49 protein-coding genes and 1 pseudogene (1 of these 50 cut by a window edge) are annotated in these 56,875 nt (G+C 65.9%); 18 read left to right on the forward strand and 32 right to left on the reverse strand.

Translation table 11 applies throughout. The features are described 5' to 3' along the window. The 8 genes and pseudogenes from GQ56_RS44505 to GQ56_RS40195 all read left to right on the forward strand — a co-directional run. Positions 1-167, forward strand: a pseudogene (locus GQ56_RS44505) (RND transporter); the annotation flags it as partial. Between the two features lie 153 nt (positions 168-320). Next, a complete protein-coding gene (locus tag GQ56_RS0121490; RefSeq protein ID WP_235212729.1) occupies positions 321-1,142 on the forward strand; it encodes an AfsA-related hotdog domain-containing protein in 822 nt (273 codons plus the stop codon). A 33-nt stretch (positions 1,143-1,175) separates the two neighbouring features. Beyond that, entirely contained in the window at positions 1,176-1,823 is a 648-nt protein-coding gene (locus tag GQ56_RS0121495; protein ID WP_031400591.1) for a methyltransferase family protein, read from the forward strand. 4 nt (positions 1,824-1,827) lie between these two features. Further along, complete coding sequence (locus GQ56_RS0121500) at positions 1,828-2,769, forward strand: NAD-dependent epimerase/dehydratase family protein (protein WP_052007288.1); 942 nt, start codon at positions 1,828-1,830, stop codon at positions 2,767-2,769. A gap of 131 nt (positions 2,770-2,900) precedes the next feature. Continuing rightward, positions 2,901-5,660: a PEP/pyruvate-binding domain-containing protein gene (locus tag GQ56_RS0121505; RefSeq protein ID WP_043301548.1), complete on the forward strand. Its 2,760-nt coding sequence runs from the start codon at positions 2,901-2,903 to the stop codon at positions 5,658-5,660. Next, positions 5,657-6,568, forward strand: a complete 912-nt coding sequence (locus tag GQ56_RS0121510) for a UbiA prenyltransferase family protein (protein ID WP_152601812.1) — start codon at positions 5,657-5,659, stop codon at positions 6,566-6,568. The genes GQ56_RS0121505 and GQ56_RS0121510 overlap by 4 nt, the downstream gene beginning before the upstream one ends. Positions 6,569-6,945: 377 nt before the next feature. Further along, positions 6,946-7,824, forward strand: coding sequence for an MBL fold metallo-hydrolase (locus tag GQ56_RS0121515; protein ID WP_031400595.1), 879 nt, complete (start codon positions 6,946-6,948; stop codon positions 7,822-7,824). Between the two features lie 202 nt (positions 7,825-8,026). Beyond that, a complete protein-coding gene (locus GQ56_RS40195) occupies positions 8,027-8,998 on the forward strand; it encodes a LysR family transcriptional regulator (RefSeq protein ID WP_081894943.1) in 972 nt (323 codons plus the stop codon). A 66-nt stretch (positions 8,999-9,064) separates the two neighbouring features. Here the strand turns inward: GQ56_RS40195 and GQ56_RS0121525 are convergent, their stop codons facing one another. After that, positions 9,065-10,246: an MFS transporter gene (locus tag GQ56_RS0121525; RefSeq protein ID WP_031400597.1), complete on the reverse strand. Its 1,182-nt coding sequence runs from the start codon at positions 10,244-10,246 to the stop codon at positions 9,065-9,067. A 596-nt stretch (positions 10,247-10,842) separates the two neighbouring features. Here GQ56_RS0121525 and GQ56_RS0121530 point away from each other — a divergent pair. Next, positions 10,843-11,976, forward strand: coding sequence for a helix-turn-helix transcriptional regulator (locus GQ56_RS0121530; protein WP_031400598.1), 1,134 nt, complete (start codon positions 10,843-10,845; stop codon positions 11,974-11,976). A gap of 70 nt (positions 11,977-12,046) precedes the next feature. On the opposite strand, the gene GQ56_RS0121535 is transcribed toward GQ56_RS0121530, so the two are convergent. The 9 genes from GQ56_RS0121535 to GQ56_RS0121575 form a co-directional block, all read right to left on the reverse strand. Further along, on the reverse strand, positions 12,047-12,415 hold the full coding sequence (locus GQ56_RS0121535; protein WP_031400599.1) for an antibiotic biosynthesis monooxygenase family protein: 369 nt from the start codon (positions 12,413-12,415) through the stop codon (positions 12,047-12,049). Between the two features lie 79 nt (positions 12,416-12,494). Then, the gene (locus GQ56_RS0121540; RefSeq protein WP_031400600.1) at positions 12,495-13,055 is read right to left on the reverse strand and encodes a flavin reductase family protein; all 561 of its coding nucleotides are present in this window, start codon (positions 13,053-13,055) and stop codon (positions 12,495-12,497) included. Between the two features lie 65 nt (positions 13,056-13,120). After that, on the reverse strand, positions 13,121-14,284 hold the full coding sequence (locus tag GQ56_RS0121545) for an LLM class flavin-dependent oxidoreductase (RefSeq protein ID WP_031400601.1): 1,164 nt from the start codon (positions 14,282-14,284) through the stop codon (positions 13,121-13,123). Between the two features lie 95 nt (positions 14,285-14,379). After that, on the reverse strand, positions 14,380-15,234 hold the full coding sequence (locus tag GQ56_RS0121550; protein ID WP_031400602.1) for a DUF6282 family protein: 855 nt from the start codon (positions 15,232-15,234) through the stop codon (positions 14,380-14,382). Positions 15,235-15,246: 12 nt separating this feature from the next. Next, the gene (locus tag GQ56_RS0121555; RefSeq protein ID WP_031400603.1) at positions 15,247-16,026 is read right to left on the reverse strand and encodes a hypothetical protein; all 780 of its coding nucleotides are present in this window, start codon (positions 16,024-16,026) and stop codon (positions 15,247-15,249) included. A 63-nt stretch (positions 16,027-16,089) separates the two neighbouring features. Further along, positions 16,090-17,076: an NAD(P)H-dependent flavin oxidoreductase gene (locus GQ56_RS0121560; protein ID WP_031400604.1), complete on the reverse strand. Its 987-nt coding sequence runs from the start codon at positions 17,074-17,076 to the stop codon at positions 16,090-16,092. A gap of 93 nt (positions 17,077-17,169) precedes the next feature. Further along, positions 17,170-17,868: an RraA family protein gene (locus GQ56_RS0121565; RefSeq protein ID WP_031400605.1), complete on the reverse strand. Its 699-nt coding sequence runs from the start codon at positions 17,866-17,868 to the stop codon at positions 17,170-17,172. Next, positions 17,865-19,052: an isocitrate/isopropylmalate dehydrogenase family protein gene (locus GQ56_RS0121570; RefSeq protein WP_052007290.1), complete on the reverse strand. Its 1,188-nt coding sequence runs from the start codon at positions 19,050-19,052 to the stop codon at positions 17,865-17,867. The genes GQ56_RS0121565 and GQ56_RS0121570 overlap by 4 nt, the downstream gene beginning before the upstream one ends. Further along, positions 19,053-20,075: an aldolase catalytic domain-containing protein gene (locus tag GQ56_RS0121575; RefSeq protein ID WP_034199162.1), complete on the reverse strand. Its 1,023-nt coding sequence runs from the start codon at positions 20,073-20,075 to the stop codon at positions 19,053-19,055. It lies immediately after the preceding gene. 726 nt (positions 20,076-20,801) lie between these two features. Between GQ56_RS0121575 and asd the strand changes: the two genes are divergently transcribed. Then, entirely contained in the window at positions 20,802-21,917 is a 1,116-nt protein-coding gene (gene asd / locus GQ56_RS0121580) for an aspartate-semialdehyde dehydrogenase (RefSeq protein ID WP_031400608.1), read from the forward strand. Positions 21,918-22,222: 305 nt separating this feature from the next. Here asd and fahA read toward each other — a convergent pair whose 3' ends face one another. Both fahA and GQ56_RS0121590 read right to left on the reverse strand, forming a co-directional pair. Further along, entirely contained in the window at positions 22,223-23,536 is a 1,314-nt protein-coding gene (gene fahA, locus GQ56_RS0121585; RefSeq protein ID WP_031400609.1) for a fumarylacetoacetase, read from the reverse strand. A 29-nt stretch (positions 23,537-23,565) separates the two neighbouring features. Next, on the reverse strand, positions 23,566-24,372 hold the full coding sequence (locus tag GQ56_RS0121590) for a cyclase family protein (protein WP_031400610.1): 807 nt from the start codon (positions 24,370-24,372) through the stop codon (positions 23,566-23,568). Between the two features lie 490 nt (positions 24,373-24,862). Here GQ56_RS0121590 and GQ56_RS0121595 point away from each other — a divergent pair, with 490 nt between their 5' ends. Next, positions 24,863-25,549: a TetR/AcrR family transcriptional regulator gene (locus GQ56_RS0121595; RefSeq protein WP_052001448.1), complete on the forward strand. Its 687-nt coding sequence runs from the start codon at positions 24,863-24,865 to the stop codon at positions 25,547-25,549. Here GQ56_RS0121595 and GQ56_RS0121600 read toward each other — a convergent pair. The 12 genes from GQ56_RS0121600 to GQ56_RS0121655 form a co-directional block, all read right to left on the reverse strand. Then, positions 25,536-25,826: a hypothetical protein gene (locus GQ56_RS0121600; protein WP_152601813.1), complete on the reverse strand. Its 291-nt coding sequence runs from the start codon at positions 25,824-25,826 to the stop codon at positions 25,536-25,538. The genes GQ56_RS0121595 and GQ56_RS0121600 overlap by 14 nt on opposite strands. 344 nt (positions 25,827-26,170) lie before the next feature. Beyond that, positions 26,171-26,857, reverse strand: coding sequence for a DAPG hydrolase family protein (locus GQ56_RS0121605; RefSeq protein WP_031400613.1), 687 nt, complete (start codon positions 26,855-26,857; stop codon positions 26,171-26,173). A 166-nt stretch (positions 26,858-27,023) separates the two neighbouring features. Further along, positions 27,024-28,151, reverse strand: a complete 1,128-nt coding sequence (locus tag GQ56_RS0121610) for a porin (RefSeq protein WP_031400614.1) — start codon at positions 28,149-28,151, stop codon at positions 27,024-27,026. 57 nt (positions 28,152-28,208) lie between these two features. Continuing rightward, positions 28,209-29,759: an ATP-binding cassette domain-containing protein gene (locus GQ56_RS0121615; RefSeq protein WP_031400615.1), complete on the reverse strand. Its 1,551-nt coding sequence runs from the start codon at positions 29,757-29,759 to the stop codon at positions 28,209-28,211. Beyond that, positions 29,756-30,751: a branched-chain amino acid ABC transporter permease gene (locus GQ56_RS0121620; protein ID WP_081894944.1), complete on the reverse strand. Its 996-nt coding sequence runs from the start codon at positions 30,749-30,751 to the stop codon at positions 29,756-29,758. The genes GQ56_RS0121615 and GQ56_RS0121620 overlap by 4 nt, the downstream gene beginning before the upstream one ends. Next, entirely contained in the window at positions 30,751-31,638 is an 888-nt protein-coding gene (locus tag GQ56_RS0121625; RefSeq protein WP_063962861.1) for a branched-chain amino acid ABC transporter permease, read from the reverse strand. Before GQ56_RS0121625 ends, GQ56_RS0121620 begins: the two co-directional genes overlap by 1 nt. Before the next feature lie 21 nt (positions 31,639-31,659). Then, positions 31,660-32,856, reverse strand: a complete 1,197-nt coding sequence (locus GQ56_RS0121630) for an amino acid ABC transporter substrate-binding protein (protein WP_043301550.1) — start codon at positions 32,854-32,856, stop codon at positions 31,660-31,662. A gap of 43 nt (positions 32,857-32,899) precedes the next feature. Beyond that, positions 32,900-33,871, reverse strand: coding sequence for a BKACE family enzyme (locus GQ56_RS0121635; protein ID WP_235212727.1), 972 nt, complete (start codon positions 33,869-33,871; stop codon positions 32,900-32,902). Next, a complete protein-coding gene (locus tag GQ56_RS0121640) occupies positions 33,843-34,757 on the reverse strand; it encodes a 3-hydroxyacyl-CoA dehydrogenase family protein (protein ID WP_063962862.1) in 915 nt (304 codons plus the stop codon). The genes GQ56_RS0121635 and GQ56_RS0121640 overlap by 29 nt, the downstream gene beginning before the upstream one ends. A gap of 9 nt (positions 34,758-34,766) precedes the next feature. Next, the gene (locus GQ56_RS0121645) at positions 34,767-35,570 is read right to left on the reverse strand and encodes an SDR family NAD(P)-dependent oxidoreductase (RefSeq protein WP_031400621.1); all 804 of its coding nucleotides are present in this window, start codon (positions 35,568-35,570) and stop codon (positions 34,767-34,769) included. Continuing rightward, positions 35,567-35,914, reverse strand: a complete 348-nt coding sequence (locus GQ56_RS0121650) for a cupin domain-containing protein (protein ID WP_031400622.1) — start codon at positions 35,912-35,914, stop codon at positions 35,567-35,569. The genes GQ56_RS0121645 and GQ56_RS0121650 overlap by 4 nt, the downstream gene beginning before the upstream one ends. Before the next feature lie 2 nt (positions 35,915-35,916). Next, on the reverse strand, positions 35,917-36,759 hold the full coding sequence (locus tag GQ56_RS0121655) for a cyclase family protein (protein WP_052001445.1): 843 nt from the start codon (positions 36,757-36,759) through the stop codon (positions 35,917-35,919). 222 nt (positions 36,760-36,981) lie between these two features. Between GQ56_RS0121655 and GQ56_RS0121660 the strand changes: the two genes are divergently transcribed. Further along, positions 36,982-37,794 carry an IclR family transcriptional regulator gene (locus GQ56_RS0121660; RefSeq protein WP_052001444.1) on the forward strand — a complete coding sequence of 271 codons (813 nt, stop codon included), beginning with the start codon at positions 36,982-36,984 and terminating at the stop codon, positions 37,792-37,794. Between the two features lie 417 nt (positions 37,795-38,211). Here the strand turns inward: GQ56_RS0121660 and GQ56_RS0121665 are convergent, their stop codons facing one another. Then, positions 38,212-39,363, reverse strand: coding sequence for an MFS transporter (locus GQ56_RS0121665; RefSeq protein WP_031400625.1), 1,152 nt, complete (start codon positions 39,361-39,363; stop codon positions 38,212-38,214). Between the two features lie 134 nt (positions 39,364-39,497). On the opposite strand from GQ56_RS0121665, the gene GQ56_RS0121670 reads away from it, so the two are divergent. After that, positions 39,498-40,295 (forward strand): IclR family transcriptional regulator, encoded by a 798-nt coding sequence (locus GQ56_RS0121670; protein WP_200877995.1) that lies wholly within the window; start codon positions 39,498-39,500, stop codon positions 40,293-40,295. A gap of 389 nt (positions 40,296-40,684) precedes the next feature. On the opposite strand, the gene hndA is transcribed toward GQ56_RS0121670, so the two are convergent. Continuing rightward, entirely contained in the window at positions 40,685-41,635 is a 951-nt protein-coding gene (gene hndA, locus GQ56_RS0121680) for a 2-hydroxy-1-naphthoic acid nonoxidative decarboxylase (RefSeq protein WP_031400627.1), read from the reverse strand. Between the two features lie 122 nt (positions 41,636-41,757). Between hndA and GQ56_RS0121685 the strand changes: the two genes are divergently transcribed. After that, the gene (locus GQ56_RS0121685; protein ID WP_031400628.1) at positions 41,758-42,642 is read left to right on the forward strand and encodes a LysR substrate-binding domain-containing protein; all 885 of its coding nucleotides are present in this window, start codon (positions 41,758-41,760) and stop codon (positions 42,640-42,642) included. A 285-nt stretch (positions 42,643-42,927) separates the two neighbouring features. Further along, positions 42,928-44,478: a phospholipase D family protein gene (locus GQ56_RS0121690; RefSeq protein WP_031400629.1), complete on the forward strand. Its 1,551-nt coding sequence runs from the start codon at positions 42,928-42,930 to the stop codon at positions 44,476-44,478. Between the two features lie 22 nt (positions 44,479-44,500). Here GQ56_RS0121690 and pdxR read toward each other — a convergent pair whose 3' ends face one another. Next, complete coding sequence (gene pdxR / locus GQ56_RS0121695; protein WP_031400630.1) at positions 44,501-45,967, reverse strand: MocR-like pyridoxine biosynthesis transcription factor PdxR; 1,467 nt, start codon at positions 45,965-45,967, stop codon at positions 44,501-44,503. Between pdxR and GQ56_RS45610 the strand changes: the two genes are divergently transcribed. Together GQ56_RS45610 and GQ56_RS0121700 are read left to right on the forward strand one after the other, a co-directional pair. Next, positions 45,966-46,106 carry a hypothetical protein gene (locus GQ56_RS45610; RefSeq protein ID WP_160257550.1) on the forward strand — a complete coding sequence of 47 codons (141 nt, stop codon included), beginning with the start codon at positions 45,966-45,968 and terminating at the stop codon, positions 46,104-46,106. The two genes, pdxR and GQ56_RS45610, sit on opposite strands and share 2 nt — an antisense overlap. 171 nt (positions 46,107-46,277) lie before the next feature. Next, a complete protein-coding gene (locus tag GQ56_RS0121700) occupies positions 46,278-46,928 on the forward strand; it encodes a pyridoxamine 5'-phosphate oxidase family protein (RefSeq protein ID WP_031400631.1) in 651 nt (216 codons plus the stop codon). Positions 46,929-47,066: 138 nt separating this feature from the next. Here GQ56_RS0121700 and GQ56_RS0121705 read toward each other — a convergent pair whose 3' ends face one another. The 5 genes from GQ56_RS0121705 to GQ56_RS0121725 all read right to left on the reverse strand — a co-directional run bounded on the left by GQ56_RS0121705 (position 47,067) and on the right by GQ56_RS0121725 (position 56,063). Continuing rightward, a complete protein-coding gene (locus GQ56_RS0121705; protein ID WP_031400632.1) occupies positions 47,067-48,803 on the reverse strand; it encodes a DUF3300 domain-containing protein in 1,737 nt (578 codons plus the stop codon). A 428-nt stretch (positions 48,804-49,231) separates the two neighbouring features. Further along, positions 49,232-51,064 carry a S53 family peptidase gene (locus GQ56_RS0121710; RefSeq protein WP_031400633.1) on the reverse strand — a complete coding sequence of 611 codons (1,833 nt, stop codon included), beginning with the start codon at positions 51,062-51,064 and terminating at the stop codon, positions 49,232-49,234. A gap of 797 nt (positions 51,065-51,861) precedes the next feature. Then, a complete protein-coding gene (locus GQ56_RS0121715; protein WP_031400634.1) occupies positions 51,862-53,349 on the reverse strand; it encodes an efflux transporter outer membrane subunit in 1,488 nt (495 codons plus the stop codon). A gap of 13 nt (positions 53,350-53,362) precedes the next feature. Further along, complete coding sequence (locus GQ56_RS0121720; RefSeq protein WP_031400635.1) at positions 53,363-54,949, reverse strand: MDR family MFS transporter; 1,587 nt, start codon at positions 54,947-54,949, stop codon at positions 53,363-53,365. Further along, on the reverse strand, positions 54,942-56,063 hold the full coding sequence (locus GQ56_RS0121725) for an HlyD family secretion protein (protein WP_031400636.1): 1,122 nt from the start codon (positions 56,061-56,063) through the stop codon (positions 54,942-54,944). Before GQ56_RS0121725 ends, GQ56_RS0121720 begins: the two co-directional genes overlap by 8 nt. Before the next feature lie 92 nt (positions 56,064-56,155). Between GQ56_RS0121725 and GQ56_RS0121730 the strand changes: the two genes are divergently transcribed. Then, a protein-coding gene (locus GQ56_RS0121730) for a CerR family C-terminal domain-containing protein (protein ID WP_031400637.1) crosses the window boundary here: on the forward strand, positions 56,156-56,875 show its 5' portion. The gene runs 102 nt beyond the window's last position; 720 of the gene's 822 nt are visible here — the first part of the coding sequence; the start codon lies at positions 56,156-56,158; the stop codon falls past the right edge of the window.

Below are 56,875 nucleotides of genomic sequence, written 5' to 3' on the forward strand. Positions count from 1 at the left end.
TGTCGCGCACGCAGTACCAGGAAGGCGAGGTCGCGTATCTCGACGTGATCGACAGCGAGCGCTCGGTGCTGCAGTCGCAGTTGCAGGCGAACCAGTTGACCGGCGTGCAGGCCGTGTCGACCGTCAACCTGATTCGCGCGCTCGGCGGCGGATGGAGCGACGCGTAGCGTCGCCCGCCGCATCCCCCTGTCGCGCGGTTACGCCGAGCGAGTCTCCCGGCCCGGGGGGGCGTGAACATGCATTTCACGATTGGCAGGACTCCGTTCGACACAACGTCAAATGGGGAAACCGCACTTTGCTTGCCGGCATCTTCATTGGAAGTGCTGGATCGGCGCGCGGACAAACAATACGAGGAAACTATGGACAAGGGACCGTTTCACCAGCGTTCGAACGATTCATTGTTTATCGTCGGCGACCGTTGGGGCAGCGTCGGGATCGACGAAGGCATGCTCAGCGTTTCGGAATTCGTTTCCGGATTGCGCGCGGGGCGTTATCACGCGCCCCTGCCGACGCTGCGGCCCGGATTCGGGGTGGACGATCGCGAGCTGGAGGTCTTGCGACGCGAACTCGAGCAGCACGGCCTGGATCCGGTCGCGTTGAGCGGGATGCGCGAGCCGGATTGCGTCGAGATCGCGCATACGCACAAAAGGAACCCGCGCAATGTCCTGCTCGCGAAGCTGGTATGTCTCGACGGCGCGCACTACCGCGCGGCACTGCGGCTGGACAGCAATAACGAGCTGCTGCTCGATCACGTCACCGGCTGCCATATCTCGGCCATGGTCATGACGGAAGCAGCCCGGCAGATGTTTCTCGCGGTGACCGAGCAGTACTTCCTCGGCGGGGAGGCCGACGGGCATCACCGATTCGTGATTAACGACTGGCAGGCATCGTTCGAGAATTTCCTGTTTCCGCTGGACGCCGTCATCGATTACCGGATCGAAGAGGTCGATCACGACAAGGCCGATCGATTGCGGTTTCGTGTCGAGGTCCTCGTGAAGCAGGCCGGCACGGTCGCCGCCCGGGTTCGCATTTCGTTCACCGTTTTCGATGCGGCTTACCTGACCCGGTACGAAATGAAGCAGGCCGCCCGCACGATCAGACGGCTGAAGGCCGGCCTCGCCCATCCCGATTCAACCGAATGAGTTCATCGGGCGCCGTGCCCGGGGAGAAACATCGTGCAATGGTTCCTGCGCAAGTATCCGCTGCTTGTCTTCCTGTCGTGCTGCCTGATCCTGTTGATCGCCGCCGGCGACGAGGTGGCCCGCCATGCGTCACCGCTGCATCGGATCGGCATCGCGTTGGTCGCGATGTATCTGATCTGGCTTGCGTGCGAGGCACGGACCGCGATGACCAGTTCGGTCGAAAGCAATCTGTCGAGCGATCGTGGGACGGTGCTGGTCTACGGGGCGGCGAGGGTGCTCACCGTCGCGAGCGCGTGCTTCGTGTCGAGCCGCTGGGTCGAATATCGGCCGTGGATGCCGGTGTTGCCGGCGCTCTTTTGCTTCGGCATTGCATTGCGGATCGTCGCGATTCACACGCTCGGGAAATTCTATTCCCACAAGGTGCGCACGCTCGCGGATCACCGGATCGTGCAAACCGGGCCGTACCGGTGGGTAAGGCATCCGGCCTACGCGGGGATGCTGATCGCGCATGCGTCGTTCGTGGCGTTCTTCCTGAACGGCTACAGCGTCGCGGCCTTCGCGATCATGCTCGTGCCGTCCATCGTCGTACGCATCCGGTGCGAGGAGCGGATCCTGTTCGACGTGGCCGGCTACGCGGACTACTCGCACGGCCGATATCGCCTGATGCCGTTCGTATGGTGACGCCATGACGGCGTCGACGATCCTGGTGACGGGAGCCAGCGGCTTCATCGGCGAGGCGGTGTGTCGCCGGATGACCGAGCTCGGGCACGGGGCGCGCCTGCGCTTGCTGGTGCATCGCCGGGCGCCCGGCCATGCCGGAGCGGGCGGCATGGATTGCGTGCACGGCGACCTGACCCGGCCGGCCGGTTTGCGCGGGCTGTGCGACGGCATCGAGACGGTGATCCACGCGGCTTCCGACGTCGGCGCCGATGCCGACGCGTGCGATGCGGTCAACCGGTCGGGTACGCGGGCGTTGGTCGAGGAAGCGCGGCGGGCCGGCGTGCGGCGAATGATCTACGTCGGCACGGCTGCCGTCTACGGGGCCGGCGTTCATCGCGGCATTCGCGAGAACGAGGTGGCGCCGGTTCCGGTATCGGCGGCCAGCCGCTCCCGGTTGGCCGCCGAGCAGTGCGTGCTGGCGGCGGGCGGGGTCGTGCTCCGGCCGATGTTCATCATGGGCGCCGGCGACCAGTGGTTCTTGCCGACGCTGCTGCGGCTGATCGGCGGGTTGAACGCGTGGATAGAAGAAGGGCGGGCCGTCCTGTCGTGCACCACGGTGGAGACCGTTGCTTCCGCAGTGGCGGCGATAGCGCTCGAACCGGGCACGGTCGCGCGGGGCGCCGTTTACCACTGCACGCATCCCGAACCCGTTCGCGTGCGCGATCTGGTCGAGGCAGCGGCAGCGCACGTCGATTTCACGTTGCCGCGAACGTCGGTCGGTCTCACCGAAGCGCTCCGACGCTTGCCATCCGGAGTAAGCGAGCGGCAGGCGCGCCTGTTCGCGGAGGACCACTGGTACGACGGCGCGCGGTTATGGCAGGCGCTCGGTACGTCGCCCGGCATGAATGTGCTCGCGCACTGCGACGCTTACTGGCAGGGATACCGGCGCTGGCTGGCCGACGGGTAGGCGGCGCGCCCGGCATCGGGGCGCGGAATCCGCCGAATGAAAGCATATCGGACACATGATTCGCATAACGAAGTTATCGGCATGGACGGCGTTCCAGCCAAGGCCCTTCAACTGTCTGGAGAGAAACCGCAATGACTATTCTGTTGTCCGAGACGCAATGTCTCGATCCCCGGGAGGTCGGATTCAAGTTTTCGCGGCAGGCGGAACTGCGGGCAGCGGGATTTCCCGTGCCGCGATTCCGTTGCGTTCCGGTATCGGTGTTCGATTCGACGGTCGGCGCCGTGTTGAACGAGGTGCCGAGACCCTCTTTGGCCGACGGCGATCTGGCGGCGCTGAAGGGATGGTCGCTCGATATCAGGGCCCGGCTTGATGAAACAATGGTCTGCCCGGCCGATCTGGCCGGCGAGCTGGTCTTCGCGTTCGGGCGAATCGCCGCGGACGACCAGCTGGTTGCGGTACGGGCCTGTGCGGTCGCGGATGACGGCGGGCGGGGGGAAGACTCGGCCGACGATCCGTTCGCCGGACTATCCGACAGCTTTCTGTACGTGCCGCTCGGCGCACTCGTGACGTCGGTCTTGAAATGCTGGGCGTCGGCGTTCAACGTCGAGACGATGCTGTACCGTCACCGGCGCGGGCTGGATCCGGCCGGGGCGCGCGTCGCGGTGGGTATCCAGACCATGATTTCCGGATCGCGCTCGTTCGTGGCCTTTACCCGGGACCCGCGTGACGCGTCGGATCGTTGTGTCATCGCCGCGGCATACGGCATCGGCGAAGGCGTGGTTCAGGAGAAGGCGGACATCGATCACTTCTTCGTCGAACCCGATTCCGGGCGGGTGACCTCGCGGCTCGTGTCGAAGCAGCGGCTGGTCGGGCACGATCGTCGATCCGGCGCGATTGCCACGCTCGACGTGCCGCCGGCGCTGGCCGGGCAGCCGGTGCTCGACGACGAGGCCGCCCGTTCGGTGGCCGAGCTGGCAGTTCGTGTCGAGCGGCATTTCGGCGTGCCCCAGGATATCGAGGGCACGATAACCGACGATGGCGCGATGCATCTGCTGCAGGCCCGGCCGATCGCGCTGGCCCGGCAGGAGGGGGGCGGCCACCCGCGACCTGGCCCGTTGCGGCCGGTCGACATGATATGGAGCAACAGCAACATCACGGAGAGTTTCCCCGGCGTCACGTCGGCCCTGACCTTTTCGCTGGCTGCTCACTACTACGATGTGTTCCTGACCGACGGCTACCGGCGTTGGGGCGTCCCGCGCCGGGTGCTCCGGCGCAACGCGGATCACCTGAGCAACATGATCGGGCAATTCGACGGCCGGATTTATTGCTGCATGAGCGTCTGGTACCACCTTCACGGCCATGTGCCGATCTTCTGGATGATGCGCGAGACGTGGGAGCGGTCCTTTTTCGGCGTCGAGCCCGACTCCGTCGCGACTGCCCCGGCCAGGCGGCGCACGTCGTTCCTGTCGCGCGTGGCCGGGGCATGTCGCGACTACCTCGGCATCGCGTCGCGTCTCGTGTCGCACCCGTTGCGGATGGCCCGCTTCCTGAAGCAATGGCGCGCATTCGTGAACGACCACCGCGACCTGGACGGACTCGACGCGTCGGCGTTGATCGCGGTCTATCGGGAGATGTGGGCGATCGTCGCGGCTCAATGGGGCGTGACGCTGGTGAACGGCTTTTTCCTGGTGTCGCTGACCGGCTGGGTGCGTGCGCTGATCGGTCGATGGACGCCGGCGGCCAGCCCCGGGTTGCTGAACGGGCTGCTGTGCGGCGGCACGGAGAATCGCTCGGTCGCGGCGCTGAGATCGACCATTTCATTGTCCGAGCAAGCGCGCGCGCATCCCGGGATGTTGTGCGCGCTGCTCGGCGCCGCATCGGACGTATCGATCTGGCGCGATCTCGAGGCGGGCCGTTACGGCAATGCGTTGGCCGACGCGGCGGCCCGGCATTTGAGCGCGTTCGGCGACCGCAACCTCAGCGACCTGAAGCTCGAGGCGCCGACGCCCCGGCAGCAGCCCTGGCGGCTGATCGGGCAACTGCGTCCGTTCGTCGAGCAGCAACTGACCGTCGAAAGCAGCCGCCAGACCGAGGCGCGCGCGCGCAGCGAGGCCGAATCGGAGTTGCAAGACCAGTGTCGATGGTGGGGCAGGCGTATCGTGTTGCGCAGCCTGGTGAAGGCGATGCGATGGTTCATGCGCATGCGTGAGGACACGCGTTTCTGTCGCAGCGAGCTGTTCGGCATGTCGCGGGAAGTCTTCATCCGGCTCGGGGCGGCGCTGGCCGACGCCGGCTTGCTGGATCGCCCCGACGACGTGTTCGATTTGTCCGTCGACGAAGTGCTCGATGCGTTCAGCGTCGGCGGCACGATTCCCGGCAGTGCGTTGCGTGTGCTTGCGCGGGAGCGGGGTGCGCTTCGGCACGCGCACGCGCAATTGCCGGACCCGCCGAAGACGATCAAGGTATCGAGCGCCGGCCTGCGCACGTCGACGATGCGGTCATGCCGCGAACACGCGCACGGCAACGCAGCGGCTTCGGCATCCGCCGATGTCCGTCTGCAGGGCATCCCTTCGAGCAGCGGTGTCGTGCGCGGCAGGGCGCGCGTCGTGCTCGACCCGGCGAGCGTCGAGCCGAGCTCCGTGCACGATCAGATCCTCATCGCGAAGGAGACGGATCCGGGCTGGCTCTTTCTGATGCTGGCGGCCAAAGGGTTGATCGCGGAGCGGGGAACGTTGCTGTCGCACACGGCCATTACGGGGCGCGTGCTCGGCATCCCGACCGTGGTGTCCGTGGCCGACGCCACCCGATGCATTGCCGACGGCGCATGGATCGAACTCGACGGCGCGGCCGGCACGGTGCGTCTGTTGCAGCAAGAGGAGGCGATATCGTGATCGCGCGTCTGAAATTGTTCGTCGTCGAGTCGTTTCCGTTGAGGTTCTTCATTCCGTATTCGCTCGTCTATGCATTCGGAATGACGGGACTGTTCGCCGCGACCGACGGCAGAATCACGCACTGGACGCCTGGCTTCGGGCTGTTGACCAGCGCCGCGACACTGATGATCGATCAGCTGATCATCCGCGCGCTGGACGACATCCGCGACCTCGATTACGACCGCCGCTACAATCCGGCGCGCCCGCTGGCCCGGGGCGCGGTGCGTCGTTCGGACCTGGTCGCCCTCATCGTCGCGGGCGTGGCCTTCGTGCTGGCGATCAACGCGGGCCGCGGCGCGGCGGACCTGATCCTGGTGGTCCAGCTGATCTACCTGGTCGTGCTCGCGGCGATCGAGAAGCGCTTCGATTGGCCCCGCGACGGACAACTGCTGACGAACCTCGCGGTCAGTTACCCGATCCAGCTGGCGCTGAGCGTCTACCTGTATGCGGACTGGTTGTCCTTGCATGGGCTCGCGCCAGCGTGGCAAGGCGTGCTCGTGATCCTGGCTGCTGCGGTCGGCTTGCTGCACCTGGAACTGGCACGCAAGGTCACGCGCACGCCCAGGGACGGGGAGCGCACCTATGTACGCATTTTCGGCGTGCGGAACACGGTCCGGATCGCGGCGGCCTGTGCCGCGCTCACGAGCCTGATTGTCGTCGCGCTGCTGCAGCCATGGGCGAATCCGCCACGCAGCGCCTGGGGCTGGGCGGCGCTGCTGCCGCTGATGCCGGTCGTCATCGGTCGGCTGAAATTCAACGATCCGGCCTTGCCGCGGTGGCCGTTGCGTTATGCGGCGTGGTACATCCTGGTGATGTATGCGTCGTTCCTGTTCGTGGGCCTCGCGACGCTGGGCAGGCAGGTCGCGTGATCGATCACTGCCGGCGCGCGGCGCGACTTCGAGCGTGCCGATTCGAGACATTTCTGTCGTGGATGAAAATCCCGCCGGGCCGTTTATGGCCTTTTATCGTTCGGATACCATCAACGGCAATCGTGAGCCTGCGTGGAAGGTGAAGGCTCGCTGTCTTCAACGCGTGATTTGCCGGGCCGGCCGATTGCGCCGATTGCGCCGATCCGGCGTGTCACGCGATTCATTCAATCCGCGACGGTGCAAATCCGTCCGGTTGCCCGCATCCTCGATCCCGTCGGTCGCGCGAGCCGTTCGAGCGGACGGTTTTCGACTGTCGCATCGGGAGAAATGATTCGTCTCGGAATATCGAAAAGCGTAACCGTAAAAAGGAAGCTTAAATGACGTCCCCCCGCAACTATCAAACGCCCGGCCTGAATCGTCGAAACATCGGCGGTTTCCAAGTCACGATGATCAGCGACGGTTATCTCGATGCGACGGCCGATTTGCTGAACGGAATCGATCGCGCATCGGCCGACGAGATCTTGCGCAAGCGGGGCGTGGCCGACGTATCGCGGATGAACATCAACGTGTATGTCGTGCAGGACGCGACGCGCACGATCCTGATCGATGGCGGCGGCGGCGGGTATAACGGCTGGGGCGGGAGGCTGCCGGTCGCGCTGGCGGCCGCCGGCATCGATCCGCTCGACATCGACACGATCCTGCTGACCCATGCCCATCCCGATCACGTCGGCGGTCTTGCCGGCCCGCTCGCGACGCCGCTGTTCCGCAATGTCGAGCGGCTGCTGATTCATCGCGCCGAATTCGACTTCTGGAACGATGATGCCAATCGATCCGGGGCGCCGGCGGAAATCCGGCCGTTCTTCGATATCGCGCAAAACGTGTTCCGAGCGTACGCGCCGCAACTGGTGGCGTTTGGTGCCGAGGACGTGCTGGGCGGAATTCAGGCCGTGCCGTTGCCGGGGCATACGCCGGGCCACACCGGGTATCTGATATCGGACAACGGACAGGCGCTCCTGGTGTGGGGGGACCTCGTGCATTTTCCCCACGTGCAGGTCGAGCGTCCGGAAGTGACCATCGCGTTCGATCATGCGCCCGACGAAGCGGCCGTGGCGCGACGCCGGTTGCTCGATCGCGTGAGCTCGGACGACCTGCTCGTCAGCGGCATGCACTTCAACCTGCCCGCGTGCGCCCGCATCGAGCGGCGCGGCGCCAGCTATGCACTGACGTACGAGACCTGGTCGCCGGCACTGGTCTGAGCGGGCGCGCCCGCCCGGACGTCAGGCTCGGGCGGGCCGCTCGAATTCGACCTGCCTTCATCGCGCGGCGTCGATCCGGCGGCGAACCGGTATCCCCGCGCGTGGTCCGCTGCCGAGGACATTGCCCAATGACAAAGCGTTCGATTATCTTAAAATAGACAATGAGAACGCACATTGAATACGCTCAAAATGGGGAGTCGTATTGGACAAGCTAAACGGCGTGACGGTATTCGTCCAGGCAGCGGAGACTCGTAGCTTTGTTGCAACCGGCCGATCTCTTGGAATTTCGGCCTCGGCGGTCGGAAAAAGTATTTCGCGTCTGGAGGAAAGGCTTGGCGTGAGGCTTTTCTATCGCAATACCCGAAGCATTCACCTGACTCCGGAAGGCGCGCTGTTCCTCGGGCACTGTCGGCGCATATTGGGAGAAATCGAATACGCCGAACGGGAATTGTCCAAGGCCAGGACGGCGCCGCGCGGCAAGTTGCGCGTCAGTCTTCCGCTCGTCGAGAGCTTGCTGCTGTCGACGTTGTCGTCGTTCATGGTGCGCTATCCTGAAATCGAGCTGGAACTGGATTTCAGCGACCGGCTGGTCGATATCATCGACGAAGGTTTCGATGCGGTCATCCGGACCGGGGAGTTGCGCGATTCGATGCTGATGTCGCGCAAGCTGTGCCTGTTCCGGATGCTGCTGGTGGCGTCGCCGCGCTATCTCGACGAGCACGGCGTTCCCCAGCATCCGAACGATCTGATTCGCCACGCGTGCCTGCACTACAAGTTCCCGACGTCCGGCAAGCTCGAACAATGGCCGATCGAACGCAGCTCGAGCGCATTCGATTTCCGGCTGCCCGTGACGATGGCCTGCAACAACGTGACGACGCTCGTCTATCTGGCGCGGCAGGGCCACGGCATCGCCTGTCTGCCGGATTTCGCCGTGCGCGACGCGTTGGCCGATGGCTCGCTCAGGACCATGCTGGACGACCATGCGGGGGATCCGAACATCTTCTGGATCCTGTGGCCGTCGAGCCGGCACGAGTCGCCGAAGCTGCGCGCGTTCATCGATCATTTGACGGAGCACCTGTTGGCGCCGGCAAGCGACCTGCGGGCATTGCCGGGCATTCTGAAGACCGTCGGGGAGGACACGCCCGAGCAGGAACGGCTGGCGCCATCGAGGTAGGCGGGCCCGCGCGGCGAGCGGCGAAGCGAATCGCGGGGCGACGGCGGGATACATGAAGGCGTGACGTCATCGCGCGGCGGACAGGGCGCTTTCCCGCGGCGTGTCGCCGTAGTAGAGGACCTTGATGCCGATGAAGGCCAGCGCGACGGCGGAGAACATGAGGCCGCTCCAGATGGTTCCCTGAATCCCGACTCTCGAAAGAAACCATCCGCCGGCGGTCGAGCCGAAGACCACGCCGAGGTTGATGAACGAGATGTACACACCGGTCGCGAACTCCGGCGCTTCCGGGGCTTCCGACGTCAGCCAGATCTGCGTGACGATCAGCCCGCTCGTATGGATGGCGCCCCAGAGCAGCGCGATCACGATCATCGGCGGCAGCGACGGCGTACAGAAGAAGTGCAGCACCAGGTAGGCGGCGCTCAGCGCGACCGGATGCAGCACCGTCGTTCGCACCTTGTCCTTCGCGAGCAGTTTGCCGGCGAGCAGATTGCCGATGACGCCGCCGATCCCGAATATCACCAGTACGACGCCGATGAGTTCGCCGCTCATGCGCGCTTCGAGGCGGAGGTATTCGGCGGAGTAGCTGTACACCGAGAACATCGCGCCGAAGATCGCGGTCGATGCGGCGATGTTGAGCCACAGCGGGACCTTGCGCAGGATCGCGAGCTGCTTGCCGTACGAGATGCGCTCGCTCCTGGCGGCATCGGGAAGCTTCGCAAGAATGCCGAGTGCGGCGACGAAGTTGACCGCCGCGCTGAACAGGAACGATGCCTCGTAGGACACGCGCGCCGCGATCCAGGTCGTGATCGGGATGCCGAGCACCATGCCCATGCTGGTGCCCACGAACGCCCTCGCGGAAGCGTGGGTGGCCATGTTCTTCGGATAAAGCGACGCGGCCGCGACGAAGGCCAGCGAGAAATAGACAGGGTGGAACAGCGCAGGAATGATCCGCGAGATCATCAGCGTCGCGTAGTTGGGCGCATACGCCGACAGCACGCTGCTGGCCGAGAAGATCAGCAGCGACAGCATCAGGACTTTCTTGCGGTTGAAGCGCGACATCAGCAGGACCATGAACGGGCCGCCGGCAGCGACGACGAGCGCGAAAAGACCTACCAGCAAACCGGCTTGCGACGCGCTGATGCCATAGCGTTGCGTAATGACCGGGAGAATGCCGACCACGCCGAATTCGATGGAATAGACGCCGAACAGGCCGAGCGCAATGAAAAATATCGGATGCAGTTTTTTCACACAATCTCCTTCATTCGTTGCCCGTGGGCTTCGAAAACATCAACGACTCGATTCGATGCGTGGATGGTAAGTCGATGCGGAGAAAAGAAAAATAGTATTCAGTTCCGTGGTTTGGCGACTCGCATGTCCGCAATCGGGCGCGAAGCCGCCTGCAGCGGGGCGAAGGCGGGTTCGGCGACGACCGGCAGGCGCGCCGCGGCATGCCCCCCGGCGTCGAATGCATGCACCGGATTGCAGTTCTGAAATGACGGGTTACACGTTATCGGCAGGAAGAAAATATATATATTCGAATTTCAATATAGTGATAGGGATTGTGGATATTTATTCTGTTAACAATGGACTTGAGTGGGCGCAATTTTGATGTTTTCTGTGTATTATGATCGCTGCAGCGCAGCATTGTTAACGGAGCGGGTTCCGGATGTTTCTTTCGCTTTCCTAATGTAATTATGGTGTATCCGTTGCAAGCATGACAGGAATGCGTCGACCGAGGAGATCGGTGATTGCCCGGAATGTTGTCCTGATGTGCGCCGTTTCATGAGAGTGCCTGACTATCCGAACGAATATCAAAGGCGTCGAGCGCCTTGGGGGCATTGATAATGAAGGTTGAGATACTCGATGATCTTCTGTCGAAGATATACGATACGGCCCACGATGCATCGCTCTGGCACATCGCGCTCGCGGCGTTGTGCCGGATGATGGAAGTCGAATCCGGAGCCCTGCTCTACGTCCCGCTTCAGGGAAGCGCCGGTCAGCCGATCGAAATCACGTATGGCACACCCGACGACGCGTTCAGGCGGTTGACGAATACGCTGAGCCGCGGCCGGGGCTGCGGGCCGCTCGAGTACATCGGCCCGCAAGGCGAGGTCGTCAGGTTCGACGTGCAGTCGGGTGGCGACGGGCAGGGCCTGCCGTGGCTCGTCGGCCCGACGAGCGGGCGCGACGTCGGGCAACTGCTGCTTGCGGTGTTTTCCTGGAACGATGCGTTCGTCGGTGCGATCGGTTTCAAGACGCGCGTGCGCGGCGAACCGTTCTCGCACGGCGAGACGCAGCTGCTTTCGCTGCTGTTGCCGCATATCCGTCGTGCGCACGAATTGAAGGCGCGGTTCGAGGACATCGTCGGGGTGAACGAAACCGCGCTGCTCGCGCTTGGCCGGCTGTCCTACGGTGCGGCGCTGCTGGCGTCGAGCGGCGAGGTGATCCGCACGAACAACGAAGCAGACCGGATCTGTACGGCGTCCGACGGCATCTCGATCTCGCAGCGCCGCTTGCGTTGCGTCGACGTGGAGAGCGATCGCAGCCTCGCCGAGACGTTGCGCCGAACCGTGTTCCGGTCCGGCGGCGACAGCGCGAAAGCGGTGCTGATCTCCCGTCCATCCGGCAAGCGTCCGTATATCGCGTGGAGTGTGCCGGTCGAGCACGCGCGGCCCGACGCGTCCCGCAGCCCGGCATACACGATGATCATCATCAACGACCTGGAGCGGCCGAAGAACAACCTGCACGCATTGCACGAGCTTTACGAGCTGACGCCGTGCGAGGCCGACATCGCGATTGCGCTGGGCACGGGGGCGGAAGTGTCGCACGTCGCGCAGAGCCGGCGCGTGTCGGTCAATACGGTCCGGTCCCAGCGGGCCCAGATCTATGCGAAGCTCGGGATCAGCAGCCAGAGCGAATTGATCCGGACGCTGGCCGCACTGCCGCAGCAGGAAATGCAGCGGTGGCAGGCAACATAGTGTGGCCGTGAAGGCAGGCGGCCCGCTTGCGGCGGGCCGCCCGGAACGTACGGCGGGAAACGCGGCCCGGTTATGCGTCGACCGCGGCGCCGGCCGTTTCCGGCGTAATCAGATCGGTTACCTGATAAAGGTGAAATTCCCAGGTTCCGGTTTCCTTCAGCCCGTTGTAGCGCGACAGGAATTCCGGGTCCGTGAAGAGCTGGTCGAATGCGGCCTTGCTCGTCCACTTCGCCTGATTGATGACGGTCTTGCCGTCGACGCTCTTGTACAGGCGGCTCCACAGGAACGCCGGATAGGTGCGCGCAACGTAGTTCACGGTATCGCGCAGTACGTCGAGCGCGGCATCCTGCTTGCCGTCGAAGACGTGCACGACGTTGACGAGCACGATTTCCTCCGCGGTGGCGGAATCGGGCGTCGTCGCAAACGTGTCATTGGCCATGGCAAACCTCGAATCGAGTTGAGATGAGTGGTTGAAGAAAGGGGGGCGGCCCTCGTCGTGTCGACGGCCGCCGGTTCCATCACGCCGGCGTTGCGAGCCCGGCTTCATGGAGGCTGTCGGCCGGCGCGCGGAGCGCCGGCAGCGCGCAGGCGCCGGCGGGCATGCCGTCCTGCCACAACAGCGGCGCAATGGCGTCCGCCGCGGTTGCCGCGCGCACACGGCCGATCACGACTTCATGGCTGCCGTACGCGAGCTGGCCGTCGACGTCGCAGAACAGGTTCGCCTGCGCGCCCGTCAGGAACGGCAGCGCATGGCGTTCGTCCCACGCGCCGTGCGCGAAGCGCTCGCGGCTCGGCACCTTGCCGGAGAACACCGGAATCAGGTGACTCTGGTCGGCGCGCAGCAGGTTCACCGAGAAGCGCCGCCGGCGCAGCAACGGTTCCCAGATGCTCGCCGCGCGGTTGATGCAGACGAGGATCGCGGGCGGGTCCGACGAAACGGAACTGACGGCGGTCGCCACCATTCCGAATCGCTCGGGGCCTTCGTCCGTCGCGATGATGCAGATCGTTGAAGTCAGACGCCGCATCGCTTTCTTGAAGTTCGCGACGACGGCGTCGTCGGACCGGGAATGATCGAGCATGGCTTGACCCTTGATGAGAGTGTCGTAGTGGATGCTGTGCCGCGGCCACGGGAGACCGGCCGCCGTCACGCGATCCGAACGCGCGCGTGCGGATACGTGCCGCGCAGGCCGGCGTCCTCCATCAGCGGCAGCACGCCGTCGACGAAGTCCTGAATGCCGGCGTGGTAGTCGAGCCATGTCAGACAGATGCCGTCGATCCCCCAGTCCGAATACTGCTGGAATTGCGAGACGATCATTTCCGGCGTGCCGACGAGCGGCACGCCGGCGAATCCCGCCTTGATGTGATATCGGAAGCGCTCGGCGTCTTCGGTCGACTTGAACATGCCGCTTTCGATGCCGATTTCCTTCGTGACGTTCGTGCAGGCCACTTCGTCGCCCATCTGGTTCACGTAGTAGTCGAGATCGCGCTCGGCCTGCGCGAGCGTGTCGCGCTGGATCACGTACGCATAGCACCAGATCTGGATGTCGCGGCCGAACTCCTTGCGGGCGAGATCCCGGTAGGACTGGATCTGCGCGCGCGCGACGTCTTCGCCGTCCTGGTACTTGACGATCAGGTAGGCGGCGTCGCAATGCTGCGCGCAGAACCGCTTGCCGCGCGGCGATCCGCCGGCATTCATCAGGAACGGGCGGTTGAGCGGCTTCGGCTCGGAGAAGCCGCGCTCGATGTTGAAGTATTTTCCCTTCAGGTCGAATTCGCCGTGATGGGTCCACGCGCGGCGGGCGACTTCGAGCCATTCGTCCGCATGGTCGTAGCGTTCGTCGTGCTCCCGCATCGTGCCGTCGAACATCTTCATTTCCACGCCGTGCCAGCCGCAGATGATGTTGAGCCCGAAACGGCCGCCGCTGATGTGGTCGATCGTGGCGGCCTGCTTGGCCGCGAACAGCGGATGCACGGTCGATACGTGCGACGTGGTGAGGATGCCGATCTGGTCGGTCACCGATGCGAGCCCCGCGGCCCACGTATAGGTTTCATACGACACGCCCATCGGGTTGCTGTCGCCGCCGAAACCGCGCCAGCGGCCGACCGGCAGCAGCGCTTCGAAGCCGGCGCGGTCGGCGGCCTTCGCGATCTTCATGTTGCCGAGCCAGTCGTCCGCCTTCAGGCGTTCGGGCGCGCGGGTGAACGTGCAGCCGCCTTCGATGTTCAATGCGAATACGCCCAGCTTCATTTGGTTGGTGCTCGACAGCATCGGGTTGGGCTTGCGGGATGCGTAAGTCAGATTGGCCATGAAGTTCTCCTTGGATAGGGCAACACATGCGGGAAGAAAGCGCTGGTACGGTGGAGCGGGCGAGGCGCACGCGCGGCGGAGTGCGGACATTGCGCCTAGGTCAGCAGCGCGAGCGGCTGCACGCGCGTGATGTCGTCGATTCGCTCGCGCGACAACCCGAATTCGCCGAACCACCCGGACGACGCATGCAGCCAGTCCGGGATGTCGGGCTGGCTCGTCTGGCCGAGATCCGAGCTGTAGACGACGCGCGGCACGTCGGCCAGCACCGCACGAAAATCCTCGGCGTCCTGGTAGCCGAGCAGGTACGTGAGCGCGGTCTGCTCGACGTACACCATCGGCGCGCTCGCGATGTCGCGCAACTCGGCCGCGCGCAGGCCGGTGAGCGGATTCGCGGGCTGGTTGAGCATCAGGCGCGGCACGTCGTGGCGGATTGCCGCGTCGACGAGGCGATACACCTCGTCGCGGCTCGCATGGCCGGTCGAGATCACGAGCGGATAGTCGCGCGCCATGCGCAGGATGTCGACGACGCAGTCCTTCAGGCGGCCGTCGGCGTCGGATACGGTGCAGGGCGCGATCGCGCGCCGGTCCAGAATCGGGTGGCTGCGTTCCCGCGCGAGCCGGCTCGCGTGCTTGCGGCCCGTCACGGTAGGGAAGTGGACGATCAGGCGGACCGGGCCCTCGCCATGCTGGCACAGCGCACGCTCGACCGCACGCCGGTCGATGCCGCCGGCAATCTCGTTCAGCACGATCGACGCCGATACGGGAAGGCCCGCCTGGCGCGCTTCCCAGGCCTGCGCGGCCGTGCACCCGAGATGGTTCTTCAGGACGACCCAGCCGCCGGCTTCGCGATAGCATGCGCCCGCATCGAGCACGGAGCGGCGCCGCACGAACGCGTCGGGCCCCGCGTGGTAATGCACGTCGATGAACGTGGCCTGAGAGATGTCGGTCATGGTCGTTTCCGGTCAGGTCGGTTGCGACACGGCGATGCCGAGGTGCGCACGCACCGCCGCGCAGACGCGGGCGAGATCGTCCGTCAGCGGCCGCATGCCGCCGTCCGGGATGCCGAGGGCGGCCTGCGACGGCGTGCCGCGCAGATGGATGTTGCAGCGGCGGACGAGTTGCGAGCGCTCGCCGTAGACATTCAGCAGCCGCCCCGCGTAGCGATCCACGGCGGCCCGGACGTCGATGCCGAGAAGCAGTGCGAAACCGCGGGCAAGGCGCGCCGCTTCCGTCGCGCGGGTGCCGGGGGCGGCCGGCGCGGCGCCCGCGTGCGCCACGGTCGCACCCTCCGGGGCGACGAGGCTGTCGAGTCTCGCCAGCGCGCCGGCGACGTCGCCGCGGCGGCCGAGCGCCGCGAGCGCGCCGAGCCGCGTGTCGAGCGTTTCGTCGGCGAGGTTCGGCGCGGAGATCAGCAGCACCTTCGGCACGCCGGTGGCCCACGGCGCGCCGAGCATCGCCTGCACGACGGCGCCGCCCAGCGCGCCACCCGCGAGCAGGTCGAGTCGTCCGGACGCGGCCAGGCAAGCGGACCAGCGCGCGGCGAATGCGTCGATGCCCTCCGGTTCGTCGGACAGCATCGACAACGTGTCGTAAATCGTCACGCGATAGCCGGCGTCGGCCAACGGCCGCACGAGCGGCTCGAAAAAGCGTCCTTCGTCCCAGGCCGGGAGCACCGGGGACAGGACGGCCGCCCGCAGCGGGCCGTCGCCGTAATGCGCATGGACAGGTTCGATCGGTTTCATCTGGAGGCCGAGGGTCGGGGCCGGCCCGGTCGTGCGAGGGGGCCGGCAGGCATGGACGAGGGCTCAGGCGGTCTCGGGCTGGAACGCTTCGCCGAGTTGCGTGAGGTGGCGGGCCGTGTCGTGCGCGATGCCGTGCACGATGTCGGCCGCCGGGCGAACGTCGCGAACGAGATCCGACACCTCACCCGCCCAGATCGCGCGCGTGCGGACGTCGTCGTCGCGAATCGCCTGCGCGTAGGCTTCGCGCACGGCAGCGGGGGCGGCCGGCAGTTCGCGCTCGCGCCCGACCCATTGCGCGGAAAAGTCGTTTGCGAGCGCCCGGCCCGAATACTCGGCCGGCCATTCGATCCCGCGCACGAGATCGAACGCGCGCGTGCGCACGGTGTCCTTCTCGGTCGAGTCGATGAGGCGCTGCCGCATTTTCGCGGTCGCGAGCGACTCGTCGGTCGCGACGAAGCGCGTGCCGAGCATGACCGCGTTCGCGCCGAGGGCGAGGGCGGCGGCCGCGCCGCGCCCGTCCGCGATGCCGCCCGCGGCGATCAGCGGATACGCATCGCCGACGGCGTCGCGAACCGCGGGAAGCAGCGGAAAGAGTGCGCGGCGCAGGCTGTGCCCGCCCGCTTCGGCACCCTGCACGATGAGCGCGTCCGCGCCCGCGTCGACGGCGAGCAAGGCCTGGTCGACGTCGTGCACCTGGACAATGGCGAGCGCACCCCGATCCTTGATCGTACCGACGAACAGGCCCGGATTGCCGAACGACAGCGCGACGACGTTCGGGCGAAAGGACAGTGCAAGATCGAGCAGCTGCATGTTCTTCTCGACCGTGAACATCACGAGTCCGACGCCCCAGGGCGCACCGAGGTCCGACATCAGCCCGAGTTCGGCGCGCATCCAGTCCGGATCGCCGTAGCTCGCGCCGACGAGGCCGAGACCGCCGGCGCGGGAGACGGCCCCGGCGAGGCGGCCGCCCGACACGCCGCCCATCGGGGCGAGAACGACCGGATGCCGGATGCCGAACAGTTGGGTGACGGGCGAAGTGATGGTGGTCATGAATTGATCCTCGAATGGGCGAATACAGGGAGTGCGAAGTTCATGCGTAGCCGAATCGGGCGGCGGCGCGGGCCGGCGCGCGCGCCAGACGGGTCAGCTCGCGCTCGCGCCGGCGGCCGGCAGCCACGGCTGGTCGTAGCGATGCACGCGGCGGGCGTCGGCGAGGCTCGCGCCGTCGGTGACGGCGGCGATGATGCGCGACTCGGTCTGCTCGATCGCATGCGCGCGCTTGATCACTTCCTCTGCGTGCTGCCTCGGGATCGCGACGCAGCCGTTGTCGTCGCACACGATCAGGTCGCCTGGATGCACGACCACGCCGCTGACGTCGACGGGCACCTGGGTCGCCTGAAGCTGCGCGCGGTTCTTCGCGGTCTGCATGAAGACCGCCCGGCTGAACAGCGGGTAGTTGAACTGCCTGACGGTGCCGATGTCGCGCGCGGCGCCGTCGATGACGGTCCCGCGGATATTCCGGGCGACCGCGACGTGCGTGAGGATGTCGCCCCATACCGTGCAGTCGGTGCGGCCCGCGTTGCTCGAGACGATCACCGAATCGGCGGGCACGTCGTCGATGTAGTTCGCGGCATTCCTGAACCCGGCGGTGTCGCTCACCGGCTCGTAGCGGACCGTATACGCGAAGCCCGCGCAGCGCGCGCCGGGCACGCGGGCCGCGAGGCCGTGAATGCCGCCGGAGAGGCGCAGGCTGTCGAGCGCATCCGACAGGGACGCAGTGTCGAGCTGGCGGCAGGCGGCCAGGAGATCGTGGTCGTACGCGATGGGTTGAGGTTGGGTCATCTTGAAGAGTCTCGTTGGAGGAGGGCATCGCGGGATCGGGGCGACGCCAGCTCGAGCGTGCAGCGCTCGACGATGGCGTCGGCGACTTCGCGCGTGGTCGACGTGCCGCCCAGGTCGTAGGTGCGGCAATCGGTGCGCGCGACGCTGCACACCGCCGAGCGGATCGCGGTTGCTTCGCTCGCGTAGCCGAAGTGATCGAGCAGCAACGCGATCGTGAGGAACATGGCGCTCGGATTGGCCTTGCCGAGGCCGGCATGCGCGGGCGCGCTGCCGTGCACCGGCTCGAAGTACGCGCCGGATTCGCCGATGTTCGCACTGGGGGCGAGCCCCAGGCCGCCCATGACACCCGCGCCGAGATCCGACAGGATGTCGCCGAACATGTTTTCCGCGACGATCACGCCGAATCGCTCCGGACGCCTGACCATCCACAGCGCGACGGCGTCGACGTTGTCGATGGCGACGGCGATCCCCGGATAGTCGGCGGCGACCGCTTCGATGATGTCCCGCGCGAACGCGCCGCTATGGCGCAGCACATTGGGCTTGTCGGCGAGCGTGACCTTGTCGAAGCCATGCCGTCGTGCGTAGTCGAATGCGAAGCGGAACAGCCGGGTGAGCCCGTTGCGGGTCTGCAGCCGTACGGCCATCGACGCGTCTTCCGCGGCGACGTGCTGCCACGGCGCGCCGGCGCGCTGGTGGCGCGACAGTACCGCCTCGAATTCCGCGGGAATACCGGGGAAATCCAGCCCCGCATACAGGCCCTCGGTGTTCTCGCGAATGACCGCGAACCGGTAGCGGTCGGGGCCCAGCACGTCGACGATCGGCCGGACGTTCGCGAAGAGATTGAGCTTTTGACGCAACTGGATGACGGGCGACACGTACTGCAATCCCGTGCCGCGAAGTTCCGCCGCGAGCTCGCTCTCCGCCTCGCGCATCGGCTTGCTGGTAATGGCGCCGAGCAGCGTCGCGTCGCTCGCGGCGATCTGGTCCCACGTGGCGTCGGGAACCGGATCGCCCCCGGTGCGCCAGCACGTCCAGCCGATATTGCCGAAGGTCAGCTCGGTTGAAATGCCGAGCGCGTCGAGCACCGGCAGTGCGGCGTGCGTGACCTCGACGCCGATGCCGTCGCCCGGCAGCACGCAGATGCGTAGCGGCCGCCCCGGCCCGATGTTGGCGCGCGCGTTCATTCAGAGTGCTCCGACGCGCGTTTCGGCGCGGCGCGCGGGTGCCGCGTGCGGTTGCGCCGTGGCGGCCTCGCTGGTCTTGCGCTCGTCGCGCACGCGGCGCAGCGTGCGGAACCACTCGGCTTCGGAGCCGTCGGCGAGGGTTGCCGCGATCTTCTGCTTCGCGTCGAACGAGATGTTGTATGCGCCGAGCATGATGTCGACGAGCGGTGCGGGCTGGCTGCTTTCGGTGACATGCTGCGCGGCGTACGACGACAGCTCGAGCACCTTGACCAGGTCGTAACGGGTGGGCTGGTCCAGGCGGTCGAGGTACGCGACGATCATGCTCAGGTGCAGGTTGCCGGCGCCCTTGCCCATGCCGCACAGCGACGCGTCGATGTATTCGGCGCCGGCATCGAGTGCGGCGAGCGTATTCGACAACGCGAGCGACAGGTTGTTGTGCGCGTGGAAGCCGAGCGGTACCGCCACGCGGCTCGCGAGCTTGCTGATCAGGCGCTGCGTGTCGGACGGGATCATGTTGCCGTTGGAGTCGGCGTAGACGACGAGATCCGCGCCCGCATCCTCGGCGCGTACCGACATTTCGGTGATGGCGTTCAGCGACATCGTCGTCACGTGCGTGACGTTCGCGCTGACCTTCAGGCCGCGCCGCTTCGCGCTCGCGATCGTGCCGAGACCGTCGTCGAGCTGGTCGGGGCGCAGGCAGACGCGGACCATCGCGACGCCGCGCTCGGTGAGCATGTCCAGGTCGCTGTCGTCGATGTTGCGCGGGTGCACCATCACGCAGAGATTCGTCTTTCCGTCGGCGGCGTGGACGAGCGCGTCGATATAGCTTTCGTCCACGGCGCTGGTGAGCCCGTGTTCGTTCTTGCGTACGAACGACCCTTTCCGGTAACCGATCTCGACGTACGGGATGCCCGCGTGCGCGAGCCGGCGCGTCGTCTCGACGGCGAATTCGGCCGTGAAATTGAAGTTGTTCCGATAGCCGCCATCCCGCAGGGTTACGTCGGTGATGATGATGTCGTTCATTTCTATGCCTCGTTTGAAGAGTTGGGAAAACGAAACGAAATTCAAGCCTTGAACATGGCGCAGCCGCTTTTGTTATCGATCTGTTCTTTTCTGTTGTTGTTGGACGGAATTTAAGCGATGAGGAAATGAGCGTCATCATCCTTGAGGATGATTGGCGGTGGCGGATTTCGGCAGGCCGGAATCGCGGGGCGGTCGCTGCGCGTGCACGTTCGTCGGGCGGCGGCACCATGCCTGAGCCGGCGTGCTCCGAAAACGTCCCCGCTCGCCCGACGATGGTGCGAGGCGGTTCGCGCACTACGATTCTTGAGTGAACGCTGGATGACGCAGCGGCGAATATCCGTTCAATCCACGCCGATGCGCGCCGGTCGTGGACGACTGATCGACAGTATGAGAATCGAATAAGGTTATGACGGGGCGACGTGGGTGTTGGGGGGCGGGGCGGCAGCCGGTGCGATCCCCGCCGTCGTTACTCGGCGGCGGGTGGGCATCGTCGGTTCCTTATGCGGATCGCGGCTCGCGGATCAGGCGCCTCACCGGGGCCAGCCAACACAATTGAACGCGATGTTCGCCAGCCCGTTTCGACGCCAGCGAACGGCAGGGATTGAACGAGCTATGAACTGAAATCACATCAACACCTTCACCTATGCACTAGCTTGGCATCTGTCGACGCGGCACCATTGCTGCATGAACGCGCTCGCGACAGCTTTTCAACAAGGTAGAGAGACGATGGCAAAGGTCGGACTGGTAGGTTGGCGTGGCATGGTCGGTTCCGTGCTGCTGAAACGGATGCGCGACGAGGGCGACTTCGCGAAAATCTCGCCGGCGTATTTCAGCACGTCGGCGGCGGGGCGCACGTATCGCGATCCGCGCGGTGTCGAGCATCGTCTGCTCGATGCGAACTCGATCAAGCAACTCGGCGAGATGGACATCGTCATCACCTGCCAGGGCGGCGACTACACGAAGGCCGTCTATCCGGCGCTTCGCGCATCGGGCTGGAATGGTTTCTGGATCGATGCCGCGTCCGCGAAGCGGATGGACGACGATTCGATCATCGTGCTCGATCCGGTCAACCGCGCGCAGATCGAGGCCGGTATCGCGGCTGGCGTGCGCAACTACATCGGCGGCAATTGCTCGATCACGCTCTCGCTGATCGGTCTGGCGGGACTGTTCCGCTCCGGTCTGGTCGAGTGGATGAGCATGATGACCTACCAGGCGGCGTCGGGCGCCGGCGCACGGCACGTGAAGGAATTGCTCGGTCAGATGTCGGCCGTCGCGAAGAGTGTCGACGGCAGCCTCGCCGATCCGGATACGCCGGTGCTCGACGTGCTGGCGAAGGCGCACGCCGCCGCGCACGCGAGCGACTACCCGACCGAGGCGTTTGGCGTGCCGCTCGCAGGCAGCATCGTTCCGTGGATCGACAGCGACCTCGGCAACGGCGTGAGCCGTGAGGAATGGAAGGGCGAGGTCGAGACAAACAAGATCCTCGGGCTGCCGCCGGGCACGATCCGTGTCGACGGACTCTGCGTGCGCGTTGCCGCGCTGCGAAGCCACTCGGCCGCGATCACGCTGAAGCTGAAGGAGGATTGCGAGCCCGACCAACTCGAAACGCTGATTCGCGATGCGCACGAGTGGGTCGACTTCGTGCCGAACAACAAGCAGGAGACGATCCACCGACTGTCGCCGGCCGCCGTCAGCGGGTCGCTGAAGATCGGCGTGGGCCGACTGCGCCGCCTCAACGTCGGGCCGCACATGTACAGCGTGCTGACCACGGGCGATCAACTGCTGTGGGGAGCGGCCGAACCGCTGCGGCGCGTGCTGAACATCATTCTCGACGCACGGTAGGGCGCATGACCGGGAGCGGCCGTTCCGGCATCGCCGGATTCGGCCGCCTTGGTGTGACGCGGTGTCCGGAATGACAGGGGGAGCGCGATTTCCCGCGTAATGATCCGGCCGCCTGACAGGCACAAGGCAATCCGTTGTTCCGGGAGTGTCCTTGTGTCTGCAGCGACGTGGAGCCGCTTCGCATGACGGTGCAATCGTTGCGGAGTCGCAGTCACGGCAGGCGACAGCGCGAGCGGTATCCCGTTTCCGCGAGCGCGCTGACGCCGGTGACGAAGCGGCCCGTCATTGCCGTCGCAGCCGCGTTTTCATTCGGCTTCGGGAAAGGGCAGCACGGTCCCGTAATTCACGCCGAGTCCGATTCGCGCATAGCCTTCCCGTTCGCACCAGCCGCGGAAGATGACGGTGTCTCCGTCCTCGAGGTAGCCCCGTTGCTCGCCATTGCCGATGTCGACGCGCTGCGTTCCCGCGACCGTCAGCTCCAGCAACGCGCCGGCTTCGCCTGCCGACGGCCCTGAAATGGTGCCGCTTCCCAGCAGGTCGCCACTCTGCAGATTGCACCCGCCGACCGTATGGTGGGCGATCATCTGGCCCAGCGTCCAGTGCTGGTGCCGGAAGCTGGTTCGGGTCAGCGTGCGAGGCGCGATGCCGTTCGCGAACTGGCGCGCGCTGAGGATCGACGCCTCGAGCTGGATGTCGAATGCGCCGCTGTCGGCATTGTCTTGCGCACTCAGGTAACCCAGCGGCTGAGGGCGCCCGGGCGCGCGCGACCAGGTCGTACGGTACGGCAGCAGTGCTTCGAGGGTGACCAGCCACGGCGAAATCGTGGTGGCGAAGTTCTTCGCGAGGAACGGCCCGAGCGGCTGCATCTCCCACGCCTGGATGTCGCGGGCCGACCAGTCGTTGAGCAGGCACAGGCCGAAGATGTGCTGCTGCGCTTGCGCCAGCGGGATCGGCCGGCCTCGCAGGTTGCCGGTGCCGATCACCGCGCCGATCTCGAGTTCGTAGTCCAGCTTGCGACAGGGGCCGTAGACCGGCGTCGGAGACGCTGTGTCGCGAAACTGCCCCATCGGACGATAGACGTGCTGGCCACTGACGCCGATCGACGAGGCCCGGCCGTGGTACGCAATGGGTAGCCAGTCGAAATTCTCGCTGACGGCCATGCCGAGCGGGCGGCTGGCATTCAGCGCATGATCGAGCGAGGTATAGAAATCCGTATAGTCGCCGACGCGCACGGGCACCGCATACTCGGCTTCGTGCTGCGGGACCAGTGTCTTTCGCACGATCGCCTCGGCGCTGCTGCCTGTCTCCAGCAATGCAAACAGTGCGTGGCGCAACGCTTGCCATGCGCTCGGGCCCAGGTCCAGGAGCAGGTTGAGTGTCGGCCCGGATGCGGCGCGTATCGCGTCCGCCGCCAGGCCGTCGAGCCCGATCGATCGCGCCAGTGCGGCGAGGTCGACGATCTGATCGCCGATGCCGATGCCGCCGCGCCAGGGTTGGTCGCTGGCGGCGCGTCGGAAGACGCACAGCGGCAGGTTTTGCAAAGGAAAGTCGGTGTCGGGCGCGTTTGCCTGCTCGAGCCAGCTTGTGCGGGACACGTCGTGAGTGTGATTCAGTTCCATGGAAACCTTCGGGAAAGGCGTGGCGCGGATCAACCCGCGAACGAGGGCGGGTCTTCGAAGATTGCGACGGCCCGGGTCCATCCGGCCGACGCGCCGCGGATCTTGTGCGGGAAGCACGAAATGAAGAAGCCGTGCGGAGGCAGGACTTCCAGGTTGTGCAATTTCTCCAGATGGCAGTAGCCGATGTTGCGGCCTGCCTTGTGCCCTTCCCAGATCAGGGCCGGGTCGTGCGTACCGGCATATTTCCTCGCCGTATGCACGAACGGCGCATCCCAGCTCCATCCGTCCGTTCCCGTGAGGCGCACACCGCGCTCGAGAAGGTACATCGTCGCTTCCAGACCCATCCCGCACCCGGAAGAAACGTAATCGGGCTGCCCGTAACGCTTGCCTGCCCGCGTATTGATCACGACGATCTCGAGCGGCTCGAGCGTGTGGTCGATGCGGCGCAGTTCTGCCTCGACATCGTCGGCCGTGACGACGTAACCGTCGTCGAAACCGGTGAAATCAAGTTTGACTCCTGGCTGGAAACACCATTCCAGCGGCACTTCGTCGATGGTGATCGAGGGCTCCTGCTTGCCGGTCGATCGGTTCATCGTGCTGTGGAAGTGATAAGGCGCGTCGAGATGGGTGCCGTTGTGCGTGCTGAGCTGGATGTATTCGATCGCCCACCCTTCGCTATCGGGCAGGTCGGAAGTCTGCATCCCGGGGAAGAACGCGGTCACGTCCTTCGCCGTTGCCTGGTGGGCCAGATACTGAATCTTCGGGCCATACCCGGGCGGATCGGAAATGACGTCGTTTTCCAGGTAGATCGAGAGATCGACGAAGCGTCGGGTCATGTTCGGTTACCTCGTAATGGTGGGGCGGCAATGGTGCGAATCGGCTCGGTCGGTTGCGCCGCAGGCGATCGGGACGCCGGGAACGAATGCCGCAACCCGTCGATGCGAATCGGCCGGAATGAAAGCAGTGGACGCCGGACACGGGCTCGCGACGCTGCGTTTCATCGTGCAACCGGGGGCGGCGGGGTTCGGTTCCGGCAGTCAATGCTACATACTGACTGTACGATCGTACAGTCTCATTTGGGCAGGGTAAACGAGGATGATCTGTCGCGAACCTGATACTCGACGTTGCGTGTTGCGCCGGGTGTCATGTCGGCCGACTGACCGGCGGGTGAGTGAATCCGCGGGAATGTCCCGGCCCGGTCAATGATTCAGCGACGGATTTTCGGTCGTGAGCCGGCCTGGTTGGCAGCGTGCGGCTGACTGTACGAACGGTCGGGAAAATGCGCGTGGGATAGAATCGGGTTCGTGCTGAACGAGGACATGGTTCATGAGCAAGGCGGTGGCGAACGACGGAAAGGGACCGGGCAGGAAATCGGCAGCGAAGCCGGAGATCGAAAAGCGGGAACGGATTCTCCTGACCGCGGAGCGACTGTTCGCGGCCGACGGCTATCACGGCGTGTCGATGCGGGATATCGCCAAAGAGGCCGACGTCGGACTCCCGTTGATCGTGTACCACTTCGAAACCAAACTGGGCCTGTACAGGTCGATATTCGAATATCGAAGGTCGCTGTTCGACGAGCGGCGGATCCTGCTCGAAAAGATCGCCGATTTCGAAGGCCCCGACGCGCTGCTGAAAATTGCAACGGCTTTCGTGCTGCCTATCGTGAAGAGTTATGCGACGCCGGACGGCAGCAACTATGCGATGCTGGTTGTGCGAGAGGCGTCCGATCCCCAGGAAGAGGCCCGCGGCATCATCGAGGCGTATTACGACCCGGTCGCGCGAGCGTTCATGGCGGCGGTGAAACGGGCGTTGCCCGGCGTGACGGACGAGTACTTGCACTGGAGCTATCACTTCGCTGTCGGCGCGCTCGTCATGAGCGTATTCGACCGACGCATCGAGCGTCTCTCCGGCGGGAAGTTTCGAAACGTCGACGTGACCAGAAAAGCAAAAATGCTCGCGGCATTCATCGCGGACGGGATGCAGGGCGGCGCGCGTCGATTCAAGCGGCGATAGCCTCGGGGGGCTGGATATCGATGTACCCGCCCGGCAGAACCCGGCAGCGTTCGTCGAGTACCGTGATCCATGCACGGCCCGGTTCGAGCCAGGAAATCGAAATGACCGCGTATCGAATCCGCGCCCGCCGCCGTTCATTCGCGGCCATGCGAATGGCGAACGACATGCCGGCCGGCGAGCGGCGCTTGCCCTCCCGCCCAAGGCCAACGACCCGCAGTCTTTTCAAGCCCGACGGATCACGCCCTCGATTCGAGTGCCTGCCATGCACGTCCGACATCCGCGACATGCATGGGAGCGGAAGCGGCTAGCGGCCGAACACCCGCTCGGCCAGCCGGACGTTGTCGTCGCATATTGAATGAACGTCAAGAGTCGTCATTCGCGGCCTCGTTTTGCGAACACGCGTCGTTTCCGGCACGACACTCACCGTGTGCTTCCGGTTGTCCGGTCCCGCAGCGCTCGATATCCCGAAGCACGAAGAGAAGCTCGCCCTGGGCGCGCAGCCTGATCGCGGTGCGCATCCAGGAACGAAGCGAGTGAAGCAGGGCGTCAATCCTGCTCTTCAGGCGTGGGCGACTTTGCACGGAAGTGTCTTCCTGGCGCAGTGGGCGCGTGTGAGCCGATTCACCAAGGCAAGGCGATCTCGAGCGTCTCCCGGTTGTCGCCGAGGAACAGCGACGGAAGGAATCGCGCCAGAAACGTGAACTCGTTATAGCAGTGCATGAGCAATGCGCGGCCGAACTCGTCGGGAAAAATCTCGGCGACTTCTGCCGGACGCTTGCCCAGCATGGGCAGATCCTGTCCCAGGTAGAAGTGGCTGCGCAGGGCGAGGCCCCACGCGGTGTCACGTCCGATATGGAGCAGGCGTCCACCGAGTACCCGTCCGTCCGGCGTTCTCTCGGGAGCGTCGCCCAGCCCGATGCAGCCGCACACCGCCGCGGTCACGCGCCCTTCCTGCCGGGCGCTGTCATACGCCCCCTTTTCAAAGAACTCGGTGGCCGCTCTGAACTGGATCGCGAGCCGCTGCGAGGGCAATCCGGTGAAATATTCCTCGACCAGGTGGATGGAGCCGACATGGGTGTGGGTTTCGCCCTCCGCCCAGGCACTGCTGACATGATCCACCGGGTGCCACCAGCGATAGTGGCGGGTGTCCGGCCTCGAGCGAAACCACCATTCGAACATCTCGCCCGTGCAGTTGTGCAGATCCGTGCGGCAGGCGACGTGCAGGACCCCGTCGTCCAGTCTTTCGTAGCCCGTTTCAAGGCGCAACGGCGCGGGATTCAGCAGCGAGCCAACCTCTTCGAGTTTCATGTTTCTCTCCAGTAGTGTCGGTGCCCCGGCCGATGTGCCGGGCCAGTGTTCGATTCCACACCAACGATGTGCAACATGAGAATGGGGAAAAGCACGGGCGACGGTACGCTTTCCGTCGGCCGCATATGCAGCGTGCGACACGCTCCGTGGGTGCGGGCCGCCGGCGTCAGAACGTCGTCGTCATGCCGAGCCGGCCGATTGCCTGGGAATGGCTGCTCGATCCCGCGTTCGATCCGAACAGCCCGTTGATCCATGCGCCCGTTGCCGGATCGTCGCCGGAGGCATACTGGTAGACCCCCTCCACATACACGGCCGTGCGCTTCGAGAACCAGTACATCAGCGAGCTCGTCAGCTGGTGTGCCTTGTTGTTCTGCAGGATCGCATTGCCTTTCATGTACTCGTAGTTGGCGCCGAGCGTCCACGCGTTCGAGATGAACCAGTTTGCGCCGATCTGGCCGACGTCGATACGCGCCCCCGTCAGCGTATTTTTCGTATACGTATAGAGAACGTTCGCGAGGACGATCCCGCTGAAGTCGTAGTGCATGCCGGCGCCATAATTCCGGATGCCGTCGTGACCGTTGTTCATCTGCGGGTACTTGACCTCGGTGTACGCGGCGCCGACGGCGAACGGACCGTGGGAGTAGTTGACGCCGAAGCTGACCGTATCGGCGGACGAGAAATCCCCGGCGACCTGGCCGAATCCGTACAGTGCGCCGAACGTAAAGCCGGAAAAATCGGGCGATTTGTATTTGACGGAGTTCGCGACGCGCGACGAGCCGGCAACGCGGTCGAAATCGGACGAGCCTGTCGGATTGTTCGGGATCCCCAGTGCGGAAAACGGCCCCTGCCTGAAGTTGTAGAAGCCGCCGTACGACAAGGCGCCGTCGAAACCCGCGTTCCGGTCGTGGAAGCCCCCGAACAACAGCGACTCCCACATGAAATCGTACTGGTTGCCCGCGGTAATGTCGCCGAGAGTCGGGTCGGACAGGCCTACCCAGGCCTGCCGGGAAAACATCGATCCCGCGCCGGGGATCGACGAGCCGTCCGCGAGTTCGAACTGGCTCTCCAGCAAGAATACCGCCTTGGTTCCTCCGCCGAGATCCTCGGTCCCCTTCAGGCCGATCAGGTTCGGTGCCCAGATGCCGGTATCCAGCCGACCGTTGCCATGACCGCCCTGATTGCTCACGTAGGTGACGCCCGCATCCAGAAATCCGAACAGCGCGATCGAGCTTTGTGCATGGGCGCTTGCCGCAACCAATGACAGCGCCGCCAGCGATACGGTAGTTGTCCTCATGTCTCCTCCATTTTTTTTGACGTCTTTCCTGCTGCGGTGATCCGGTCGATGCCGCCTTCAATCGGCAGTGCCGAGATAGAGATGCCGTAACCGGGGATCCTTGCGTATCGAATCGACCGTCCCGGAGAGTGCGAAGCGGCCATGCTCCATCACGTGGACGTAGTCGGCCAGATCGAGCGCGCGTTCCACGTCCTGTTCGACGATCAACATCGTCATGCCCGACGCTTTCAGTTCGCGCAGGGCGAGATACAGGCGATCCATCATGACGGGGGCGAGGCCGAGACTGATCTCGTCGAACACGATGAGGCGGGGGCGCGCCATCAGCGCGCGGCCGATGGCGAGCATCTGCTGCTGTCCGCCCGACATGGACGTGCCCGCGTTCTTACGCCTCTCGCGCAAGTCCGTGAACATGTCGTACACGTGTTCCAGCCGCTCGCGGATTTCCTTCGGGGGCGCGCGCCGGGCGGCCAGCACGAGGTTCTCTTCCACCGTCAGCGAACTGAATATCCGTCTGCCTTCCATGCACTGGGCGAAGCCCATGGCCGCAATGCGATGAGGCGCCGGATCGAGCAGGCGTTTGCCGTCGATCCTCATTTCGCCCGCGGTCGGGTGTACCGTGCCGGCCAGGACGTTCGCAAGCGTCGTTTTTCCCGCGCCGTTCGTACCCAGGATGGCGATCACGTCACCCGTGCCCACGGTGAGGTCGATCCCGTTCAGGACGCGCGCCTGACTGTATCCGGCATGGATTCCGTGAAGTTCCAGCAGCGGCGGCGACGCCGGCTTCTCATGCGCGACCCCGTCCGCCGTGTTTCCGGCGCCGGCCAGAACCGCCGTTTCCGGCGCGGCCCGGCTGTCGGGCCGATCGTTACCGTGTGCGGTGCCGAGATACACGGCGGCGACTTCGTCGCTGGAAAGAACCGCGTTGGTCGGCCCCTCGGCAAACTTTCGCCCGAAGTTCAGGACGATCAGCCGCTGGCAGCATTCGCGCACGACACGCAGCACGTGTTCGATGATGATGATGCCCGCGACCTCGCCCTTGAGCGAATGAACGAGGTCGATGAGCTCGGTAATTTCGCTGTCGACGAGCCCCGCACCGACTTCGTCCAGCAACAGGATTCGAGGTTCGAGCGCGAGCGCCCTCGCAACCTCCAGGCGTTTCCTGCGCAGTAGCGGCAACTGTCTGGCCGGCAGGTTCGCGGAATCCAGCAAGCCGGTACGCTCGAGAATCCGGTCGCACGCATCGATCGCGTCGCGCTTCGACGTGAACGGATGAAGGCTGTACCGTGCGGCGAGCAGGTTTTCGCGTACCGTCATGTTCAGGAACGGCCGGGGTATCTGGTAGGTGCGACCGATCCCGGACCGTGCGCGCGCGGCCGCCCCCAGCCGGGTGATGTCCTCGCCCCGGAAGTAGACGTTCCCGCTGTCGGCCTTGACGGCGCCGCCGAGCAATCCGATCAGCGTCGATTTGCCCGCGCCGTTGGGCCCGACGATGCCCAGTATTTCGCCGTCCGCGACGGAGAGCGACACGGTGTCGGTCGCCACGAGGCCGCCGTACCGTTTGACCAGATCGGTGGCGAACAGCAGCGGAAGGGAATGTTCGGTGTTCACGGCTGCTCCTTTCGACCGAGCGTGCTTTCAATCAATCCGGCGATGCCTTGCGGCGCGAAACGGATGACCGCCATCAGGATGACGCCGGTCACGGCCAGGTGAAGGGCGGGCCAGTCGGCGAGGGCCTCGCCGAGCGCAACGACGAAAATGGTGCCGAGCACGGGGCCGGCGCGCAGCCCCTGTCCGCCGATGATCACGATGGATAGCGCGCTGATGGTCCACTGGAGGCCGAACGTTCCATAGGGCTCCACCGTGCCGAGCTTCAGGGCCTGGAGTGCGCCCGCGATACTGGTCAGGGCGCTTGCCAGCACGAAGGTGGCGAGCTTGACCCGGAAGGTGCGCACGCCGAGTTGCGACGCCGAATCCTCGTCGTCGCGTACCGCGCGAAGCAGGACGGAGAACCGCGAGCGCGTGACGGCGCTCATGACGACCATGGTGACCGTCACCAGGGCGATCGCCATGAGGAACAGCGTGCGCAAGCCGGGCGGATCCTGGGAGAGCACGATGCCGGATGCGCCGCCGAACCCGCCGTAGTTGACCATGAACAGCCGCAGGGCCTCGGCGAGCGCGAGTGTGCCGACCGTGAAATACAGACCGCGAAGCCTGAAGACGCCTTTCGAGACGACGAGGCAAAGCCCCGCGCCGGCAAGCCCGGAAAGCGGGATTGCGGCCCAGGGTGGTACGCCCAGCACGTTGACGAGACCCGTCATCGAATAGGCGCCTGCGCCGAAGAAAGCAGCGGTGCCGAGGGAGACCATTCCGCCGTAGCCCGCCATCAGGTTCCATGCCTCGGCAACCGTCAGCAGCAGCAGGAGCCGGAAGCCGACTTCAAGTGCGTAGTCGCCCATCTGCGGGACGACGATCCCGGCGAGCAGAAGAAGGGCGCCGGTGACGATCGCAGGCGTCAGGACGCTCGCTGAAGAACGGGCGACGGCGATTCGGACCTGCTCCCTCGCCACCCGCGTAAGTGGATTGTTCGTGAGATGGGGCATTAGCGTACTCCGGACACCATGCCCTGAGGGCGCAGTGCGAGGGCGAAGAGGAAGATGACGAGGCCGACCAGATCGCGATATCCGTCGCCGAGAACGAGTGCGCCGATACTCTGGAGCACGCCGAGCGTGATGCCCGCCGCGAGCGTTCCGGAGATGTTCCCGATGCCGCCCATGACGACGACCGCGAAGCACATCAGCAGGTAGGTCGAGCCGGTGGCGGGCGTGAACGAAAACGCGGTTGCGATCAGCACGCCGCCCATCGCCGCGCAAGCCGCGCCCAGTGCGAAAGTGAGCGCATGGACCTTGGCGACGTCGACGCCCATGACCGCGGCGGCGGCCGGATCGACTGCCGCGGCGCGCAATGCGCGGCCGAATCCGGTGCGCGTGACCAGCCCGTGTACGCCCAGCGTCAGCGCCACGGATACGGCAAACCCGATGACGTAGATCTCCGCGACCGTGACCGGGCCGGCCGTGAGCGGGCGCGCGGCGTAGCTCGTGTTGATCGCCCGGGTGTCCGCGCTGAAGCACAGCAGGTACACGTTCTGGAGGATGATCGAAACGCCGAACATCGTCATCATCGGCGCTTCGGTGCCTTTGTTTGCCAGTGGCCGGATGAGGATTCCGTGAAACGGAAGCGCGATCGCCCCCGTCACGACGGCGACGAGCGGCAGACAGAGGAGCGGGTCGAGGCCGGTGTATTGGGCCAGGAAGAAGCCGAGGTAGGCGCCGCCCACCAGCAGTTCCCCGTGGGCCAGATTGACCAGGCGCATGACGCCGAGCGCGATGGACAGGCCCAGCGCCGTCAGGGCCAGCATGCCTCCGAGCAGCAGGCCGGATACCAGACCGCTCAGGACTACAGAGAGATCAGGGAGCGAGTATTCGAGCATGATCGTGTCTCCGGTCCGGCGTCAGTGAACGGCGGGCAGCGGAAAGAGCAGTTTTCCGTTGGCCTTGTCTTGCGGCCATACCGTCACTGCCTTGCCGTTCTGCCATTGCATGACCGCCACGGGAATCCGGGACGTGTGATCGGCGTCGAACTTCACGTTCCCGACGACGTAGGCCTTGTCCGTCTTTCCCACCGCCTGATTGATCCTGTCGCGGTCGAGGCTTCCCGCATGGGCGATCGCGTCCAGCAGCACCTGGGCCGCCGCGTACGAATCCGCAATGTGCTGGCTCTGGGTTTGACGGGTTTCGGACTCGAAGCGCCTGCCGAGATCCGCCGCGCCGGGATAGGGAAAGCTCGGGTCCCAGTAGCCGCCGACCAGCACGCCGTCAGCCAGCTTCCCGAGCGCCCTGGCGAATTGTTCCGGTTCCGCGCCTTTCTCCATGACCAGGATCCTGGGATGAAAGTCGGCCGATTCCATCTGCTTGCGCATCGCGATCGCCTGCGGCGGAATCGCATCGACCAGCACGATGTCGGCGCCGTCCGCCTTGGCCTGATTGATCATCGTCGTGAATTGGGTCGCGTCGACGGGAAACGCGTTCTGGCGCACGAGCGTGTAGCCGCCCCGGGTGGTCGCGTTCGGCCAGACCTCGCCGCCGACGACCCGGCCGTCTGGCCCGTTGTCGGACAGGATCGCCACCTTCCGGTTGGTCGGCAGCCGGAAGTCCGCGAGCATGCGCAACGGCGCGGTGCCGAGGTCGGTTTCGTCGAAGAAGAGCGTCCACGCGTATTTCCACTGCCGGACAGCCCGGAATGCGCCGAGCGGATCGCATCCCGATACGATCGGAACCCGGCGTCGCTCCGCAACAAGCGCCCCGGCATTCACCAGCGCGGGCGTGCACGAGCCGAGCATGCCGACGACGCCGTCCCGGGAGATCAGCGTTTCCGTGTTGCTCGCGGTGACGTTCGGGTCGGTCTTGTCGTCCCGGATGATCAGCTTCACCTTGTATTGGGCGTTGCCGATCCTGATTCCGCCGGTCTTGTTGATGTCGTTCACGGCGGTTTCGTAGCCCCATTTCTGATAGGCCCCAAAACCGGCGAGCGGGCCGGACAGCGGCAGGGAGGCGCCGATCGTGACCTCGTCGGCCCGGGTCGCCGTCGCGGCAAGACAAAGCGATGCGATTGCGACGGTTTTCGCCAGAATATTGGGATGCCTGATCATCTTGTCTCCAGATATGCTCGTTTTATGGTTGCGACCGGTCCACCTAGAATGCCGTCTGATCGGCTCCCTTGAGTTCCAGCATCTGGCGCGCCTCGTCCGGCGTTGCGATCTCGAGGCCGAGTTCGTCGAGAATCCGGCGGATTTTATGAACCTGCTGCGCGTTGCTCTGCGCCATCTGGCCGCGACCGAGATAAAGGCTGTCCTCGAGGCCGACGCGCACGTTCGCACCGGCGACGGCGGCGTGCGTCAGCAAGGGCATCTGATGCCTGCCGGCAGCCAGCACCGACCACCGGTAGCTGTCTCCGAACAGCCGGTTCGCGGTATCCCGCATGAACGTGACGCATTGCGGGTCGGGCCCGATGCCGCCGAGAATGCCGAAGATCGTCTGGATGAAGAAGGGCGGCTTGACCAGCCCGGCGTCGACGAAGTGCGCGAGGTTGTACAGGTGGCCCACGTCGTAGCACTCGAACTCGAAACGCGTACCGCAGCCCTCGCCGAGGTGCTGGAGGATGTACCGGATATCCCGGAACGTGTTTCGAAAGATGATGTCCTCGGTGCCTTCGACATAGCCTTGCTCCCACGGATATTTCCATTCCTTGATCCTGTTCGCGGCAGGGTGAATGGAGAAATTCATCGAGCCCATGTTCAGCGACGCCATCTCGGGCCGAAAGCGCAGGGGAGGCGCAAGCCTTTCCTCGAGCGTCATCTTCGTCGAGCCGCCGGACGTGATGTTGATCACGGCATTCGTTCGTGCCTTGATCGCGCCGAGGAACTGCCCGAATATCGCGGGGTCCGCAGTAGGGCGCCCGTCGCCGGGGTCGCGCGCATGCAGGTGAAGGATGGCGGCGCCGGCTTGCGCAGCCTCGACGGCCTGCGTGGTGATTTCCTCCGGCGTCAGCGGCAGGTACGGCGACATGGAGGGCGTGTGGATCGCCCCGGTCACCGCGCACGTGACGATGATCTTGCTCTGGTTTTTGGCCATTTGATTAGTTATCCTCGCGGCGATCTGCCGCATCCATTGCCTTCAGATGCCGAAACACCGACGATCGGAGTTCCGCCTGCTGTTGTTCGCTCCATCGACGAAAGCCGTGACCGGTCTTCATGCCCAGGCGTCCGCTGCTCACGAGTGCGCTCAGGTACGGCGAAGGGGCCGGCAGACATTCGATTTCAGGCAGCAGGACCTGGTGGATCGCGAGCGTCAGGTCGGTGCCGACGAGGTCGGCATTTTCTAGCGGCCCCAGCACGGGCAGGCGGCGACCGAAACTCGCCTTGACCACCGTGTCGACGGTTTCGGCGTCGCAGACGCCGTTCGCCACCAGCGCGATCGCTTCCCGCCAAAGGGCGTGCTGAAGCCGGTTGCCGATGAAACCCGGAATGTCTTTCTCGACCATCGCCGGGGTTTTTCCTGCACGCTTGAGCAGATCGAACATCCGTCGCGCAATGGCGGGATCGGTGTCGGGCGTTCGGATGACCTCCACCAGCGGCACGAGGAAGGGCGGGTTCCACCAGTGCGTGCCCATGGCCCGGTGCCCCGACCGGAGCCGCTCCGTGATGCGGGTGATCGGAATGGCCGACGTGTTGCTGGCGAGGATCGTGTCCGCCGGTACGAGGTTTTCGAGTTGCTCGAACAGCGACTGCTTCCACGAAAGGTTTTCGGGGCCGGCTTCAAATACGATGTCGGCGTCGTCGACCGCCTCTCCGAGCTCGACGGCCGGCGCGATATTCAAGGATGCGGTGCTGTCGAGCCCGAGCTCGAGCAGGTTGTGCTCCGTGCGCGCGACGAGCGATGCAAGCGCCGCACGGTCGATGTCGAACACCTTGACCGGATGGCCCGCGAGTGCGAAAACCTGCGCGATGCCCTGACCCATCAGGCCCGCGCCGACAATGGCTATTTTTTCCATGATGTTCGGTCAACCTGCGGTGTAGCCGCCGTCGGCGTAAAGGGTGTGGCCCGTGTGGAAATCGGACGCTCTCGAGCAGAGGAAGAGCAGCGGGCCGGCCAGGTCCTCGGGTTCGCCGAGGCGACCCAGGGGCACGCGGGCGAGGAAGTCGGCGCGAACCCGGCGCGCCTTCTCTGTATCCTCGAACATCCACGCGGTCAGCGGCGAGCGGAAGACGGTCGGGGCGATCGCATTGACGGTGATGCCGTATTTGCCCCATTCGCATCCCAACGCGCGCGTCAGGCCATCCGTGGCCGCCTTCGACGCGCAGTACGCGGAATATCCGGCAGGGTGTCCGAGCTTTCCTCTTGCGGACGAGACGAGCACGACCTTGCCCGGCGTTCCCTGCCGGATCACCCGCTGCCCGAACGCCCTGGACAGGAGCCAGGCGCCCGTGATGTTGCCGTGCATCACCGCGTCGAAGCGGTCGGGCGACATCTCGATGATCGGGCAGGGGTCGTTCAGCCCCGATCCGACCACAAGGATATCCAGGGCGCCGAAAGCGGTTTGCCCGGCGTCCATGATGGCGTCGCAATCGTCTTCCGTCGCCGGCCTGCGCGCGACGGTCGTCACTTCCGCGCCGAGTTCCCGGCATTCCCGGGCCACGGCGTCGAGGGCCTTTTCGTTGCCGGCGGCGAGGACGAGCCTGGCTCCCGCCGCCGCGAGCACCTGCGCGGCAAGCTTGCCGAACGCGCCGGACGCCCCTGTTATCACTGCAACCTTGTCGCGCACCTCGAACAGCGACCCGGGCGATTTCAGCCATTCCATATTCATGCTGCGGTCTCCGCGTATGGCATCACGACCAGCATCGTGGCCACTTCGTTACTGTTGTTCCTGACCTCGCGTACCTCGTTCGAGGGAATTGCACAGCTATCGAGCGGGCCGAGGACGACCTCTTGCGAGCCGATGCGGATAGTCACCTCGCCGGCGAGGACGACGTAGACGCGTTCCATCGGGATGCTGTCCGGGCCGGCGCCGCCCGCCGGCAGAAAGTGCGAGAGGCCGACCCAGAACGACTCCGGTCCGCCGGGCGCGAAGCCTTGCAGGCGCAGGGAGCGCATGTCGTGATGGTTGGGCGCCTCGTAACGCCGGGCCTCGCCGTAGCGGGTGACTTTCATGGTCAGCCCTCGCCGTTCTCGATACGGTAGGAGCCGCGCTTGTCGACGATCGCGACGAGCCGGACGATACAGCCGTCGCCTTGCGTCCAGCGCCACGGGAACGCCGCAAACGTGACGCGCTTGCCGGTCACCTTGTCGATTTCACCGCCGACGTTCTCGATGCCGCAAATGCCTGCGCTCAGGATCGCCTGGTGGCACGGCTCCCATTCGGGGAAATCCTCGATGACCTTGCGACCGGTCTCGCGCTCGTACTCCATGTTGACCTGGGGAAGCAGCCCGTTCGGCCAGCCGGGACCATGCGGCCCGATGGCGGTGCCGAGCGGATGATCGAGCGCCTGCGTATCCGTGCCGATCATCTTGACCTTCTTCTTGGCGAACCACTCGCCGGCATCCTTGTAGAAGCCGGGCGAATACGCGTAGTACATGCGGCTGTCGCTGTAATGCTTGTGCCAGCCGGTGTTGACGATGACGATGTCGCCTTCGCGGATTTCCGGGCTGGCCTTCTCGAGATCCTCCGCGGTGATGACTTCCCACTTGCCTTTCGGGATCGACACGACGACGCCCGTGCCGAAGAAGTACGGAAGCGGCACCTCGTCCATGAACGGCGTGCCTTCGACCACGTGCGCGGGCGCATCGATGTGCGTTCCCGAGTGCATCACGGTGGTGATGCGTTGCGTGAGCACGCCGGACTTGGCCATGTTGTGGAGGCGTTCGATCTTGACGTCTTCGAAGTAAGGCCAGCAGGGCTGACCGAGACCCCACGGGTGGCTGAGGTCGTAGAACTCCAGCCCCATGTCGTTATTTAAGTTCTCCTGATAGTTGATGCCTCGGACTGTTACGGTCATTTGCATTGCTCCGGTTTCTGGATGTCGTTTGGTGTATGTACCGCAATTCAGTACAGAAGTACCGCATGTCGGTGAAATGAATACTAGTCCGACAGGCGCTCGAAACCATTGGGGGGAACCCGAATCGCGCGGCCCGATGTGGCGATATTCAAGTGGCTAAAACAGATCGCATGTCGCCACTCTGGCAAACTACCGACCTCTATTCATGGAACGGAATGCAAAATGGTTAGGTCAAGATCCGACGAAATCGAGCACCTCGAGGCTGGAGAGGCGCCGGCGGAAAGACCTGCGGTCCAGGTGATCGCGAGAGCGGCCGCGGTGCTTCGGGCGCTCAAGGAGCATCCGGACGGCCTGTCGCTCGGTGAACTCGCAAAGCTGCTCGGCCTGCCGAGGTCCACGGTGCAACGGATCGTCGACGCGCTTCATGCGGAGAACCTGGTCATTGCTGCGTCACAGGCCCGGGGCGTGCGTCTCGGGCCGGCGCTGCTGCCTCTGGCGGCCGCCGCGAAATTCGCGATCGTCGACATCGCGCGCCCGACCCTCCAGCAGATTTCGCGCGAGTGCGGGGAGACCGTCGATCTGTCGTTGCTCGATGCGGACAAGGTGGTCTTTGTGGACCAGGTCCGCGGCATCCACCGGTTGCGCGCCGAATCCGACATAGGCGTGTCGTTTCCGCTGCACTCGAGCGCGCCCGGAAAGGCGATGCTGGCCGCGATGGATGAGGATGAACGCGACCGTCTCAAGGCCGCATTGCGGCTTGGCAGGCTGACGAGCCGGACGATCGTGTCCTGGGAGGCGCTCGAGGATTCACTGGCCGAAATTCGCCGTACGGGCCTGAGTAGCGATCTCGAGGAGAATGCCGACGGCGTTTGCGCGATCGCGGCGTCGCTTCGCCTGCCCACCGGCGAGCTGGCGGCGATCTCGATTCCGGTGCCGACCCAGCGCTTCGCGGATCTTCGGGAACAACTCGAGGCGCTGTTGCTGGAGCAGTGCGAGAAATTGCAGCAACGGTTGCGCGGGAGCCGGTTCGGTTAGGACGTGACGAAACGGGTCGCCGTCGTCGATGCGGACGTCACGGATGGCTCGAGCAGAAGAACCACGAGCGCGACGCGCGACGGTCGAGCAAGCGGCTGAAGGAATCGGGCACCCGCTGCAGCCGGATCGCCCCGTCGCGCTGCCAATCGCCAATCGTCAGGCGACCGCGACGATGGCCTGCCGATGTTCACGCGCGGCGAATCCCTTTCGAACGTGCTCGGGCAACCGTCCGGCCTCGGGCCTCACACGCTGAAGCGGTGGCCCGGCAGCCATGCGGTCGCAGGTCCCGACCGTTCACGCGGCGGTGCCGGGCGTCCCGGAATGGCCGGTCCGAGCCGGCCATGGATTATCCGCGGCCGCCTGGCCCGCGACACCCACGGCCGTCCTGCCCGTTTCCCGCCGCGGCACATCGCGCTTTCACTGCGACTCGGCTTGCACGCGAAGACGGTAGTGTGCGATCGAGACGGCGGCGATGGCGATGCAGCCCAGGATGAAGGCCGCCGTAAAGACGCGTTGCGTGTTGGCCGCGACGATATCCATGAACGAGGACAGGAACTGGCCGAGAAAGATCGACATCGACAGATAGGCCAGATGCCGTCCTCTTTGCGCGACGGGGCTTTGTTCGACGGTCATGTGATTGACCAGCGGCACGGAGAAGCCGAATCCGCAACCCATCGCGATCCCGCCGAATACGGCTGCCGCGATCGAGTGGGACAACGCGAACGTGGCGTGCGCCGCGATGTAGCAGGCGAATGCCAGAACGAGGGTTTGACGTTCGCCGATGGACGACGCCACGCGCGGCATCTGCGAGGCCGCGACGACGGCGACCAGCGATATGAAGGACAGGAAATAGCCCGTCTGCGATTCGCTCAGGCTCAGCGACCCGAGCAAGAGCGGCAGCGCGATGATCCCCGTGAAGAACAGGACCATCGAGGCGCTGGCCGAGAAGAAGACGAGCTTCAGGCTTGCCGAAATCGGGGCCGGCTCGGCCTGCGTTTCGGAGCCGTCCTGCCCGATCACGTTGGGAACGAATGCCCACATCATCGCGAGCAGCACCCAGGCGACCAGGTAGAGCAGGAACGGGAATTGCCAGCCGTAAGCGGCAAGCACGCCGCCGATCGAGAGGAAAATGACGCCCCCCAGTTCGATCGACATGCCTTGCCTCGCGATCATGGCCAGGCGCTCCTGGCCCTCATAGAGGGCCGAAATCATCCCGGTGCCGGCGGACATGACGAGGGCGGTTGCGCCGCCGAGCAGCAGCCGGTCCGCGAGCACCACGTACTCGCCCCGCAGGAAGATGCCGGCGACACCGAGCAATCCGTACAGGAAAAGCCCGATGCACAGCGCGCGGTAGAGCCCGGTGCGCTCGATGAACCGGCCGACGATGGGGCCGAAGAGCACGACGCCCAGCGACGGCGTCGTGACGAGCCAGCTTGCCGACGACGGCAAGCCCAGCGCGGTTGCGATGGAGGGCAGGCCGGGCACGATGACGCAGCCGACCATGATCGTGAGACAGGCGACGCTCAACAAGGTGAAGGCGGCGGCTTTCGATGTGGAACGCGAGTTCATGTTTGCTTCCGATTCCGTGTTGTACTATAGTGTCCGCTCAGTGGAACACCAATATCCTCTGTATGGAACAAGGGTAGGGTGTGCTTGCCGATTGGTCAAGCGTTCTTTCCGTATAAACCCTAAGGATGTGAAGCGTGGACGAGATACAGGAACCGGAAGCCGACGGTGCGTCGGGCAAGCAGGTCATCGCGCGGGCGGTGGCGGTGCTGCGTGCTTTGGAAGGGCAATCGGCCGGGCTGAGCCTTTCGCAGATCGCGCGGGCCGCGGCGCTGCCGCGCACGACCGTGCACCGTCTTGTCAATGCGCTGGAGGCGCAAGGTTTCGTGGCGACCGGCTCGGCCGGGATCCGCCTGGGGCCGGCGTTGATCCGGCTCGCGGCATCGGCGCACATGGACGTGGTGGCCGTGGCCAAGCCCTTTGCGGATGCGTTGAGCCGGCGCACGCGCGAGACCGTCGATATCTGCGTGATACGCGGCGCGCATGCGATCTCGGTCGACCAATACCTTTCCGACCAGGAGCTTCGCGTCGGTTCGAGCATCGGCACCGCTTTCCCGCTTCATTGCACCGCCCACGGAAAGGTCTTGCTGTCGTTGCTGAAGGACGACGAAGTCGCGTCGCTTCTCGAGCATCCGCTTCAACGGCGCACGCCGGCTACCGTCGTCGAGCAAGAGACGCTGCTCCGGAGCCTGGCGGAGATCCGCGATCTCGGATACGCCGTTGATCGGGAGGAGCACGCGTCGGGGGTGTGCGGGTTGGGGGTGGCGATCGAAACGGCTTCGCCGCAGAGCTACGCGATGGCGCTCGCCGTGCCCGCGCTGCGATTCGAGGCGCGATTCGAGGATTTGCTCGCGGCACTTCGACAGACCAAGTCGGAAATTGAATCGGCGCTGGGCGCTACCCGTGCGGCGAAGGCGGTCGTCGCGCCGTCTTGATCTGCCACGCCGGAATCGTGGAGGCCGGTTGGCTTCCGTCGATACGGCGGGTGGATCTTCATGATTCGCATTCCTGAGTTTAAAGGCGCGACAGGTTGTCGGGCGACCTGGCAGATCCGGCTGGTGCAGACATCCGGAGCGGGCAACCGGCGGTGGTCGACCGGTTTCGCGTGCAGGTGTTCGCGATCGGTCCGGCGTTCCGCCATCGGTTCCGCGGGATCGGCGCGGCGGCCGCGTTCTGAAGGTGTCGTTCGTGCGCAGCCGGTCGGCCGGAACGGCCCGGTGGGTGAAGGTCAGCGTTCCGTTTCGACGGCGCGGCGCCGACAGCCGCCGCGCCGGTTGCCCATGTGACGCCGCCGTCGCGGGGCGTCACGTTGCGCACGGTCGCGTTATCGCGCGAGTGCGGCGAGACGCGGGAACAGCGGCAGTGCGTTCGCACGATTGATCGCGGCGTGCCGATCGGCATCCAGCGCGGCGTACCCGTCCTGCGAATGGGTGAACGACGTGCTGACGGACGGCGGCGCGTACGGGAAGTCGCTGCCGTACAGCACGCGCTCGGGTTGCGCGAACGCGACGAGGCTCGGCAGTGCCGACGGCGACGACAGTGCGGTATCGAAGTAGAACCTGCGCAGCAGGTCGAGCAGCCCGTCGCGATCCGGAACGTCGTTGCGCACGCCTGGTGCAAGTTCGGCGAAGCGGTACGCGGTGTACGGCAGGAAACCGCCGGCATGCGACAGGATGATGCGCACGTTCGGGTAGCGCGCGATCACGCCGTTGAGCACGAGTTGCAGGGCCGTGCGGGTCGTGTCGAACGGATAGTCGAGCAGCGGGCCGGGCATGCCGGTCAGCACGTCGATCGCGGGCTTCGCCGGGTGGATGAACACCACCGCATGACGGCGGTCGAGCGCGGCCCACACCGGGTCGAACGCCGCATCGCCGAGATATTTGCCGCCGTAGTTGCTGAGCAGCACGACGCCGTCGGCCTCCAGCGTGTCGAACGCGAAGTCGATTTCGGCGAGCGTGCCGTCGACGTCCGGCAGCGGCAGCGTGGCGAAGTTGCCGAAGCGCGACGGCCATTTCGCGACGAGGCCGGCCACGTATTCGTTGACCTGACGCGCCATGTCGAGCTTGGCCTGGCCGGCCCAGCCCTGTACGCCGGGCGCCGTCAGCGACAGCACGCCGGTCTGGATCTCCAGCGAATCCATGAAGGCCAGTGCGCTTTCCGGGCTCCAGGCGGGGCTGCTCCAGCCCGACGGATCGCCGCCGTGGGCGGGCAGTGCGTCGGCCCAGAACGGCGGGACGACATGCTGGTGAACATCGATGCGGGTGCGGTTGGACATGATTCGGCTCCTGTGAAAGTACGCTGCGTCGCAACGCCTGACCGTCAGAATGCGCGCCGTTGATTTTTCTATCCAATATATTAAAGTTAACGATTGATTATTCTGGATGATCAATCGACTTCATGGACCTTCGACATTTCCGCTACTTCCTCGCGGTGGCCGAGGAGGGGCATTTCGGTCGCGCGGCGGAGCGGCTGCATATCGTGCAGCCTGCGCTGAGCGTGCAGATTCGCGCGCTCGAGGAGGAACTGGGCACGCCGCTGTTCGAGCGCAGTACGCGCAAGGTCGCGTTGACCGACGCCGGCCGGCTGCTGCTGCTCGAGGCGCGGCGCACGCTCGAGCAGGCCGAGCGCGCGAAGACGCTGATCCAGCGTGCGGCGCGCGGCGAGACGGGCATCGTGCGGATCGGCTTCGTCGGGAACGCGGTCGCGACCGGACGGCTGTCCGAGGACCTGACCGAGTTTCATGCGAGGTGGCCGGGCGTGGAACTCGACCTGTCCGAAATGGCGCCGGCCGCCCAGCAGGAGGCGATTCTCGCGGGCCGGCTCGACATCGGCTATTGCCCGGCGCTCGGCGTGGCCTTCGACGAGAAGCTGGCCGTGCAGACGGTCGGCAACTGGTCGTGGGAAGTCGTGATGAGCGTTCGTCATCCGCTCGCGAAGCGGCGCGTCGTGAACGTTGCCGCAATCGCGGACGAGCCATTCATCCTGTACGGGGCCGACGGCGACGACGAAGGGCATCTGGCGACGCTGCGGCAGATGCTCGGCAGGGAACCCCGCATCGCGCACAAGGTGAACAGCACGCTTTCCGTGCTCGCCCTCGCGGCCGCGGGTCTGGGGCTGGCGCTGACCCCCGAGCCGCTGAACCGCATTGCGGCGCCGAACGTGGTTCACCGGAAGCTGGCGGGAAGCGTGCCGAAATCGAAGCTGGTGGTGATCAGCCGGATCGCCGGGGAGTGGGGGGCCGTCCGGCAATACCTGGGGATGCTGGGCGAGCACCGCGCGTGAGCGCCGCAACGCACCGCGACCCGGCCCACGGCGGGACAACTTCCCGTCGTGCAACCGGATCCTGCCCGTGAGCCCGCGATCGTCCGTGTCTTGCGCGAGTGCGATACGTCGCGCGCGGCGTATCGACCGGATCGGGAAAATACGGAGAAGGTGTCGCGCGACACGCAATCGAAGTATGCTGTAGCGCCGTCGTTTCACGCGCGCCGCCGGCCCTGCCCGAAGGGCCGCGGCCCGGTCCGTCGGGCGGCCAGAACAAACAATTTTCGCCCGGGAGTGGGGGCAATCATGACCATGCTGCGTTCGTGGGGTGCGATTCTGTCGTTGCTGGCGCTCGTGGCATGTGCAAGCCTGCCGCCGCAGGCCGATCGCGCGCCGACGCATGCGTACACCGATACGGACAACACGCGGCTCGGCGTCGCGTTCCGGCAGCAGGCCGGCACGCATCCGGGGCAGGACGCATTTCATCTGCTGACCGATCCGGTCGACGCGCTGGATGCGCGCGTGCTGCTCGCCGACCGCGCGGATCGGTCGCTCGACCTTCAGTACTACATCTGGCACGACGACCTGACCGGGCACGAACTGGCCGACGCGATCATTCGCGCGGCCGATCGCGGCGTGCGCGTGCGTGCGCTGCTCGACGATCTCGGCACGAACGCGGACGACCGCAAGCTGCTCGAGATCAGCTCGCATCCGAACATCGAGATCCGGCTGTTCAACCCGGTGGCCACGCGCAACTTCAAGAAGATCGGCACGGTATTCGAGTTCTCGCGCGTCAACCGGCGCATGCATAACAAGGCGATGATCGCGGACAACCAGGCGGCGATCGTCGGCGGCCGCAATATCGGCGACGAGTACTTCGGCGCATCGTCGATGCTGGAGTTCGGCGATCTCGACGTGGTCGTCCACGGCCCGGTCGTAAAGGATATCTCCACCGAATTCGACACGTTCTGGAATTCCCCGTACGCGTATCCGATCGATGCGCTGGTCGGACACGACGCCGCGCCGGGCGGGCTGGACCGGGAGCGCGAACGCTTGCGCGACTACCTGAGGGCGATGGAGGACAATCCTTACGTGCTGGAGGCGAGGCAACGGCTCGACCAGATCGTGCACGGGCAGGGCACGGAACTGTCGTGGGGCCGCGCGACGGTGCTGTACGACGACCCCGCGAAGATCGCCCGCGCGCCGAAGGACAGCGACGGGCACCTGATGCCGCAGTTGCGGGCGCTCGCGCTGCAGCCCGAGCATGACCTGCTGATCGTGTCGCCGTACTTCGTGCCGGGCAAGGACGTCGTCGAGCGGCTGCGTGCGCTCACGGCGCGCGGCGTGCGCGTGACGGTGCTGACCAACTCGCTCGCGTCGACCGACGTGGCGGCCGTGCATGCCGGCTACCGGCGTTACCGGGGCGATCTGGTGAATGCCGGCGTGCGGCTGTACGAGCGACGGCCGTCGGGCGACAAGAGCATTTCGAAGCAGGTCATCATCGGGTCGTCACGTGCATCGCTGCATGCGAAGACCTACGTGTTCGATCACAAGAGCATCTTCATCGGCTCGATGAATCTCGATCCGCGTTCGCTGAATCTCAACACGGAAATCGGCGTCTACTGCGAGTCTCCGGCGATTGCCTCGCAGGTGGCCGACAATCTGGAGTCGCGACTCGACCGGATCGCGTGGCGGGTCGAGCCGGGTGCCGATGCGGCGGGAACGGGGCGGCTCAAGTGGATTCAGACCGATTCGGACGGCACGGTCACCGAGTTCGATCACGAACCGGAAGTGTCGGCCCCGCGGCGGATGGAAGTCTGGTTCCTCGGGCTGTTTCCGATCGAATCGCAACTGTGAGCGACGAGGCGACGCACGGCGCTCAGCCGTGCGTGCGGTCGAGCTGTTCGATAACGGCGGCGAGCTGCGTCGTCGCGGCTTCGATCGTCGTGCCGGTCAGCCCGGAATATCCGAGCACGAAGCCGTTGTACGGGCGGCCGTCGCCGACGCGGTAGCTGCTCAGCGGCTGAAGCAGCAGGCCATGCGCGGCCGCGGCGCGGGCGACGTCGGTGTCGTGCAGCGGCAGGGCGAGATCGGCCGACAGATGCATGCCGCCCGGGCTCTCCCGAACGTTCAACACGCCGCCGAGGTGGCGCGCGAGCGCTGCCTCGAGGCTGCCGCGCCGCTCGGCGTACAGCGCCCGCATCCCGCGCAGGTGCCGCGCAAAGAGCCCGGTGTCGATGAATTCGGCCATCGCCAGTTGATCGGCCGAATGACCGCGATGGACGAGTTCGCGCAGCGTTCGGGCGAAGCGATCGACCAGCGCCGGCGGCACCACCATGAACCCGAGCCGAAGGGCGGGAAACATCGTCTTGCTGAAGGTGCCGAGGTAGCAGACAGGAGCGTCGGCGTGCAAGCCCTGGATCGCCGGCAGCGGCTGGCTGCCGTGGCGGAACTCGCTGTCGTAATCGTCCTCGATGATCCACGCGCCGCAGGCGCGCGCACGCTCGACGAGCGCCGCTCGCCGCCGGGGGCTCATCAGCGCGCCGAGCGGGTATTGATGCGACGGCGTCGCATAGATCAGCCGGGGCGGCCGGGTGCGCCATTGTTCGTCGGTCGGCGCCATCCCCTCGCGGTCGACCTCGATCGGCACGATATCCAGGCCGGTCGACCGGAACGCGGTCCGCGCGCCGTTGTAGCAGGGGTTTTCGAGCCAGCCGGATTCACCGGGATTCGCCAGCATGCGCGCGCACAGCTCGAGGCTGCTTTGCGTGCCGTCGGTGATGAACACCTGATCGGTGTCGCAGCGCACGCCGCGCGAGACGCGAATGTAGGCGGCCACGGCGCGGCGCAATTCGGGCAATCCTTCGACCGGGCCGTATGCGAGCTGTGCGGGCGTGATGATCTTCCATGCGCGCTCGATGCAGCGGCGCCATTGGGCAACGGGGAATTCGTCGAGCGACGGGAGGCCGGGCACGAACGGCAGCATGCGTTCGGGCTCGGGGTCCGCGTGCTCCAGCCCGCGCACGCGCTCGGACAGCCGAACCGGGGCCGGGCCGCTGTCAGGGGCGGCGCTCGCACGGCCGCGTCCGTCCCAGCGCGTGATCGTGCCGTTGCGCGTGGCCGTCACGAAACCCTCTTCGGCAAGGCGCTCGTACGCGTAGACCGCCGAATTGCGCGCGATGCCCAGCTCCGCCGCGAGTACGCGCGTCGGCACGAGCCGCGTGCCCGGCGGAATGCGGCCGTCCAGCAGCATGGCGCGCAGGCTCCGGTAGAGGGCTTCCTGCCGGCTGTGCCGTGTCGTGCCGTCCTGTCCGGGAAGCGATGAGATGAGCAGCGCGAGATCCATGGGCTGGTTCCAGATATTTTCCTTGGGCTGGTTCTTTCGAAGATCCGATGTGCGCCGTATCGTTCAGGCTCTCGCGGCGGCGGCCGGCGCGCGGGCCTTTCCGGCGCTCGTCGCGGATCGTGGCGCGTGCGTATTCTGATCGATCCGGCGAGCGGCTGTCGATGGGCCGGTCGAGCGATCGGGCGGACATGGCGGGCGCACGTCCGATCCGTTTCCGGACGCGGGGCAAACATAACGACGAACGGATGACCGCATGCTGCCGGCATGCGGACGATTCGACCCGCCAGGGCGCGCAAACAGGAAACGAAACATGAAAGACCAGACCGTCATCTCTCCCACATCCCGCACCACCATTCACCGCCTGCCGGAACTGGCGAATCGGGATCGCACGATGCTCTACCGTATCGTGGACGAGGCCTATGTCTGCCACATCGGGTTCGGCGCGGGCGCGGACACGCATTGCATTCCGACCGCGCACTGGAGGCGGGACGACGACCTCTACATACACGGGTCCAACGGCAGCCGGATGATCAAGGCGCTGTCGGCGGGCGCGCAGGCCGCCGTGGCGATTACGCTGCTGGACGGCCTCGTGCTGGCCAGGTCGGCCTTCAACCATTCGATGAATTATCGATCCGCCGTGATCTACGGGCGGTTCGACATGGTGGAGGGCAGTGCGGAAAAGCGCGTGGCGCTGGACGCATTGATGGACAAGATCGCACCGGGGCGCAGGCATGACGCGCGGCCCGGCAACGAGAAGGAGCTCAACGCGACCAGCGTGCTGCGGATTTCCCTTGCGGAAGCGGCCGTGAAAGTCAGCGATTCGATGCCGTCCGACAAGGACGAAGACCTCGCGCTCGCCGTCTGGACCGGGATCCTGCCGCTGACGACGACGCGCGGTGCGCCGGTGCACGCCGACGCCGACATGCCCGTGCCGGACTACGTCCGGAACTGGGGCGGTTGAGTCGCGCGGCGAGGCCGCGCGGCTTCGCGCAAGGCGGCGGCGCACGTCGCTGCCGGCCGTGCGGCCGCCGCGTGCGCCCGGAGCGCGGGTTTCGCCGGTCGGCCGTGCGAATGCCGCACTGCCGCGACGGCGCGCCTGTCACTCCGCGTGGTTTTCATGCGGCTCGTGCTGAGCCTCATGCTCCGGATGCGGCTCGGCAGGGCGCGGATGCGGCGCAGGCTCGTGCTCGGAGGCCGGTTGCCGCGGCGGCTGCGCGTGCTCCTGCGGTTGCGCTTCGTTGCGCGGCGGCGTCTCCTTGTGCATCGGCGGCTGGGCCTCGTTGCGTTGCTGCATGGCTTCGTGCTGTTGCTGCTGGGCCGCATTGCGCTGCTGCACCTCCTCGCGCTGCTGCTGGGCCACATTGCGCTGCTGCACCTCCTCGCGCTGCTGCTGGGCCGCATTGCGCTGCTGCGCCTCCTCGCGTTGTTGCTGCTCGTTGCGCTGTTGCGCGGCCTCGCGTTGCTGCATGGCCTCGTTGCGCTGCTGTTGCTGCTGCTGTTCCTGTTGCGCAATCGCGCGGTTTTCCTGCGCGGCGCGTTCCTGCTGCATCGCCTGCTGCCGCGCCTCTTGCGTCGCACCGGGCGCGTGCTGCGCCGGCGCCTCGGCACGCGGCTCGTTCGCGCGGTTCTGCGCGAATGCGTCAGGCGTTGGGCGGGCGCCGGGGCGTGTGTCGTTCGCGGTGAAGTGCGGCATGCTCATCGGCGCGGCGCCCGGGCGTTGTTCCGCGGCCTGTCCGCGCATTGCTTCCGCACCCGGCTGCACCGTATTGCGTTCGATCGTCGTGTTCGTCGTGTTGTTGGTGACGTTGCCGCCGTAGTTGTTCGTGATGCGCGTGTTGCGGATGTTGGTGATGTTGTTGATCACGGTGGTCGACTTCGTGACATACGTGGTGTGGTTGTACACCACGGCCGGGCGTTGCCAGCCGCCGTTCCAGCCGGGGCCTTCCGGACGCGGCGCGCCCCAGTTCATGCCCCATGCATGCCAGCCCCAGTCGTGATGCCCGAAGATCGCGGCGCCGACGGCAATGCCCACGCCGAACGTGATCACGCCGGCGGCAACGACTTCCCCGGTGCTGTATGCGGGCGCCCGATACACATAGCCGGGGTAGGCCGAAACCGGTTCGCCATAGACGACGGTCGGGTTGTACGACGGGACATAGACCAGGTCGGGCTGCGCCGATTCGATCTCGATTGCCTGCACGGGCGGCGGCACGATCGCCGGCCCGGTGTAGAGCACCGGCGCATCGGCGGCCGGCGTGTAGCCGGACGGCGCGGCCTGCGCGACTTGCGTGACCCGCAACTGGCCGCCCGAGCGGAGGTGGCCGGAGGTCTGCGCGCGCTGGCGCATCACCTGGATCGCGTTCATCACGTCGGTCGGATCGTTGTAGTAGGCCTGGCCGAGCGACGTGGTCCAGGCCGGGTTCGACGCCATCTGCGACAGTACCGCGGGGAACGCGGTCAACGCCTTGATGGACGGGTCCCACGGTTGCGTGTCGGCGGCCGTGGCGAGTGCCTGCCCCTTCAGCGACGGGTTCTGCGTCACCCAGTTGTTGGCGGCTGTGACCTGGTCCGGATAGGTTGCGCCCGCGAGTACCAGTGCGACGAGCTTGTCGGGGAACAACGCGATCGGCGCGACCATCTGGTAGAGCTGGTCGGCGGTCGGCGGCGTGTAGGCGACGGGCGTCGACGCCGGTTGCGCCGCCGCGGCCACGCTCGCGTCGCTGGCTGCGGCGGCCGCGCTGCTGTCGCCGCTCTTGTTGCAGGCGGAGAGGCCGAGCAGGGACACGATGAGGGACGATGCGATCAGGGTGCGGACAGGGCGGTGTGCGTTCTTCATGTGGTGGGTTCGATGGTGTGTCGGCGTTGGCAGGCGCGGGGCGATGCGTTCGGCCCGGGCACTGTGCCACGACCGTCCGCGCGTCGAGGATGCTTCGGCTGGAGCGGTCGTGTTCGTGGGGTGGCCGTCCCGCGACGAATCGATATATCCAGTAAAACGCACGACACGCGCGGAGGTTGTCGGGTGTTATGTAACAGTGTGTACCTTGCAGTCCGTAAGCGGCAGGGCGCCGCCTGGACAAGCCACATGAAAGTTGTTTGTGCAACGATTGCAAGGCCGGGGCGCTGCACCGGATGCCGCGCGGTAGGGCGGCGCCATGCAGAAAACCCGCGATGGCGGGGCAGCCATCGCGGGTCGGTTACGCGGTTGCGTGCGGTTCCGGGCGTGCGCAACCGCGCATGCCCGGAACCGGGGCGGTCATCGGCTCGTCAGCGCGCGAAATCCGACGTGCCCTGGATGAACGCGTTCAGCCTGGAGATGTTGACGCTGCCGAAGCCCGTCGTCGCGTCCCAGCCGGCCTTCGCCTTGTAGCCGTAGGTGCCGCTGCCGTTGTTGCCGGACGTGACGTCGTGCACCAGTGCCGCGTTGGACGGGAAGTACTTGTAGATGCTCGACGCGGGGAAGCCGAGCGCGTTGTTGTTCGCCGACTGCAGCCGCGCCCAGATACCCGTGAAGATCGGCGCGGCGAGGCTCGTGCCGCCTTCGTTGTTCAGGTAGCCCGAACCCCACAGCGTGTCGGACGTCTGGCCGTTCACGACGAGGATGGCGCCGGTGCGCAGGTCGGCGTCGAAGCCGACGTCCGGCAGCGCGCGCTTGGTCGACCCGGTGAGGCTCGACGATTGCCACGACGGCGCGGCTTCGTACTTGCTGTAGCCGCCGCCCGTCGACCACACGGTGCCCGACTGCCAGCTCGGATCGTTCCACACGATCTCGCTGTTGTACGCGTTGGTCGACGTGTTCGTGAACAGCGTCGTGCCGCCGACGGCGATGACGTACGGCGACGTTGCCGGCTCGCTCACCGTGTAGGTCGAGCGCGACGGCGCGCCGCCCGCGCATTCGTACGCGCCATGGTCGCCGGCGGATACCGAGAAGGTCTGCCCCTGCGCGACCGCCTGCTTGAAGATGGTGTCGTCGGTTGCCTGCGAGCCGGTGCTGTTCGCGGACGATTCGCACACGCCGAGCGACACGTTGATCACCTTCGCGACGTTGTCGGTCACGGCCTTGTTGTACGCGGCGGTGATCGCCGTGAGCGTCATCGACGGCGCGACGTAGAACACGACCTGCTTCACGCTGCCGCCGGCCGAGCCGACGATCGACTGGCTGTCGAGGTTCCACTCGACGGTCCCGTCGGTGTCGGTGTACGAGCTGCCGGACGGGCCCGTCTTCACGATGCTGCTGTTGATCGTGCCGAGGCCGTTGTTCGCGGCGAACGTGTTGAGGTCGCTCACCGTCTGCGACAGGTCGCCTTCGGAGATGATGCCGACGGTGGTCTGCGAGGCGGTCGGCGTGCCGTCGCCGCCGTAGATCGACGAGAACTCGGTCGGGTTGTGCGGCACCGCCGAGGCGCCCGCCGGAATCGTCAGGTTGCTGGTGTTGCCTTGCGGCTTGCTGCCCGCACCGGTATGCATCAGCTCGACGTTCTGCAGGCCCAGCACCGCGCCCACGATGCCGCCGATCGCATTCGGCACTTGCGCGGCGTCGGCGTTCGCATAGACGCTGCGGCCGTTGTGCGTGAAGCGCTTGAGTGTCGTGCGGAAGGCCGACTTGATGGTGGCCGCGGTACCGGACGCGGATACCAGCAGGCGGTTCGGCGCGACCACGATGTTCACGAAGCCTGCCTTGCGCAGATGCGCGACGACCGAGGCGACCTGCTGGTCGGTCGGCGCATATTGCGCGGCGAACTGCGACGGCGTGAGGAACTGCCGGTAGTGCGGCGAGCCGGGCGTGCGCAGATCGTGCAGATACTGGTCGAGTTGCGTTTCGTTGCGCAGGTTCAGCCCGAGCACGATGTCCACCGATTCGCCGGGCGCCAGTTCGACTGCCGCGGCGGCGGCCGCCGCCGTGCTCGCGGCAGGCGCGCCGGCGGCGCCGGCTTCGTTCTGCTGCACGAGCGGCAGGAACCCCTTGGTGCGGGTTTCAGTCCAGCCGGCCGCCGGGGCGGCATGGACGGTCGCCATGCCGAACGATGCAGCCGCGGCGGCGGCGAAAGCGAGTCTGACGATGCGAATGTGCTTGTGTTTCTTGTATGCAACCTGATTCATTTGGATTACCCCTCCGGTTGAACATCGAACGGCACGAACAACAACGGTCGACAGCGGTGCGGATCGTGCACCGCCGCTTTCTGTCGCACGCGTGCGGATGGCACGGATGCGACAGGGCCTTCCGCCCGATCGGGAAAGCGGTTTTTTCCCCGGGGCGAAATACGGAAAACACGGTAACGGGAGAGCTGCGCCGCGATGCGGGGCAGTCGCGCCGGACATGACGCGGGCGGAAGTGCTAGAGCAAAAGCTTCGTTGTCCTGCTCATATTGTTCGGTCCTTCGGCCCGCTGCCGGATGGCAGCCGTCCAATGTGATGCATCGGGATGTTGCATGCGCCGGCGCGCGAGCAATACGGCCGGCGGCGAGGACTTCGGTGCGGCGGAAGCGAAAAAACGTGGAGCGCGAAATCGATTGCGTAGCAGGCAATTCGTCTGATTGCGTGCATTGGACGGTATCAAGAACGAAAGCAGAGTGTCAAACTTTTTTTGATTATATGAAATTAAATTAAATCGAATAAGTGAAATGTTTTTGAAAAGATTGGATGTAATTTGTAATGTTCGGAACCGAAAAGGAAAGTAATGCCGGATTCGAAAGCCCGATCATTTCCGCAGCGCTCCGGAATGGGCCGGTGGCGTTCGAATGGACACTCGGATCGTCGGCGCGCGCCGGAGCGTCAAGATCGGGCCCGGCATGTCGATCCGGCGCCGTGCGCCAGCGGGTTCGTTTCCGATGCGCGGGGCCCGTCAGCGCCGGGTTGGCGCGACGGCCGCCGGCGCATGCGTCGGCGGCCGGGCGCCGTCAACTCGCGCCGGCCTGCCACCCGAGCCCGAGGCTCTTTTGCAGCGACACGTAATCCTTGATCAGTTCGGCTTGCCCGGCGATCACGTTCTGTTGCGCGGACAGCGCTTCGCGCTGCGTATCGAGCAGGTCGATCATCGACGCGACGCCGGCGCGATAGCGCTCGTCCATCAGCGAACGGGAGTGCACGGCCGACGTGCTGACCCTAGTGAGCGCCACGACGTGCTCGCGCTGGTGCCCGTAGCGCTGCAATGCCGTATTGGCGTCCTGCAATGCGCCGAGCACCGCCTTCCGGTAGTTCGCTTCCGCCTCGTCGCGCGACGCCTCGGCCGCACGCACGGCGCCGCGCGTCCGCCCGAAGTCGAGGAGGTTCCATTGCAGATACGGCGCGCCGACCCAGGTGAAGTTCTGCTTGCGGAGCAGATGGCCGGGGTCCGTCGCGCTGAAGCCGAGATCGCCGAGCAGCGTCACTTTCGGGAAGTAGTCGGCGACGTGCTCGCCGATCTGCGCATTGCTCGACGCGAGCCGGCGCTCGGCGGCGCGAACGTCGGGACGCTGCTTGAGCAGCGTGGCCGGATCGCCGACCGCGATGCTGGCGGGCAGCGTCGGCAGCGGCACGTCCGGCGTCGACAGCGCCGCGTCGAGCGCGCCCGGAGCCTGGCCCGTCAGGATCGCGAGCCGGTCGAGCGATTCCGTCACCTGCGCGTCGAGCGGGATCAGCGACGCGCGCGTGTTCTCGACCTGTGTCGTCAGGCGTTCGATGTCCGCATCGGCCGCGACGCCGCGCGCTTGGCGCTGCCGGGTGAGTTCGAGCATCTTCTGCTGCAGTTCGGCCGTGCGTTGCGACAGCGCAAGCCGCTGCTGCTGGTCGCGCAGGTCGACATACGCATTCGCGACCTCGGCCGCGATCGACACCTGCGTATCGGCGAGATCGGCGTCGACGGCCTCGGCCTGCGCGGACGCGGCCTCGACCGCACGGCGCGTGCCGCCGAACAGGTCGATTTCCCAGGTCGCGTCGAATCCGGCCGAATAGAGCTGCAGCGGGCCCGAGCCGCCGAGCGACGGCGACGTGCCGCCCGACGCGTTCGAGCTGTCCGACGGCAGCAGCGAGCCGAGCGCGCTGAGGTCCGGTTCGCGCATGCGGACGGCCGCGACGGTGGCCGACGATTTCGGCAACTGCGCCGCGCGCTGTTGCGAGAGCTGCGCGCGGGATGCGCGCAGGCGCGCCTGCGCGGCGTGCAGATCGGGGTTGTAGACGAGCGCTGCGGCGATCAGCTCGTCGAGCCGGCGATCGTTCAGCGCATGCCACCACGCGCTCGGCGCGGGCGCGGCGGTATCGACGCCGGCGGCCGGCGCGCGCACGAACGTCGGCGCATCCGGCGCCGCCGGCGCACCGCGGTAGTCGGGGCCGACCGTGCAGCCGGCGAGCAGGCAGGCGGCTGCGCACAGCGTGAGCGCAGGGCGGCGGGGCAGGGCAAAGGGTTTCATCGGGGCAGACGGTTCAGTGGCCGGACGACATCGGCTGCGGTGCGCGCGGCGTTTTCAGCAGCAACGCGAGCGGCACGCAGGCGAGCAGTGCGAGGCCCAGCAGGTAAAAGGTTTCGGAGTAGGTCATCACGACGGCCTGGACCTGGATCTGCTGCGCCAGTTGCCCGAGCGCGCGCAGGTTCGAATACGCGAGGTCGCCGGTGTGCGTGAACCAGTTGGCCGCATAGGCCGACAGCCGGTCCTGCCCGATCAGCGAGTTGGCGGTGACCGATTCGCGGAGCGCGGCCGTATGGAAGGTCGTGCGCCGGTCGATCACGGTGCCGATGATCGCGAGCCCGATCGAGCCGCCGAGGTTGCGCGCCATGTTGTAGAGCCCGGCCGCATCGCCCGAGTCCTCGCGCGCGACGGCCGCCATCGAGGCCTGGTTGAGCGGCATCATCGCGAGCATCTGCGCGACGCCGCGGATCAGTTGCGACCACACGAAGTCATGGCCCACGCTCTGCGCGGTCAGGCCGATGTCCAGCATGCAGCTCAGGCAGAACAGCAGCAGCCCCGAGATCACGAGAATGCGGAAATCGACCTTGCCGAGCAGGCGCGGCAGGATCGGCATCACGAGAAAGGCCGGCAGCCCCGACAGCAGCATGATCCCGCCGGCCTGTTCCGCGTTGTAGCCGGCGACGATCGCGAGAAACTGCGGCAGCAGGTAGGACACGCCATACAGCCCGGCGCCGACCGCGGACACGATCACGATCACGCTCGCATAGCGCGGGTTGCGCATCAGCGACAGGCGCATGATCGGCCGCTTCGCGAAGCGTTGCGACAGCGCGATCAGGATCATCCCGGCGAGCGACACGAGACTCAGCGTGACGATCATCTGCGATTCGAACCAGCGTTCGCGCTGGCCTTCCTCGAGCACGACGGTGAGCGAACTCAGCCCGATCGCAAGGCCGGCGATCCCGAGCCAGTCCGCGTTGAAGAACGTGCTCCATTGCGGGCGGTCCGACGGCAGCCCGAACCACAGCAGCCCCATCAGCAGCAGGCACACGGGCAGGTTCAGGAAGAAGCACCAGCTCCAGTTCACGTTCTCCGCGAGCCAGCCGCCGAGCACGGGGCCGAACAGCGGGCCGAGCAGCACGATCAGGCCGAACAGCGTCATGCCGACCGGCAACTGCGACAGCGGCAGCCGCGTGCGGATGATGGTCTGCGCGGTCGGGATCAGCGCGCCGCCGGTGAAGCCCTGGCCGATCCGGCCGGCGATCATCATCGGCAGCGAATGCGACCAGCCGCACATCATCGAGAACGCGATGAACAGCGCCGAGTTCGTCAGCAGGAAATTGCGCAGCCCGAACACGCGCGTGAGCCACGCGGCGAGCGGGATCATCACGATTTCGGACATCAGGTAGCCGGTCGAGATCCACGTGCCTTCGGTGCCCGTCGCGCCGATCTCGCCCTGGATCTGCGGCAGCGCCGAATTCGTGATCGAGATGTCGAGCGTCGCCATCAGTGCGCCGAGCGCGCCGGCCGCGACCGCGATCCAGTCGGTCACGCTTGCGCGGCCTTCGTGCGGCGGCGCGGGGGTGGTGGCGGGCGTGTCAGCCATGATGCTGCCCGTCGCCGGCCGGGTGAGTGTCGACGTCGACCGTGACCGACAACCCCGGCAGCAGCATGTGCTGCGCACGGGCGTTCGCGGCGAGGCGGATGCGCACCGGCACGCGCTGGACGATCTTCGTGAAGTTGCCGGTTGCGTTCTCGGGCGGCAGGAGTGCGAACTGCGCGCCGGTGCCGGGCGCGAAGCTGTCGACGACGCCCGACAGCGCGCCGTCCGGCAGCGCGTCGACATGCAGCGCGACGGGCTGGCCGATGCGCATGTTGGCGATCTGCGTTTCCTTGAAGTTCGCGACGAGATAGATCGAGTCGACGGGCACGACGGTCAGCAGGCGCGTGCCGGGCTGCACGTACTGGCCGACGCGCACGGTGCGATCGCCGACGCGGCCGGCGAGCGTGCTGCGCACGGTCGTGTTGTCGAGGTCGAGCTGCGCCTGCGCGGCGCTGGCCTGGGCGGCCTCCAGCTGCGCGCGCGCCTGCTGGAGCTGGGCGGTGAACGACGCGATCTGCGTGCGTGCGGCGGCCACCGACGCGTTGTTCGCCGCGAGCGTCGCTTGCGCCTGGTCGCGCGTGCTCTTCAGGTCGGCCACGCGTTCGTGGGTTTCGGCGCCGGTCGCCGCGAGCGGCGCATAGCGTGCGTATTCGTCGCTCGCGTGCCGCGCGTTGATCTGCGACACCTTCGACTGGGCGTCGGCCTGTTCGAGATTCGCGTGCTGCTGGTGGATGTCCGCTTCGGCGCGCGCGATGTCCGCGCGGCGCGCATCGACGGTCGCGAGCGATTGGGCGAGCGCGACCTGGTACTGGCGGACGTCGAGCCGCACCAGCGGGTCGCCGGCCTTCACGGGCTGGTTGTCGCGGACGTAGACGTCGGTGACGTAGCCGGCCACCTTCGGCGCGGCGGTCATGCTGTCCGCCTGCAGGTATGCATCGTTGGTGCTTTCGATGAAGCGGCCGACCGTCCACCAGCGGCCGAGCCAGACGGCGCCGCCGATCGCCGCGAGCACCGCCGCGACGAGCAGGATGCGCCGCTTCGAGCCGTTGCCGTTGCGCGGCGTTGTTCCGTTTTCCTGACGATCTGCTTTCTGTGGCGGGTCTTGTGGCGTCGACATTCGGGCATCCAAATTATTCCAAGTGGAAGAATTATTCCACTTGATAGAATTGTGTCAAGTAGAATGTCTGTCGATCGAATGACGAGGAAGGCATGAACGAAGCGAAGAAGCTGCGCCGCACGTCGGCGGGCGGCTACGCGCGCGGGGACGAAACGCGCCAGCGGATCATCGAGGCGGCGATCGAGCTGTTCGGCGAGCGCGGGTTCGCGGGTGCGTCGACGCGCGAGATCGCCGCGATGGCCGGCGTGAACGCCCCGGCGCTCCAGTACTACTTCGAGAACAAGGAAGGCGTCTACCGCGCGTGCGTGGAGACGATCGCCGAGAACGGCTGGGAGGTGTTCGCGCCGGCGGTCGCCCACGCGTGGGCGGTGCTCGATGCGCACGCCGAGGTCGACGAGCTGATCGACGCGTTCATCGGGCTGCTGCGCGCGCTGTCGGACCGGATGTTCACGTCGCCGAAGACGATGAACCAGCGGATGTTCTTCGCGCGCGAGCAGGGCGGCCAGGAGCCGGCGAACGCGAGCGAGATCCTGATGCAGCGCATGCGCAAGCCGCTCAACGACGTGAGCGCCGAACTGATCGGCCGGATCTCGGGGCGGGCCGCCGACGATCCCGTCACGCGGTTGCGTGCGCTGAGCCTGTTCGGGCAGATCACGGTGTTCCATATCGCGCAGCGTTCGGCGCTGCAACTGCTCGAATGGGACGCATTCGACGGCGAGCGCGCGGCCTTGCTGAGCGAGACGATCGCCGACCAGACGCGCCTGCTGCTCGAGCAATGGCACGCGCGGCGCGGCGCGCCGGAGGCCGGCCCC

It is taken from the genome of Burkholderia paludis (genome assembly GCF_000732615.1).
Taxonomy (GTDB): Bacteria; Pseudomonadota; Gammaproteobacteria; order Burkholderiales; family Burkholderiaceae; genus Burkholderia; species Burkholderia paludis.

What these genes read in the sequence shown, in the direction of transcription:
- GQ56_RS0121500 (WP_052007288.1), top strand. Translation starts at nt 1,828, where the DNA reads ATGACGGCGTCGACGATCCTGGTGACGGGAGCCAGCGGCTTCATCGGC.
- GQ56_RS0121505 (WP_043301548.1), top strand. Translation starts at nt 2,901, where the DNA reads ATGACTATTCTGTTGTCCGAGACGCAATGTCTCGATCCCCGGGAGGTC.
- GQ56_RS0121515 (WP_031400595.1), top strand. Translation starts at nt 6,946, where the DNA reads ATGACGTCCCCCCGCAACTATCAAACGCCCGGCCTGAATCGTCGAAAC.
- GQ56_RS0121530 (WP_031400598.1), top strand. Translation starts at nt 10,843, where the DNA reads ATGAAGGTTGAGATACTCGATGATCTTCTGTCGAAGATATACGATACG.
- GQ56_RS0121535 (WP_031400599.1), bottom strand. Translation starts at nt 12,415, where the DNA reads ATGGCCAATGACACGTTTGCGACGACGCCCGATTCCGCCACCGCGGAG.
- GQ56_RS0121540 (WP_031400600.1), bottom strand. Translation starts at nt 13,055, where the DNA reads ATGCTCGATCATTCCCGGTCCGACGACGCCGTCGTCGCGAACTTCAAG.
- GQ56_RS0121545 (WP_031400601.1), bottom strand. Translation starts at nt 14,284, where the DNA reads ATGGCCAATCTGACTTACGCATCCCGCAAGCCCAACCCGATGCTGTCG.
- GQ56_RS0121550 (WP_031400602.1), bottom strand. Translation starts at nt 15,234, where the DNA reads ATGACCGACATCTCTCAGGCCACGTTCATCGACGTGCATTACCACGCG.
- GQ56_RS0121555 (WP_031400603.1), bottom strand. Translation starts at nt 16,026, where the DNA reads ATGAAACCGATCGAACCTGTCCATGCGCATTACGGCGACGGCCCGCTG.
- GQ56_RS0121560 (WP_031400604.1), bottom strand. Translation starts at nt 17,076, where the DNA reads ATGACCACCATCACTTCGCCCGTCACCCAACTGTTCGGCATCCGGCAT.
- GQ56_RS0121565 (WP_031400605.1), bottom strand. Translation starts at nt 17,868, where the DNA reads ATGACCCAACCTCAACCCATCGCGTACGACCACGATCTCCTGGCCGCC.
- GQ56_RS0121570 (WP_052007290.1), bottom strand. Translation starts at nt 19,052, where the DNA reads ATGAACGCGCGCGCCAACATCGGGCCGGGGCGGCCGCTACGCATCTGC.
- GQ56_RS0121575 (WP_034199162.1), bottom strand. Translation starts at nt 20,075, where the DNA reads ATGAACGACATCATCATCACCGACGTAACCCTGCGGGATGGCGGCTAT.
- asd (WP_031400608.1), top strand. Translation starts at nt 20,802, where the DNA reads ATGGCAAAGGTCGGACTGGTAGGTTGGCGTGGCATGGTCGGTTCCGTG.
- fahA (WP_031400609.1), bottom strand. Translation starts at nt 23,536, where the DNA reads ATGGAACTGAATCACACTCACGACGTGTCCCGCACAAGCTGGCTCGAG.
- GQ56_RS0121590 (WP_031400610.1), bottom strand. Translation starts at nt 24,372, where the DNA reads ATGACCCGACGCTTCGTCGATCTCTCGATCTACCTGGAAAACGACGTC.
- GQ56_RS0121595 (WP_052001448.1), top strand. Translation starts at nt 24,863, where the DNA reads ATGAGCAAGGCGGTGGCGAACGACGGAAAGGGACCGGGCAGGAAATCG.
- GQ56_RS0121600 (WP_152601813.1), bottom strand. Translation starts at nt 25,826, where the DNA reads ATGTCGGACGTGCATGGCAGGCACTCGAATCGAGGGCGTGATCCGTCG.
- GQ56_RS0121605 (WP_031400613.1), bottom strand. Translation starts at nt 26,857, where the DNA reads ATGAAACTCGAAGAGGTTGGCTCGCTGCTGAATCCCGCGCCGTTGCGC.
- GQ56_RS0121610 (WP_031400614.1), bottom strand. Translation starts at nt 28,151, where the DNA reads ATGAGGACAACTACCGTATCGCTGGCGGCGCTGTCATTGGTTGCGGCA.
- GQ56_RS0121620 (WP_081894944.1), bottom strand. Translation starts at nt 30,751, where the DNA reads ATGCCCCATCTCACGAACAATCCACTTACGCGGGTGGCGAGGGAGCAG.
- GQ56_RS0121625 (WP_063962861.1), bottom strand. Translation starts at nt 31,638, where the DNA reads ATGCTCGAATACTCGCTCCCTGATCTCTCTGTAGTCCTGAGCGGTCTG.
- GQ56_RS0121630 (WP_043301550.1), bottom strand. Translation starts at nt 32,856, where the DNA reads ATGATCAGGCATCCCAATATTCTGGCGAAAACCGTCGCAATCGCATCG.
- GQ56_RS0121635 (WP_235212727.1), bottom strand. Translation starts at nt 33,871, where the DNA reads ATGCGGCAGATCGCCGCGAGGATAACTAATCAAATGGCCAAAAACCAG.
- GQ56_RS0121640 (WP_063962862.1), bottom strand. Translation starts at nt 34,757, where the DNA reads ATGGAAAAAATAGCCATTGTCGGCGCGGGCCTGATGGGTCAGGGCATC.
- GQ56_RS0121645 (WP_031400621.1), bottom strand. Translation starts at nt 35,570, where the DNA reads ATGAATATGGAATGGCTGAAATCGCCCGGGTCGCTGTTCGAGGTGCGC.
- GQ56_RS0121650 (WP_031400622.1), bottom strand. Translation starts at nt 35,914, where the DNA reads ATGAAAGTCACCCGCTACGGCGAGGCCCGGCGTTACGAGGCGCCCAAC.
- GQ56_RS0121655 (WP_052001445.1), bottom strand. Translation starts at nt 36,759, where the DNA reads ATGACCGTAACAGTCCGAGGCATCAACTATCAGGAGAACTTAAATAAC.
- GQ56_RS0121660 (WP_052001444.1), top strand. Translation starts at nt 36,982, where the DNA reads ATGGTTAGGTCAAGATCCGACGAAATCGAGCACCTCGAGGCTGGAGAG.
- GQ56_RS0121665 (WP_031400625.1), bottom strand. Translation starts at nt 39,363, where the DNA reads ATGAACTCGCGTTCCACATCGAAAGCCGCCGCCTTCACCTTGTTGAGC.
- hndA (WP_031400627.1), bottom strand. Translation starts at nt 41,635, where the DNA reads ATGTCCAACCGCACCCGCATCGATGTTCACCAGCATGTCGTCCCGCCG.
- GQ56_RS0121685 (WP_031400628.1), top strand. Translation starts at nt 41,758, where the DNA reads ATGGACCTTCGACATTTCCGCTACTTCCTCGCGGTGGCCGAGGAGGGG.
- GQ56_RS0121690 (WP_031400629.1), top strand. Translation starts at nt 42,928, where the DNA reads ATGACCATGCTGCGTTCGTGGGGTGCGATTCTGTCGTTGCTGGCGCTC.
- GQ56_RS45610 (WP_160257550.1), top strand. Translation starts at nt 45,966, where the DNA reads ATGGGCTGGTTCCAGATATTTTCCTTGGGCTGGTTCTTTCGAAGATCC.
- pdxR (WP_031400630.1), bottom strand. Translation starts at nt 45,967, where the DNA reads ATGGATCTCGCGCTGCTCATCTCATCGCTTCCCGGACAGGACGGCACG.
- GQ56_RS0121700 (WP_031400631.1), top strand. Translation starts at nt 46,278, where the DNA reads ATGAAAGACCAGACCGTCATCTCTCCCACATCCCGCACCACCATTCAC.
- GQ56_RS0121705 (WP_031400632.1), bottom strand. Translation starts at nt 48,803, where the DNA reads ATGAAGAACGCACACCGCCCTGTCCGCACCCTGATCGCATCGTCCCTC.
- GQ56_RS0121710 (WP_031400633.1), bottom strand. Translation starts at nt 51,064, where the DNA reads ATGAATCAGGTTGCATACAAGAAACACAAGCACATTCGCATCGTCAGA.
- GQ56_RS0121715 (WP_031400634.1), bottom strand. Translation starts at nt 53,349, where the DNA reads ATGAAACCCTTTGCCCTGCCCCGCCGCCCTGCGCTCACGCTGTGCGCA.
- GQ56_RS0121720 (WP_031400635.1), bottom strand. Translation starts at nt 54,949, where the DNA reads ATGGCTGACACGCCCGCCACCACCCCCGCGCCGCCGCACGAAGGCCGC.
- GQ56_RS0121725 (WP_031400636.1), bottom strand. Translation starts at nt 56,063, where the DNA reads ATGTCGACGCCACAAGACCCGCCACAGAAAGCAGATCGTCAGGAAAAC.